Genomic DNA, 57,078 nt, shown 5'->3' on the forward strand with positions numbered 1-57,078 from the left:
GGGCAGTACCTCGCGCACCTCCACGATGGCGCGCGCGGTCGGCACGCCCCAGTCGGCCAGGTGCGGGTGCCGCAGTTCCCCGTAGCGCACGAACTGCTCCACCCGCGACCACGAGGTGCCACCGGCCCCGGCGACGTCGATGCCGGCCACCGGCAACTCCCCTTGCACCGCAACGAGTTCCGCGGCGGCGGCGCCGCCGATGCCGTGGCCGACCTCCTTGAGCAACACCGGATAGTTCAGTGCGCCGGCTACCTCCCGCAGCCTGCCCAGCGATCCGGAGAAGTCGGTGTCACCGTTGTGCTGGATGGCTTCCTGCAACGGATTGGTGTGCACCGCAAGCGCGTCGGCGCCCACCCGGTCGAGGGCCTTCTCCAGATCCGGCACCGCGCCCTGGCGCAACTGCGCCAGGCCGATGTTGCCGAACAGCAGGACATCCGGAGCCACGTCCCGCACGGTGAAGCTGTCCGCGGCCCGCTCGCCCAGCGCGCTGTCGAGCATGATGCGCTGGGAGCCCAGCATCATGCCGACGCCCAATTCCTGTGCCGCCGCGGCCAGATTGCGGTTGATCGTCGCGGACAACTCCGCGCCGCCGGTCATCGCCCCGATCAACACCGGTGCCCGCAGGTTGGCCCCGAAGAATTTGGCGGACAAGTCGATATCGCCCAGGCAGGTCTGCGTCAGGGCGTTGTACGGCAGGGCGTAGGCGTCCAACCCGGTGCTGACGCCGTCGTATTCGACCCGCTCGGTCAGGCACACGTCGATGTGCCGCCGCTTACGGGTCGTCATCGTGCCCCGGTCGGCCGTCACAGCGCACCTCCCGGGCCGGCGAACCCCCGCCGCCTCGCTTGCATACTGACCATAGTGCCCCCTTCCGCGCCCCTCCACGCATGCGCGCGTCGACCGGATCGTTCCTCACCATCATTTCAGTTGATTAATGATTAACAAACTGAAATGCTCGATGGGTGGTCTGGGAACGCGTGGCCGCCGCGGTGACGCGCCGGCAAGGGGTGGTTTTCGGGTTGGCGACCGTCGCGGTGGGTATCGCCGTCATGGTGCTCATCGGTGCAAATCCGGCGGCCGGGCAGGCGCCGATGCCCCTGCCCCCCGCGTCGCAGTCGGCGCGGGCGGATGCGCTGGCGGCCCGGTTTCCCGGCGCCGACCGCGTGCCGTTGATCGTGGTAGTCAGCCGGGCCGACGGCGCCGCGCTCACGCCGTCCGACGTCGCCGCCGCGCGGGCCGCGTCCGACCGGGCGAGTGCCGCCGCGGCGGGTCACGCCGAGTCGGGTGCCGCCCCGCCGGTGGTGTCCGGTGACGGCACCGCGGCCCTCGGCGTGGTGCCGCTGGGGGGCGATCTGTCGGGGTTGGCGCTGTCCGACGCCGTGATCGCGGTGCGTGCCGCCGCGACCGCGGGGGCGCCCCCCGAACTGCGCGTGCACGTCACCGGCGGCCCCGCGTTCGGCGCCGACATCGCCAATGCGTTCGCCGGCGCCAATGTCACCCTGCTGGTGGTGACGGCGTCCGTGGTGGCGCTGCTGCTGGTCGCGACCTACCGTTCGCCGGTGCTGTGGCTGGCGCCGTTGCTGGTGATCGGCTTCGCCGATCGGGTCGCCGCCGCGGTGGGCACCGGCCTAGCGTCGGTGACCGGCCTCGCCTTCGACGGGGCGACGTCGGGCATCACCAGCGTCCTGGTGTTCGGCGCGGGAACCAACTATGCGCTGCTGCTGATCTCGCGCTACCGCCAGGAACTGCGCGCCCAGCCCGAGCATCGCGTCGCCCTGCGCCGCGCCGTGCGCCGGGCCGGGCCGGCAATCGTTGCCAGCAACGCCACCGTCGTGCTGGCCCTGCTCACGCTGCTCTGCGCGGACACGCCCAGCACGCGCAGCCTGGGTGCGTCGGGCGCCTGCGGGCTGGTGATCGCCGCGGTGGCCGTGCTGGTGGTGTTGCCGCCGCTGCTGGCCGTATGCGGGCGCCGACTGTTCTGGCCCTTCATCCCGCACTGCGGCGCCGACGCGGGCGTCGGTGGCGGCTGGCACCGCGTCGGGGACGGGGTGGCGCGCCGTCCGGGCCTGGTGGCCGCGGCGTCCATCGCGACCCTGGCCGCCCTCGCCGGTGGGCTGTGGGGCACCCGGATCGGCTTGTCACAGACCGAGCAGTTCCGGGTCCGGGCGGATTCGGTGGCCGGCTATCAGGTCGTGGCCGCCCACTTCCCGCCGGGCTTGACCAACCCCACGCTCGTCGTCGGGCCCACCGATCGGGCCGCGCGGGTGCGCCAAGCCATCGGCGCCACCCCCGGGGTGGTGTCGGTGAGCGCTGCGGCGGATTCGCCGTCCGGGCTGACGAAGTGGTCGGTGGTGACCGATGCGCCGCCGGCATCGGCGGCGGCGTTCACTACCGTTGCGGCGCTTCGTCATTCGGCCGGGCCCGATGCCTTGGTCGGTGGTGCCGACGCGCGCGCACTGGACATCCGCGATGCCGCCGCGCGGGACCGGCGGCTGCTGATCCCGGCGATCCTGGCGGTGATCCTGGTGGTCCTCTTCGCGCTGCTGCGCTCGGTGGTGGCGCCGCCCACTCTGCTGGCCGCCACCATCCTCGGCGCACTGGCCGCGCTAGGGGTGGGCGGCTGGACCAGCCTGCACGTCTTCGGGTTTCCCGCGCTGGACGACAGCACCCCGCTGTTCGCGTTCCTGTTCCTGGCCGCCCTCGGCGTGGACTACACGATCTTCCTGGTGACCCGGGCGCGCGAGGAAGCTGCCCTCGGATCGAACGAACCCATGGTGCAGGCCGTGTCGGCCACCGGCGGCGTGATCACCAGCGCGGGCATCGTGTTGGCCGCCGTGTTCTGCGTGCTCGGCGTGCTGCCGCTGATCGTGATGACCCAGCTGGGCATCATCGTGGGCCTCGGCATCCTGCTCGACACGTTCGTGGTGCGCACCCTGGTGATCCCCGCGCTGTTCGCGCTCATCGGTGACCGGATCTGGTGGCCCGCCCGCCCAACCAAAGCCAAAACCACGGCAGGACAGACAGATTGGAGCGCATCGTGAAGGTGTCAACAGTGGCGGCGACCGGTGCGGCGGTGGCCGCCGCCGCGGGCATCGGCAGCGTCGCCAGCGCCAAGGGCATGACCGGCTGGTATGCGCGGCTGCGCAAGCCGCCCTATCAGCCCCCCGGGGCAGCCTTTCCCGTCGTCTGGACCGCGCTGTACACCGACATCGCGGCCACCTCCGCGGTGGCTCTCGACCGGTTGCGCGCGGCGGGACAGCACGATCAGGCCAACCGCTACGCCGCGGCCCTCGGCGTCAACCTGGCCCTCAACGCCGGGTGGACCTGGGTGTTCTTCCGCTATCACAAACTCGGCGCCGCGGCCCTGGGCGCCGTGGTACTGACCGCGAGCAGCGCCGACCTCACCCGACGAGCCGCGCAGGCCGACGAGGCCGCAGCCGCCGCGCTGACACCGTACCCCCTGTGGTGCGCCTTCGCGACCGTCCTGTCGACCCACATCTGGTGGCTCAACCGCTGAAGGGGGACCCAAAGATGCCGACGCTGTTGTGGTTTCGCCGCGATCTGCGGCTGCGCGACCATCCGGCCCTGATCGCCGCCGCCGAGGCGGATGGCGACGTGTTGGCCTGCTTCGTGCTGGACCCGCGGCTGGAGGCGTCGTCGGGTCCGCGCCGGTTGCAGTACCTGGGCAACGCGCTGCGGCAGCTGCGCGACGACCTCGACGGGCGGCTGCTGGTGGCGCGGGGCCGGCCCGAGAAGCTGATCCCCGCCCTCGCCGAGGACGTCGGTGCGGCGTCGGTACACGTCACTGAGGACTTTGCGCCGTACGGGATGCGCCGCGACCAACGGGTCCGCGCGGCACTCGGCTCGGTGCCGCTGGTCGCAACGGGGTCGCCGTACCTGGTCTGCCCCGGCCGCGTCACGAAGAAGGACGACACGCCGTATCAGGTGTTCACGCCGTTCCTGCGGCAGTGGCGCGAGATCGGCTGGCCGAAACCGGCAAAGTCGGGACCGAAGTCGGCGCGCTGGCTGGACCCCGCGCAGTCCAGCGTCAGCCGCTGCGACATTCCGGACCCCGGCGCCGACCTCGACATCGCGGTGGGCGAGACGGCCGCGCACCGAGCGTGGAAGTTGTTCGTGGACAACGGATTGAAGAACTACGCCGAGGAGCGCAACCGCCCCGACCTGCACGGCACCAGCCGGATGTCGGCGCACCTGAAATTCGGCTCCGTCCACCCCCGCACCCTGGCGGCCGACCTCAACCTGCGGGGCGCCGGTGCGCAGGCGTATTTGCGGGAGTTGGCGTTTCGCGACTTCTACGCCGACGTGCTGCACCATTGGCCCGCCAGCGTCTGGAACAACTGGAACAGCCAGTTCGACGGCATCCAGACCGACAGCGGCGCGGACGCCACCCGCCGCTTCGAGGCGTGGAAGGCCGGCGAGACCGGGTTTCCCTTCGTCGACGCCGGGATGCGCCAGCTCCGCGACTCGGGGTTCATGCACAACCGGGTGCGGATGATCGTCGCGTCCTTCCTCGTCAAGGACCTGCACCTGCCGTGGCAGTGGGGCGCGGAGTGGTTTCTCGCTCAGCTGGTGGACGGCGACATGGCCAACAACCAGCACGGGTGGCAGTGGTGCGCCGGGTCGGGCACCGACGCGGCGCCCTACTTCCGCATCTTCAACCCGGTCACGCAGGGCGAGAAGTTCGATCCCGACGGCAGCTACATTCGGCGCTGGGTGCCCGAACTGCGCGACGCCGACGACGCGCACCTGCGCAAGGGGCAACGCCCACAGGGCTACCCCGACCCGATCGTCGACCACGGCACCGAGCGCGCCGAGGCGCTGCGCCGCTACCAGAACCTCTGAGCGATCGCACCGAGTGGGCCAACGGTGCTGATGGGACGCGTGGTGCTGGGACGGCGCGGCTTGGGTGAATCTTCGCCCAATCGCTTCCCGGCCAGCGAACTGGCATGCAATTATCAGCCAGCTCACAGTTACTCAGCCGTTCGGGAGGCGCTCATGACACGCTCGCTCGCCAGGACCCTGTTCATCTCGGGCGCCGCGGCCGGCCTGCTGGCCGGTGTCGGCGCATGTTCGTGCTCGGTCGGTTCAAAGTCGTCACACGCGGTCAGCAAGGGTGACGTCGCCAGCCAGATCACCGCCAAGATGACCGACGCCGCGGGTAACAAGCCGGAGTCGGTGAGCTGCCCGGAGGACCTGCCGGCGACGGTCGGCGCCCAGATCAACTGCGACATGAAGGTCCAGAACCAGCCCTTCAACGTCAACGTCACCGTCACCAGCGTCGACGGCAGCGACGTCAAATTCAACATGGTCGAGACCGTCGACAAGAACCAGGTCGCGCGCGTGATCAGCGACCAGCTGTCCCAGAAGGTCGGCAAGGCGCCCGACGCCGTGACCTGCCCGGACAACCTGAAAGGCGTCGTGGGAGCGACGTTGCGGTGTGAGCTGATCGACGGGGTCAACAAGTACGGGGTGCAGGTGGTCGTCACCAACATCGTCGGCGGCGACGTGAAGTTCAACCTCAAGGTCGACGACCAGCCGGAGCCCGCCGCCTAGCGGTGATCGCAAGCGCGGCGAAGCCGGGCGCCGCGGGTCACCGCCGGAAAGCTAGCGGTGATCGCAAGCGCGGCGAAGCCGGGCGCGGCGGGTCACCGCCGGAAAGCTAGCGCGCCGCCTTCTTGCGCTCGATGTCGGCCAGCGCGGCCGCCAGCTCGGCGCGCTGCGCGGCGGAGCTCTCCCAGGCCAGCTGGCGGTTCTTGACCACCTTGGCCGGGGCGCCGACCGCGATGGAGTAGTCGGGAACCACGCCGCGGACCACCGCGTGGGAGCCCAGCACGCAGCCGCGCCCGACGGACGTGCCGCGCAGCACCGTCACCTTGACGCCCACCCAGGTGTCCGGGCCGATCCGGACCGGGGACTTGACGATGCCCTGATCCTTGATCGGCAGCGTGATGTCGTCCATCCGGTGGTCGAAATCGCAGACGTAGCACCAGTCGGCCATCAGCACCGAGTCGCCGAGCTCGATGTCGAGGTAGGCGTTGATCACGTTGTCGCGGCCCAGCACCACCTTGTCGCCGAACCGCAGCGAGCCCTCGTGCGCGCGGATGGTGTTCTTGTCGCCGATGTGCACCCAGCGGCCGATCTCGAGCTGCGCCAGTTCCGGCGTCGCGTGGATCTCGACGTTCTTGCCGAGGAACACCATGCCGCGGGTGATGATGTGCGGGTTGGCCAGCTTGAACTTCAGCAGCCGCCAGTAGCGCACCAGATACCAAGGGGTGTACGCGCGGTGGGCAAACACCCACCGCAGCGAGGCCAGCGTGAGGAACTTGGCCTGGCGGGGGTCCCGCAGGTTCGATCCCCGCCAACGGCGATGGATCGGGGCGCCCCACATGCTCGTCATGGCCGCACAGCCTAACGCGGTCAATCAGCGGCGCGCGAACCGCCACGGGTTACCCTCACCTGTACTCGATTGCCGCCCATGCCGACGTCCGCGGAAAGGATCTGGGGAACCCAAGTGCTTGCCCGACACGTCGTCAGTGGGCTCCGGCGTTCGTCATCGGCACTGCTCGTGGCCACGCTCGCGGCCGTCGTCGGCGCGTGCGGCAACACCGACTCGTGGGTCGACGCGGCGCCGGCCGCCGGCTGGGCCGCCCAATACGCCGACGCCGCCAACAGCAGCTACACCGCCACCGGCGGCGCCGCCAAGCTGGCGCTGCAGTGGACCCGATCGGTGAAGGGCACCCTGGCGGCCGGCCCGGCGCTCAGCGGCCGCGGGTACGTCGCGCTCAACGCGCAGACGTCGGCGGGCTGCTCGCTGATGGAGTGGGAGAACGACGACCGCGGCCGGCAACGCTGGTGCGTGCGGCTGTTCCAGGGCGGCGGCGTCGGCGGCCCCCTGTTCGACGGCTTCGACAACCTGTATGTGGGCCAGCCGGGGGCGTTCCTGTCGTTCCCGGTGACGCAGTGGACCCGGTGGCGCCAACCGGTGATCGGCATGCCCGCCACGCCCCGCTTCCTCGGCCACGGCCAGCTGCTGGTCGCCACCCACCTCGGGCAGGTGCTGGTCTTCGAGGCCCACCGCGGGGACGTCATCGGCAGCCCGCTCGACCTGGTGGAGGGCGTCGACCCCACCGACGCGACCCGCGGCCTGGCCGACTGCGCGCCCGCCCGCCAGGGCTGCCCGGTGGCGGCGGCCCCCGCGTTCTCCGCGGCCACCGGGATGGTGGTGGTCGGTGTCTGGCAGCCGGGCGCCCCGACCGCCGGGCTGGTGGGCCTGAAGTATCACCCCGGGCAGACGCCGCTGCTGTCCCGCGAATGGACCAGCGACGCGGTGCCCGACGGTGTCATCGCCAGCCCGGTGCTGTCGGCCGACGGGTCGACCATCTACGTCAACGGCCGTGACCAGCGGCTGTGGGCGCTGCACGCCGCGGACGGCAAGGTGAAATGGTCGGTGCCGCTGGGGTTTCTGGCCCAGACGCCGCCCACCGTCAGCCCGCAGGGCCTGATCGTCGCCGGCGGCGGGCCCGACACCCGGCTGGTGGCCGTCAAGGACGCCGGTGATCACGCCGACCCGGCGTGGCGCCGCGACGACGTCACTCCCCTGTCGTCGTCGAGCCTCGCCGGCCCCGGTGTCGGCTACACGGTGGCCAGCGGGCCGTCGGCCAACGGCGCGCCCGGGATGTCGGTGCTGGTGTTCGACCCCGGCACCGGTCGCACCCAGAACAGCTACCCGCTGCCGGCGGCGACCGGTTATCCCCTCGGCGTCTCCGTGGGCGCCGACCGGCGCATCGTGACCGCTACCAGCGACGGCCAGGTTTACGGTTTCGCCCCGGCCTGACCCGGCCATACTCTCTGGATGCCCCGAGACGACTCCGCGCCGGCGTCCCCGGCCGACCCCACCCCGCGGCATAAGGCGGCCGGCACCGCGGCGACCCTGGTCTTGCTGGTCCTGCACGCCTGCCTGTACGGGGTCAGCCTGTTGGTGGTGGGCCTGCTGGTCATGGTCACCGACCCGTGCGGCTATCAGAAGTGCGGCGATCCCGCGTGGCTCAACCGGGCCATGACCCTGCAGTCCTGGGGCGGCGGGGTGTTGCTCCTGGTCGACGTCGTCGCCGCCTGCTACCTGCTGGCCAAGCGCCGGCGCGCGTTCGTCGTCCCGATCGTCGGGTGCCTGGCCCAGGTGGTGCTGACGGTCGCCGCGGTCGCGATGGAATTCCAGGCCGGACCCGTCTGAGCCTCAGACGGCCAGCGGCGGGAGGGCGCTGCGCGCCACCTGCGCCTGAACGGGACCCGCGAACGCCGGCAGCATCTCACCGGGCGCGAAGTAGAAGATCAGCTGGTCGTCGGTGATGGCGAAGTTCTGATAGTGCGTCGGGTCAAGCCCGGTCGACGGCAGAATGGCCGCCGCTAGCGGGCTTTGGCGTTCCAGATCGCGCTGCACGAGCGGGAAGATGGCGTCCAGCGGCGGCCCGGCCGGCCCGAACAGGGTGTCGAGGGTGATCGGCTGCTTGCTGCCGAGGTTGTAGTTGAACGCCTTCCACCAGATCGACGTGTGGGACCCGCCGACGTCCTGGAAGAACTTGAGCACCACGCTGCGGGTGTTGTGCGGGGGCTGACCGGCGGTGTGCTGCTCGGTGGTGCCCTCGAGCTGATAGGGCTGATCACGGCCCCCGGAGCTCTGCGCGACGCTGACGAACCCGTCCCGGTTCTGGGTGACGTAGTCGATGAGTGCCTGCTCGTCGGGATAGTCGGCCGGGAACACGATGTTGAGGGTGTAGGTGGGGCCGGTGGCGTGCAGGTGGCAGAGCTGGCCGGCCTCGACGGTGCCGCCGGCGCACGCCGGCGCTGCCGGCGGGGGCGGCGGCGGTGCCGCGGCGGCCGGCCAGGCCAGCAGGATCACCGGTGCGAGCAGCGCAGCGGCTCTCAGGAAACGCATGTGTCGAAGGTGTCCTCGCAAGACGCGCCGGGGTGGCGACTCTCAGAATTGGGCTTCGCCAGCGTACCCGGCGCTAGCGGGACGGCCGGCAGACGAACGCGGTCGCGCGGCCCGCGGCCCCCGCGCCGATGCGGGTGACGACAACGGACAGCGGCTGATGCCCGCGTAACCGCATCCGGCGCCGCACCGCGTCGGGGTCCAGCCGCACGCCGCGAACCAGCACCTCCAGGGCACCGCAGTCCCGCGCGGCGAGGGCCTGGCGCAGGCGTCGCTCGTCGAACGGCAGCTGCTCGAGCACCTCGAAACCCCGCACCCCGGGCGGCAGCCGGTCCCCGGACAGGTAGGCGATGTCGGGGTCCAGTTGCCACAGCCCGTGCCGCGCGGCGTACTGGCGCACCAGCCCGGCCCGCACCACGGCGCCGTCGGGGTCGACGATCCACCGGCCGGCCGGGCGCGCCGGGCAGTCGTCGGGGTCGGCGTCGGTCAGCTGCTCGCCGCGGTCGAGCACGCTCGCGCGGCGGCGGACACCCGGCTCGGCCAACCCGCCCGACCAGCCGCACGCCTCGCGCACTGAACCGCCGTAGGACGTCACCTCGACCTCGCCCTCGAAACCGAGGCGGCGCAGCTCGTCGAAATCGATTCCGGGAGCGCACTTCACGACGAGGTCACGGCCGCGGTAGCAGTCGAACAGCGGGGCCAGGCCGGGCCGGTAGTCGGCCGGATCGAACCGGCGACGCCCCCCGACGCGACGGGCGGGGTCGGCGACGACGACCGAATCGCGGGTCACCGGGCGCAGCGCGTCGGCGCGGCAGAAGACCGCGCCCACGCCCACGTTGTGGGCCGCCATCGCCACGCGCACCGCGTCGACGTCGCTGCCCACCGCGCGGACGCCCGCCGCCCGCAGCGCGGCGACCTCGGTGCCGATCGAGCACGTCACGTCGTGCACCGGGCGGCCGGTGGCCGCCAGCCGGCGGGCCCGGTGCAAGGCCACCGGCGCGGCGGTGGCCTGCTGCAGCGCCTCGTCGGTAAACAGCCAGGTCTGGACGTCGCCGAGCCGGCCCAGCTTGTCGGCGGCCCGCCGACGCAGCAGCGTGGTCTGCACCAATGCGGCCGCCCGGTCACCGAAGCGGGACCGCGCCGTCGCGACGTCGGCGACCCGGGTGGCGTCGGTGAGGGCCAATTCGGCCACCGCCGTCAACGCCGCGAGGCCCGGCTCCGACCGCAGGTAGCCGACGTCGTCGAGGGAGAATTCGATGGCCCGGCTCCTCCCCACGCCGCTGCGCGGCCCGCGTCGTCACCGCGCGGACTCGCCCGGCGTGCTCAGGCGGGTTTCACCCCGGTGACCATGACGTTGTAGAACCAGCCCTTAGGCACAACCCGCCGCCACACGTTGGCGTCCACCCAGCTCAGCGCCTTCCAGCCGTTGAACGCGAACTTCGCCCAGCCCCAGCCCAGCCGTCCCGGCGGCACCGAGGCCTCGAAGGTGCGGACCGGCCAGCCGAACATCGCGGCGGTGAACTCCTCGCTGGCGGTGCGGACCTCGACGGCGCCGGCGTTGCCGGCCATCCGCTCCAGGTCCTGCGGGGTGAAGGTGTGCAGGTCGACGATCGCCTCCAGCGCCGCGGCGCGCGAGGATTCGTCGAGCTCGGCCTGCGGCCGCCGCCAGCCGCGCAGGCCGGGCAGCCGAGTGACGTTGGTGGCGACCCGCCAGGTCAGGGTGGACAGCTCGCGGGCGTAGACGTCGCCGGCGCTGGTCGGTTCGCCGGCGAAGACGAACCGGCCGCCCGGGCGCAGCACCCGCAACACCTCACGCAGCGACAGCTCGACGTCGGGGATGTGGTGCAGCACCGCGTGCCCGACGACCAGGTCGAAGGTGTTGTCCTCGTACGGGATGCCCTCGGCGTCGGCGACCCGCCCGTCGATGTCGAGACCCAGCGACTGGCCGTTGCGGGTGGCGACCTTGACCATGCCGGGCGACAGATCCGTCACCGAGCCCCGCCGGGCGACACCCGACTGGATCAGGTTCAGCAGGAAAAACCCGGTGCCACAACCCAATTCGAGAGCCCGATCGTAGGGCAGCTCCCGCAGCACCTCGGGGGGCACGATGGCGTCGAACCGGCCCCGGGCGTAGTCGACGCAGCGCTGGTCGTAGGAGATCGACCACTTCTCGTCGTAGGTCTCGGCTTCCCAGTCGTGGTAGAGGACCTGCGCCAGCTTGGTGTCGTGCCGGGCGGCTTCGACCTGCTCGGCGGTGGCGTGTGGCGTCGGAACGGCGTCGGTGGAACTCGTCGTCATGCAGGGCAGCCTAACCGCCGCCGGGCTCCCCGTGTTCGGCGGCGGCGAACAGCTCGACGTAGCGGCGCCGCTCGGCGGCCAGCCGCTCGGCCGGTTCGGTGTCGAACAGCTCGTTGATGCCGGCCTTGGCCGCGGCCAGGGCGTGCCGCGGCCCCTCGAGGAAGCGCCGGGCCCAGGCGGCCGCGGCGTCGTAGACGTCGTCCGGGGCCACCATGTCGTCGATCAGGCCCAGCTGCAACGCCTCCTCGGAGTCGAAGAACCGCCCGCTGAACACCAGCTCCTTGGCCTTGCTCTCCCCCGCCACCCGCGTCAGGCGGGCCAGCGCCCCGGCGCCCGGCACCAGGCCGGCGAGGATCTCGGTCACCCCGAACTTGACGTTGTCCCCGCTGACCCGCCAATCGGCGGCCAACGCCAGCGTCAGGCCGGCGCCCAGCGCGTAGCCGGTGATCGCCGCGACCGTCGGCTTCGGGATCCGGGCGACGGCGTCGAACGCGTCCTGGCGCACCCGGGCCGCGGTGGCGGCCTCGTCGGCCGTCAGCGTCCGCAGTTCGGGCATGTCGTCGCCGGCGGAGAAGATCTCGTGCCCGCCGAACAGGATGACCGCGGCGACGTCGTCGCGCCGTCCCAGCTCGTCGGCGGCCGACACCAACTCCCGGTAGACCTGGCGGGTCAGCGCGTTGGTCGGCGGCCGCGACACCAGCAGCATCGCCAGCCCGGCGTCTTGCGAGCCGTCGCTCACCACGACGCTGACGAACTCGCGCGGGGGGATGCTCAATGGCGCCATCCCATGCCGCCCGACTCCCGTGCCCGGTGGTAGCGGTCGGAGTCGAAGAACTCGAACACCCAGTTGTCGCCCTGGATTTCCAGGTGCGGATGCACGGTCACGATCTGGCGGTCGACGGCCAGCACCTCGGCGACGGTCCGCCCGGCCAGCGAGTCCAGCTGGGTCCACGTCGGCGGCAACAGGAAGCTGCGGCCGGCCTCGAAGTCGTCGAGCGCCGCGCGCGGGGTCGCCCAGCCGGCCCGGTCCGACTCGGTGTTCTCCCCGTCGGCGCGCTGCCCCTGGGGCAGGGCTGCGACGAAAAAGTAGGTGTCGTAGCGGCGGGTCCGTTCGGCCTCGGGGGTGACCCAGTTGGCCCACGGGCGCAGCAGGTCCGACCGCAGTTCCAGGTTTTCGCGGCGCAGGAAGTCGGCAAACGACAGCGTCCCGTCGGCCAGCGCCTGCCGAGCCTCCCGGTACACCGAGGCGTCGCCGACGATGCTGTTCGGGGCCGAAACGGCCTGGCCGGCCGGCCCGGCGAACAGCACCCCGGACTCCTCGAAGGTCTCGCGGGCGGCCGCGCACACCAGCGCCTCGGCCAGGTCGGGCTCGATGCCGAAGCGCTGCGCCCACCAGGACGGCGGCGGGCCGGCCCACGCGCCCAGCCCGCTCAGGCCGGCGTCGCGGTCGCGGTCGTCGACGCCGCCCCCGGGGAAGACCATGACTCCCGCGGCGAACTCCATCTTCGAGTGCCGCCGCATCAGGAACACATCCAGGCCCGCCAAACCGTCGCGGACCAGCATCACCGTGGCGGCGGGCCGCGGGACCAGCGGCGGTGGCTCGGGTGCGGTCATAGATGCCTCCGGTGAGCGGCGCGGGTGCGGACGCGCCTCGCGAAATAGCGTCCGTCGATGACGTCGAGCGCGATCGCTTGACCGAACGCGGTGGACAGGTTCTCGGCGGTGAGCACGTCGGTCAGCAACCCCGCCGCCACCGCCTGCCCCTCCGACAGCAGCAGGCAGTGGCTGAAGCCCGGCGGGATCTCCTCGACGTGATGCGTCACCAGGACCAGGGCGGGCGAGTCGGGGTCGGCCGCCAGGTCCGCCAGCCGCGCCACCAGCTCCTCGCGCCCGCCCAGGTCCAGGCCGGCGGCGGGCTCATCGAGCAGCAGCAGTTCCGGGTCGGTCATCAACGCCCGCGCGATCAGCACCCGCTTGCGTTCGCCCTCGGACAGGGTGCCGTAGGTGCGGTCGGCAAGGTGTTCGGCGCCAAGGCTTTCCAACATGTCGACCGCCCGGCGGTAGTCGACCTCCTCGTAGCGCTCGCGCCAGCGGCCCAGCACGGCGTAACCCGCCGACACCACCAGGTCGCGCACCACCTCGTCGGTGGGTATGCGCTGCGCCAGGGACGACGAGCTGAGGCCGATCCGGGCGCGCAGCTCCGAGACGTCGACGCGGCCCAGCCGTTCCCCCAGGACGTAGGCGACGCCGGTGGTCGGGTGTTCGGCAGCGGCGGCCAGGCGCAGCAACGAGGTTTTGCCGGCCCCGTTGGGACCGATGATGACCCAGCGTTCGTCGAGTTCGACCGACCAGTCCAAGGGGCCGACGAGGACGTTGTCGCCGCGCCGCAGCGACACCCCGCGCAGGTCTATCAGCAGGTCCTGATCGGCCGGCTCGTCGATCGGGTCGGCTCCGTTTTCGGGCACCCGACCATCGTGCCGTACCGGGATCGCTACTCCTCGAGCGGGATCTCCACCCGGCGAACCTCGCCGTCGACCGCGTCGGCGGCCTCGATCTCACCGCGCGTCACGCCCAGCAGGAACAGCACCGTGTCCAGGTACGGACTGCTCAGCGACGCGTCGGCGACCGCCCGCAGCGCGGGCTTGGCGTTGAACGCCACCCCCAGCCCCGCGGCGGCCAGCATGTCGATGTCGTTGGCGCCGTCGCCGACGGCCACGGTCTGCGCCATCGGCACCCCGGCCTGTTGCGCGAATTCCCGCAGCGCCGCGGCCTTTCCGGGCCGGTCGACGATGGGCCCGATCACCCGGCCGGTCAGGACGCCGTCGACGATCTCCAGCTCGTTGGCGGCGACGTAGTCGAGCATCAGCTCCTCGGCCAGCGGCTCGATGATCTTGCGGAAGCCCCCGGAGACCACCCCGCAGTGAAAACCCAAGCGCCGCAACGTCCGCAGCGTGGTGCGGGCGCCGGGCATCAGCTCCAGCTGCTCGGCCACCTCGTCGACCACGCTGGCGGGCAGTCCCGCCAGGGTCGCCACCCGCTGGTGCAGCGACTCCGCGAAGTCCAGCTCGCCGCGCATGGCCGCCTCGGTGATCGCCGCGACCTGTCCCTCGGCACCGGCCCGCGCCGCGAGCATCTCGATGACCTCGCCCTGCACCAAGGTCGAATCCACGTCGAACACGATGAGCCGCTTGGCCCGCCGCTCCAGGCTGTAATCCTCGACGGCCACGTCGACGCCCTCGTTGGACGACACCGTGTTCAGCGCGGTGCGCAGGGCCGCGTCGGCGCCCGGCGGCACCGAGACCCGCAGCTCCAGGCCGGTCACCGGGTAGTCCGAGACGCCGCGGATCAGGTCGATGTTCACGCCCAGCGCCGCCACCTCGCGGGCGACCGCACCGAAGGCGCCGGCGGCGATCGGGCGGCCCAGCACGAAAATGGTGTGCGTCGACGGCTGCCGGATCACCGGCACGTCGTCGCTGCGTTCGATGGTGACGTCGAGCCCCACCGCATGGATCGCGTCCTCGACGGCGTCACCGAGCACGATGCTCTCGGCGACGGCCGGCGGGCAGCACAGCAGCACCCCCAGCGTCAGGCGACCGCGGATGACCACCTGCTCGACGTTGAGGAGCTCGATTCCGTGCCCGGACAGCGCGTCGAAGAGCGCCGACGTCACGCCAGGCTGGTCCACGCCGGTGACGGTGATGAGCACCGACACCTTCTGCGGGGAGTTCACCCGCGGCAGCCGCCGCTACTGGTCATGAGTCGCGCGGTCCGGCTCGGTCCGGGGGCCGAATCCCTTCGGCGACTCGAGAGCCGTGGCGTGCCGGCCCACGTGCGCCTCGGCACGCATCCGGTCCACCATGTGCGGGTAGTGCAGCTCGAACGCCGGCCGCTCGGAACGGATCCGGGGCAGCTCGGTGAAGTTGTGCCGCGGCGGCGGGCAACTCGTCGCCCACTCCAGCGAGTTGCCGTAACCCCACGGGTCGTCGACGGTCACGACCTCGCCGTAGCGCCAGCTCTTGAACACGTTCCACACGAACGGGAACATCGACGCGCCCAGAATGAAGGCACCGACGGTCGAGACGATGTTGTAGGGCTGGAAGCCGTCGCTGGGCAGGTAGTCGGCGTAGCGGCGCGGCATGCCGAGGTCGCCCAGCCAGTGCTGCACCAGGAAGGTGGTGTGGAAGCCGATGAAGGTCAGCCAGAAGTGCAGCTTGCCCAGCCGCTCGTCGAGCAGCCGCCCGGTCATCTTCGGGAACCAGAAGTAGATGCCGGCGTAGGTGGCGAACACGATGGTGCCGAACAGCACGTAGTGGAAGTGCGCCACCACGAAGTAGCTGTCGGTGACGTGGAAGTCCAGCGGCGGGCTGGCCAGCAGCACGCCCGTCAGGCCGCCGAGCAGGAACGTGATGAGGAACCCGACCGAGAACAGCATCGGCGTCTCGAAGGTCAACTGCCCCTTCCACATCGTGCCGATCCAGTTGAAGAATTTGATGCCGGTGGGCACCGCGATCAGGTAGGTCATGAACGAGAAGAACGGCAGCAGCACGGCGCCGGTGGCGAACATGTGGTGCGCCCACACCGCGACCGACAGCGCGGCGATCGACAGCGTCGCGTACACCAGCGTGGTGTAGCCGAAGATCGGCTTGCGGGAGAACACCGGGAAGATCTCGGTGACGATGCCGAAGAACGGCAACGCGATGATGTACACCTCGGGGTGGCCGAAGAACCAGAACAGGTGCTGCCACAACAGGACCCCACCGTTGGCGGCGTCGTAGACGTGCGCGCCGAGGTGCCGGTCGGCGGCCAGGCCGAACAGCGCCGCGGTCAGGATCGGGAAGGCGATCAGCACCAGGATCGAGGTCACCAGGATGTTCCAGGTGAAGATGGGCATCCGGAACATCGTCATGCCGGGCGCCCGCATGCAGACCACGGTGGTGATCATGTTGACGGCGCCCAGGATGGTGCCCAGACCGGCGACGATCAGGCCGGTGATCCACAGGTCACCGCCCGCGCCGGGCGAGTGGACCGCGTCGGACAGCGGCGTGTAGGCGGTCCAGCCGAAGTCCGCGGCGCCACCGGGGACGATGAATCCGGCGGAGGCGATCATGCCGCCGAACAGGAACAGCCAGAACGAGAAGGCGTTGAGCCGCGGGAACGCCACGTCCGGGGCGCCGATCTGCAGCGGCAGCACCAGGTTGGCGAAACCGAACACCACCGGGGTGGCGTACAGCAGCAGCATGATCGTGCCGTGCATGGTGAACAGCTGGTTGTACTGCTCGTTCGACAGGAACTGCAGCCCGGGCGCGGCCAACTCCGTGCGCATCAGCAGCGCCATCAACCCGCCGATGAAGAAGAAGACGAAGCAGGTGACGCAGTACATGATGCCGATCAGCTTGTGATCGGTGGTGGTGATGAGTTTGTAGACCAGGTTCCCTTTGGGGCCCGTGCGGTCCGGGAACGGACGAACGGCCTCGAGTTCTCCCAAGGGGGGCGCTTCGGCTGTCAACAGCTTCTCCAAACATCCGGACGGGACGGTGGCCCAAATTCAGTGCTGAGAAGAATCTTAGCCGCCGATCCCGACGACGTCAGGGCTGGTCCTACAAACTGTCGTAAATGCGGCGACGGCGCGGCGTGTCCGTCGGCGCGGCGGCGCCGACCTGGCCGGATGTTAGCGTCGGACGCGTGCGATTCGGCGTCATTCGGCCGGCCCGGCTGTGGGCGGCCACCGCGGCGACGGCGGCGGTCGTCGCCGCCTGCAGCGGCTCCGGGACCGGCAAGCCGGGCGTCGCGGCGACGACGCCCGCGCTGGTCACGCCCACCACGCAGATCGCAGGCGCCGGGGTGCTGGGCAACGACCGCCGCCCGGACGACTCGTGCGCCCGGGACGCCGCAGCGCCCGACCCCGGCCCGCCGACCCGGCCGGCCCGCAACGCGGCGGGGGTGACCCCGGACGTCGTGCAGGTGCGGTCGGACCCGCAGCGCATCGCGGTGCTCTCCGGCGACCAGCTCGACACGCTGTGCGCCCTGGGCCTGCAGTCGCGGGTCGTCGCGGCGGCGCTGCCCGACGGCGCGTCGGGGCAGCCCGCCTACCTCGGCGGTGCGGTGCGCGGGCTGCCCGCCGCGGGCAGCCGCTCCAACCCCGACGTCAAAGCCATCGCGGCGGCGCACCCGGACCTGATCCTGGGGTCGGCGGCGCTGACGCCCACGCTGTACCCGCAGCTCGCCGCGATCGCCCCGACGGTGTTCACCGCCGCCCCCGGCGCGGCGTGGCAGGACGACATGCGCGGGGTCGGCGCCGCAACCGGGCGGGCCGGCGCCGTGGACGCGTTGCTCAACGGGTTCTCGCAACGCGCCGCCGATGTCGGCGCCCGGCACGACGCCTCGCACTTCCAGGCGTCCGTCGTGCAGTTGACCGACACCGCCATCCGCGTCTACGGAACCAACAACTTCCCGGCCAGCGTGCTGGGCGCGGTCGGCGTGGACCGCCCCGCGGCCCAGCGGTTCACCGACAAGCCCTACCTCGAGATCGCCGCCACCGACGCCGACCTCGCGAAGAACCCGGATCTGTCGGTGGCCGACGCCGACGTGGTCTTCGTCTCGTGCGCCACCCCGGCCGCAGCCGCCCGGGCCGCCGGGGTGCTGGACAGCAACCCCTGGCGCAGGCTCTCCGCCAATCGGGACAACCGGGTCTACGTCGTCAACGACGAAATCTGGCAAACCGGCGAGGGTGTCATCGCCGCCCGCGGTGTCGTCGACGACCTGCGGCTGATCAACGCCCCGATCAACTAGCGCCGCAGATCACACATCGTCCTAGGCTGGTAGGGGTACCCGACGACTGGTCGTGGGACTTTTACCTTAGCTAAACTTATTCGAACGACGTCACCACATCGAAGAGGAACATTCATGAGAACTGTTTCGGCGTACGCCGCGACGTCGGCGACCGAACCGCTGACCAAGACGACCATCGAGCGGCGCGACCCGGGCCCGCATGACGTAGCAATCGACATCAAGTTCGCCGGCATCTGCCACTCCGACATCCACACGGTCAAGGCCGAATGGGGCCAGCCCAACTACCCGGTGGTCGCCGGCCATGAGATCGCCGGCGTCGTCACCGAGGTCGGCTCGGACGTCACCAAGTACAAGGTCGGCGACCACGTCGGCGTCGGCTGCATGGTGGACTCCTGCCGCGAATGCAGCAGCTGTAAGGCCGGGCTCGAGCAGTACTGCAAGCGCGGCGCGACCTTCACCTACAACTCGATCGGCAAGGACGGCAAGTCGACGCAGGGCGGCTACAGCCAGGCGATCGTCGTCGACGAGAACTACGTGGTGCGCATCCCGGACTCGATCCCGCTGGACAAGGCGGCGCCGCTGTTGTGCGCCGGCGTCACCCTGTTCTCCCCGCTGCGGCACTGGAACGCCGGCGAAGGCACCCGGCTCGGGATCATCGGCCTGGGCGGTTTGGGACACATGGGCGTCAAGCTGGGCGCGGCGCTGGGCGCCGAGGTGACGGTGCTGTCGCAGTCGCTGAAGAAGATGGAGGACGGGCTGCGGCTGGGCGCCAAGCACTACTACGCCACGTCCGACCCGGACACCTTCAAGAAGTTGCGCGGCAGCTTCGACCTGATCCTGAACACGGTCTCGGCGAACCTGCCGCTCGGTGACTACCTGGGCCTGCTCGACGTCGACGGCACGCTGGTGGAGCTGGGCATCCCCGAGCACCCGATGGAGGTGCCGGCGTTCCCGCTGGCGCTGGCGCGGCGCAGCCTGTCCGGGTCGAACATCGGTGGCATCGCCGAGACGCAGGAGATGCTGGACTTCTGCGCCGAGCACGACGTGACCCCGGAGATCGAGCTCATCGAGCCCGACTACATCAACGAGGCCTACGAGCGCATGCTGGCCAGCGACGTGCGCTACCGCTTCGTGATCGACATCTCGAAGCTGTAGCGAGAGCTACAGCGACGCTTCTTCGGGGGCGGGGCCGCGGGCGGCAAGCTCTGCGGCCTCGCCCCATTCGTCGCCCGGGATGACCTCGCTGACGTCGATGCCGGCCAGCGGCCACCCGACCGAGGCCAGCGTGGCGGCCACCCGGATGACGTTCTCCGGCCCGGCGTCGTAGTGGGTCATGTCGGAGATGAAGTGTGCGATCTCGTCGCGATCGATGGGGTGATCGATCGTCTCCGGGGACCCCTCGTGATCGGTGATGTTGCGCACCACCTCGGCGATCTGCTCTTCGGTCAGCGGGGTGCTGCGCAGCAGCGCCAGCAGCGGCACGCGGTCGGGGCCCGGGACACCCTCGGGGTAGCCGGCGCGCAGCCAGCGAAGAACCGAGTGGAGGAACTTGCTCGTGTGTGCGGCAGTGTTCGTCACCCCAACAGTGTCAGGGCTGCGGCAGCTACCGCGCTAGCGGGCCGTCCCGCCACACCGACAATTCACGCGCAGTTCATACACCGCTCAGCAGCCGGTGCATTGGCGCTCTGACCAGGTCGCGGGCCCGGCCGAGACCGGGCTGTAACGAACCGGTGACCTTCGCCGAAATGAAAAGAGTTGCACGACAGCACACTTCCCCCAACGCTCGAGGAGCACTGCATGCCCGCACTGAGGAACCGCCCGTGGCCTGGACAGACGCTGCGCCGGCCGGCGGCACCGGTCTCCCCGACTTCCGGTCTCCTCGGTGCGGCCGCGGCGCTCCTTCGCCCCTTGGCGTTCGCGGCGGGCGTCGCCGCGGCGGGCGCGGCGTTGCCCGCCGTCGCGCACGCCGATTCCCCCACCGACTCGATCACCACGGCGCTGACCGGCGCCGGCAGTAACGGCTCGCTCAGCAACGCCCTCGCCGGCATCGGCCGGTCGATCTGCCCCTCGCTGGTCAAGCCCGGCGCCACGCTGGCGTCCATCACCTCGCAAGTGGCTGGTACCAAAGGACTTTCGCCGGGCATGGCCGGGTTGGTCACCAGCATGGCGATACAGATGGAATGCCCCGGCGTGATGACGTCGCTGGCCAACGGCAACATGCCGTTCCCGGTGCAAGGGCTCGTCGGCTCGGGCCTGCCGTCGCTGCCGGGCGCCGGCCAGGGCCTGCCGTCCCTGCCGGGCGCCGGCCTCGGGCCGAATGCGCTGGGCGGGCTGGGCCGCTGACCCACGCGGTCGAGTCGCGCCGGCCGACGCCGCCGGGCCGGATCGGTCAGGCGTTGACGCCGCGGCCCAGGCCGATGAGCCGGTCGCTGACTTCCCGAAGTCGTTCGGCGACAAGGGTATCCGTTGCCAATGCGGAGGGCTGCTTGACGCAGTTGTTCTCGAAGTACTGCTCGGTGACGCCGTCCAGGCTCGGGTCGTCGGCGACATAGCTGAGCCGGCGGCCGCCCTCCTCGGCGGTGATCATCATGAAGCGCTTGAGGACGGCGAGCGCCGGCTTGGTGTACCACGGCGCGCCATCCCAGATGTTGCTCCTGACCTGGCCGGGGTGCACCGCGTTGACCGTCACGCCCGTGCCGCTCAGCTCACGACCGAGGCTGCGCGCGTAGAGCACGTTGGCCAGCTTGGACCGCGAATAGGCCTTCAGGATGCTGTAGCCGCGGCGGTAATGGAGGTCGTCGAAGTCCATGGTGCCGCCGTAATGCCCGATGGAGGCGGTGAGCACGATCCGTGACGGCGCGCTGGCGATCAGCAGGTCCTTGAGCCGCTGGGTCAGCAGGTAGCCGGCCAGATGATTGACGGCGAAGGTGGCCTCGTGGCCGTCGAGCGTCTCCGTGCGGCGGGCATAGACGGTACCGGCGTTGTTGATGAGCACGTCGAGCCGGTCGTAGCGGTCGAGCACCTCGTCGGCCAGCGCCCGCACCGCATCCAACGACGTGAAGTCGCAGACCAGCGTGTCGACGCGGCCGGCGCCGCGCTCGGTGACGCGCGCCTTGGCGCGGCATAGCTTGTCCGGATTGCGGCCGACCAGAACGAGGTGACGACTCCCGGTCGCCAGTTGCGCAGCGCATTCCAGCCCCACACCGGACGTCGCGCCGGTGATCAGGATCGTCTTCATGCATCAGCTCCCCGTGCCATGGGTCGTCTGCGGAGGTGCGAGCGACTCGGCCGGGCGCGGAGGGGGGCGCCGGCCCGACGCGTCGTGCGGACTCAGTGTGCCAAAGGGGGGCGGAGAATTCTCGTCAAGTGCGACGAAATCTTTGCTGCGAGAACCGAACCGGGCGGCGAGGCTTTGTTTAGAAGTCCCAGTCCTCGTCCTCGGTGACGACGGCTTTGCCTATCACGTAGCTCGAGCCCGAGCCGGAGAAGAAGTCGTGGTTCTCGTCGGCGTTGGGCGACAGTGCCGACAGGATCGCCGGGTTCACATCGGTCTCGTCGCGCGGGAACAGCGCCTCGTAGCCGAGGTTCATCAACGCCTTGTTGGCGTTGTAACGCAGGAACTTCTTGACGTCCTCGGTCAGCCCCACCTCGTCGTAGAGGTCTTGGGTGTATTCGACCTCGTTGTCGTAGAGCTCGAAGAGCAGCTCGTAGGTGTAGTCCTTGAGCTCGGCGCGCTTGACCTCGTCGACCAGGGCCAGCCCGCGCTGGTACTTGTAGCCGATGTAGTAGCCGTGCACCGCCTCGTCGCGGATGATCAGCCGGATCATGTCGGCGGTGTTGGTCAGCTTGGCGCGGCTCGACCAGTACATCGGCAGGTAGAACCCCGAGTAGAACAGGAAGCTCTCCAGCAGCGTCGAAGCCACCTTCCGCTTGAGCGGTTCGTCGCCCTTGTAGTACTGCATGACGATCTCGGCCTTGCGTTGCAAGTTCGGATTTTCCTCCGACCAGCGGAAGGCGTCGTCGATCTCGGCGGTCGAGCACAGCGTCGAAAAGATGTTGCTGTAGCTGCGCGCGTGCACCGACTCCATGAAGGCGATGTTGGTGTACACCGCCTCCTCGTGCGGGGTCAGCGCGTCGGGAATCAGGCTGACCGCGCCCACCGTCCCCTGGATGGTGTCGAGCAACGTGAGCCCGGTGAACACCCGCATGGTGAGCTGCTTCTCGTGGGCGGTCAGGGTGCCCCACGACGGCAGGTCGTTGGACACCGGCACCTTCTCCGGCAGCCAGAAGTTGCCGGTCAGCCGCTCCCAGACCTCGGCGTCCTTGTCGTCCTGGAGACGGTTCCAGTTGATCGCCGAAACGCGGTCAATCAGCTTCATGTTTTCGGTCACCAGAACCCCACTTCAACCGGACGGCTTTTCAGTACACCGACACTACCTCTGGGGCCCGACAAGCCGTCGCAATACAAGTGGTTGTGTTTGCGTGTCGCCGGCGCCGCGCTACACCGAGGCCAGGATCAGGCGCGCGGCCGCCTCCGGCTGATCCCAGTGCGGGAAGTGCCCGCACTCGTCGAACCAGTGCAACCTCGCGTCGGGGAACGCCTCCCAGGCGCGCATCGCCTGGCTCGGCGTGGTGACCCTGTCGTTGCGGCCCCAGCCGATCACCACCTTGCCGTTCAGGGATCCGGCGGCGGCGCCGAGTTGTTTGGGTCCGTGCACCAGGGCGCGCAATGCGGCGTCGAGGCTCGAGGCCCGGCCGAAGCTGCGCAGTTCCTCGAGCACCAGGCGCGGCGGCAATCGCCACGGCTTGGCCGAGAACTGCACCAGCAGCGCCGTGCGCCCCGCCGCCGTCCGGGTGAGCGCCGGCACTACCGGTTGGATGCGCCGCACCAGCGCGATCGAGGCGCCGACCGTCGCTCCGAAGACCCGCACCTGACGGTCGGTCCAGAAGCCACCCGGGTCCAGCGCGACCACGGTGCCGGCGTGCCCACGGCGGGCCATCTCCAACACCATGCGCGCGCCCATCGAGCTGCCGACGACGTCGACCTCGCCCAACCCGTGATGGGCGATGAACGTTTCGACGGCGTCGGTCAACGTGGCGATGCTGACCTCGCCGGGCAGCGGCGCGCTGCTGCCGAAGCCGGGCAGATCGACGGCGATGACCTCGCGGCGCGCCGCGAGCGTCGGTGCGACCAAATCCCAGGTGCGCCAACTCGATCCGAGTCCGTGGATGAGCAGCAGCGGCGTGCCGGCGCCGTGTCGCACGAACTCCATCCGCCGGGCCACCTCGTCCGCGCTCACGGCGCCCCCGCCGGTGCCGGCGACCTCGTTGCGCATAGCCCTGCCGGTTACCCAGCACGCGACGCTTCAATCCGCCGGGTCGATGACCTGGACGACGCCGTCGGCGGCGCCGGCGACGAAGAGCCGGCCGGTGGCGGCGTCGACGGCCACCGTGTAGGCGTCGCGCACCGTCGAAAACCGCTGCACCACAACGGGTGCGGCACCGCTCATGTCGTAACCGAGCACTTCGTTGGTGCCCGACGACGCCACCCACAGGCGATCCCGGGTGGCGTCGTAGGCGACGCCGTAGGGGGCCCCCGGTTGCGCGACGACGGCGACCTCGCGGGGCGCCGGTAAGGGCGTGAAGACGCGGACGGCGTTGCCGCGGGTGTCCGCGGCGATCATGCGGCCGTGCCGGTCGGCCACCAGGTGTGTGGGCCCGGCGCCCGCGGGTGTGGCGCCCACGATGGTCAGCCGGTCGGCGTCGTAGAGGGTGAGGTCGTTCTTCCGCACGTCCAGCACGCCCATCGTGTCGCCCACTGCGGCCACGCCCGCCGGTTGCACGCTGTCGGTGAAAATCTTGACGACCCGGTCACCGCGCACCGCCGCAACCGTTCCGCCGTGCTCGTTGCCGACGAAGACCGTGCCGTTGGCTGCGGCCGCCGCGTCGTGCGGCGCGCTGCCCGTGGTGATCGGCGGCTGTATTACGCCGCGCGGCAAGTCGATTCGCAGCAAAGCGTTGGCGCTTTCGACCGGAACCAGCAGGGGGCCTCGGGGCCCGGCGAGTTGCAGGTGACGCACCGTCCCGGGAAGTGGGACGCGGGTGGTGATGACGCCGCTGGCCACGTCCATCAGCACCACGGCGTCCGGGTCACGCGTCGCGACCGCGACGGTCCGGGTCGCGGCGTCCACCACGATGCCTTCGGCGCCTCGGCCCACCGCGAGCACGCGCCCCGCGGGGGCCGCGATCGGTGGCGGGGCGTTCTGCGGTTCGGCCGCCGGCGGCAGGGCGGCGGCGGGCGGGCGGCTGCCTTCGGTGGGTACGCCGGGCAGCAGCAGGCCGGTGGTCGTCGAGCCCGGGCTCGACGGCGCGGCCTGGTGGCCGCAGGCCACCAGCACGCACGCGGCGAGCAGCCCGCAGCTGGTGACGAGGGTCCCGGCGCGCAACCGCGGTCCTTTCCGTTGAGCAGCAGGCGATCGGATACCCGGGGCGGCCGTCGCCGACACCCGGGCGCACGCCTACGCCCTCAGCGCGCCCACGATGTCGCCGGCCGGTCCCGCGGTCGCGGCCCGAAAACCCGACCCAGCCCACATGGCCACGCCGTGCGGATCCCCCGCCTTCAGCGACGCGGCCTGCAGCGGCGCGGTCATCCGCGCGATCTCCGGGAAGCCGCACACCGCGTCGCCGTCGTACCTCTCGACGAACCGGTTGGCCAGGGCGCGCGCGTAGCGTCCGGTGAAGGCGCGGGTGATCACCGTGCGGGTGAACTCAGGGTCGCGTAAAGCGCTGCGGTACAACGGGTTCGTGCCCGCCTCGTCCGCCAACAAAAACGCCGTCCCCACCTGCACCGCGGCGGCGCCCGCCTTGCGCAGCCGGCGCACGTCCGCGGCGTCGCCGACGCCGCCCGCCGCGATGACCGGGCATGCGAAGCGGTCGACCAGTTCGGCCACCACGGTGTCAAGCGGGTCGGCGGCGGGCCGTTGCCGCGCGTCGTAGGTCGCCCGGTGGCCGCCAGCCGCGGGGCCCTGGACCACCAGCGCGTCCACCCCGTCGCCCACTGCGATCAACGCCTCGGCCACCGTGGTGACGGTGGCGACGGTCACGATGTCCAGCTCGCGCAGCCGACGGCAGGTGTCGCGGCCCGGCGGGCCGAACGTGAAGGACACCACCTCGGGCCGCAGGTCGCAGACGACGTCCAGCTTGGCGTCCCAATGGTCGTCGTCGTGTCGGGGTTCGCCCAACTCGGTCCCGCACTCCCGCGCCAGCGGCGCCAGGGCCGCCGCGAAGCGGGCGAGCTCGTCGGCGTCGGCGACACGCGGTTGCGGCACAAAGAGATTGACGCCCACCGGGCCCGCGGTGAGGTCGCGGGTCTGCACGATCGCGTCGGACAAGCCGTCGGGTGTCACGAGGCCGCCCGCGAGGAAGCCCAGCCCGCCGCTGTCGGTCACCGCCGCCGCGAGAGCCGGTGTGGACGGGCCACCGGCCATCGGCGCCGCCAGCACCGCCACGCTCAGGTCGCGCAGGGCGAACCGGTCACTCATGACGCGACGTCGGCCGGGCTGCAGTCACGTTCGCCGAGGCTAGAGGACTTCGCGCCGCAAGGGTGCCGGTCTGACGCACACTTTGCGGGCGCTCGCGCACGCCTGGAGAGACGGCCCCCACCGACGTAGCCGTCGCGTCGTCGAGGCCGTCGAACACCGATGACGACGCCGGCGTGGACGCGGCGGCCGGCGCCTTCGTCGCGCTGTTGCGACGCTGATCGGCTACCCCGCTTTCGGCAACAGCGAGATGAGCGTGTCGACCAATTCCTCGGCGCTGGTGTGCCACTTGTCCAGGTCCAAGTGCCCGCTCAAGTCCAACCCCGTGATGCCGTGCGCGCTGGTCAGCAGGACGGCGCCATAGCGACTCGCGCACTCGCGTCCGGTGAGGCGGCCAACCATGTCGAGGAAGAGCCCCTGCGTCCGCTCGGCGGCCTGCCGCGCCGCGGTCGGGTCACCGGACGGCGGCGTGAACATCAAGCGGTACAGATGCGGCCGAGTGCGGCCGAGTGTGATCAGCGAGAGCAGCGCCGAGCGCAACGCGTCCTCGGGCGCGTCGTCGCCCGCGGCCAATTCCTCGAGGGCGTCCCCCAATTCGCGCAACGCGTTGGTGGCCAACACGGTCAGCAGGGATTCCTTGTCGGCGAAGTGCCGGTAGGCAGCCGAGCGCGACACCCCGCTGCGCGCCCCCACCTCGCGCAGCGTCACCGCCCCGACGCCGCCGAGGTCGAGGAGGACGCCGGCCGCCTCGACGAGCGAACGGCGGGTCGCCGCGGCGCTTTCCGCTCGTGTCGTCATCCGCCGAGCATAAGCCGCGCTTCAGTTGACAACGTCAACTCAACTGCTATTTTGAGATGACACTGTCAACCCAACGGATGGAGACCGACATGGCTTCCTCGCATCCCCCCGACCGCCGCGAGCTGATCGTCGTGACGGGCGCGTCGACCGGTATGGGCGCGGCGACCGCCCTCGAGTTGGCGCGCAAGGGCTTTCACGTGCTCGCCGGGGTGCGCCTCCTTGCCGACGCCGCCGCGCTGAGGGCCGCAGGGCTCGACGGGCTGGAGCCGCGCATCCTGGACATCACCGTGGCCGCCGACGTCGCCGCGATCGCCGAACGCGTCGCCAACGACCCGCAGCGACGCCCGCTGCGCGCGCTGGTCAACAATGCCGGGATCGCGATCAACGCCCCCGTCGAGACGCTGCCGCTGACGCAGTGGCGCCGGCAGTTCGAGGTCAACCTGTTCGGGCACATCGCCATTACCCAGGCGCTGTTCCCGGCGCTGCTGCGCAGCTCCGGCACCGTCGTGAACATCAGCTCCGTCGGCGGCAAGGTCGTGCTGCCGACCTACGGGCCCTACGCCGGGTCGAAGTTCGCGCTCGAGGCGGTCAGCGACGCGCTGCGCCGCGAGGTCGCGGGCACCGGCATCAAGGTCGTCGTCATCGAACCCGGGGCGGTCAGGACCGAGATGGCCGAGCGGGGCATCGCCACCGCGGAAGCACTGCTGTCCGACATGACGGCCGAACAACGCGCCCGCTACGGCGATCTCACCAGTGCCGTTGTGGCACAGGCCCGTTCGTTCATCGACGACGGCGTCTCGGCCGAACATGCCGCGACGGTCATCGCGAAGGCCGCGACGGCGTCGCGGCCGCGCACCCGGTATGCGATCGGGCGCGACGCCGCCCTGCTCCTGCGCATCAACCGGCTCGTGTCCGACCGGGTGCTGGACCGCGTCGTGCGGCTGAGCCTGCGCGCGCGCCGAACCGCCGCGCCGTCGCCCGTGTCGGGCTAGCTAGCCGGCCGCCGCGCGGGTGCACCCGCGCCGTAGAACTCGAACTCGGCGGGCCTGATGCGCCGGGTGTCGCGCCAGTATTCCCACGTGTAGCCGCCCCACAGCACCGTGTTCTTGCCATGTTCGTCGAGATACCAACTGGCGCAACCGCCGCTGTTCCACACCGACGGGCCCAACCTGGTCTGCAACTCTTCGTTGAACCTGTCTTGTGCGGCACGGGTCGGCGCCAACGCCTGCACACCCAACTTGTCGCAGGTCTTGATCGCGTCGGCCACGTATCGGATCTGGGATTCGATCATGAACACCACGGAGTTGTGCCCCAGGCCGGTGTTCGGGCCCAGCAGGAAAAAGAGATTCGGCATCTCCGCCACGGCGATGCCGCGGTGCGCGGCGATACCCTCGCGGTTCCACCGGTCCACCAGATCCTCGCCGTTGCGTCCCTTGATGCCCACGTAGGTGTAAGAGTCGGTGACGTGGAAACCGGTGCCGAACACGATCACATCGACGGGCCGCTCGGTTCCGTCGACGGTGACGATTCCGTCGCGGGTGATGCGGGCGATGTGGTCGGTGACGAGTTCGGTCTTCGGATCGGCGACCGCGCGATAATACTTGGAGGAGTTGAGGATTCGTTTGCAACCGATGCGGTAGTTCGGGACGAGCTTGCGCCGCAGCTCGCGGTCCTTGACCGAGCGGCGGATGTTGAACTTGCAGTAGGCCTCGATGAACTTCAGCATGTTCGGCCGCTTGGTCATGCCGAACGCCAGCGCTTCCTGGCCCCAGTAGATGGCGAGGCGCACCAGGGGCCGCAGGCCCGGAACGGTCGCCATCGCCCGGCGCACCGCCGGCGGGATCTCGGGGTTGGACCGCGGCACCACCCAGGGCGGGGTGCGTTGGTAGAGCTGCAATTCGGCGACGCGGTTGACGATCTCCGGCACGATCTGGATGGCGCTGGCGCCGGTGCCGATCATCGCCACCCGCTTGCCGGTCAGGTCGACGCTGTGGTCCCACTCCGCGGAATGGAAAGCCGCGCCGGCAAATTCGTCGCGACCCACGATGTCGGGGATGGACGGGATGTGCAGCGCGCCCGCGCCCGAGATCAGGAATTGGCCGACGAATTCGCGGCCGTCCTTGGTGAAGACGTGCCAGCGGTGCTCTTCGTCGTCCCAGTGCGCGCGGTCGACGTGGGCACCGAACGTGATGTGGCGGCGTAGCCCATACTTCGCGGTGACGCCCTTGAGGTAGTCCCAGATCTCGGGCTGGTAGGAGAACGGGTTCTTCCAGCCGGGGTTGGGCTCGAACGAGAACGAGTAGAGGTGCGAGGGGATGTCGCAGGCGCAGCCCGGGTAGCTGTTGTCACGCCAGGTGCCGCCGACGTCGCCGAACTTTTCCAGGATCACGAAGTCGACGCCCTGCTGCTGCAGCTTGATCGCCATCCCCAGGCCGGAGAACCCGGTTCCGATGATGACCGCGCGGGCGTAAACGGGTTGCTGGGGTTCGGCTACCGGCTCGGCTTGCGTGATGACGTCGGTCACGGTGGATCGATCTTCCTGTCGGGGCGCAATCAGGTCGGCGCGGGTTTGCGGCGGGCCTAGGCAGCCCGGCCGACGCGAGATACCCGGTACCCCGGGTATCGGTTCACAAGAGTGTTGCCGAACCCCGAACCGATGTCAACGTCGCCAGGGTCAGCTCGCGGCGGGGTTGCTGGCCTTCACGCTGTGCAGCGGCCGGTCCGGGTCCAGCGTGATGCCCAGCGCCTCGGCCGTGCCGACGATGACGCCCATCATGATCGTGGTCAGGTGCGCGACGAACTGGTCGTGCGGCATGCGGCGCGGGCTCTGCGGCTCCGGACCCAACCACCACTCGGTGGCCGACGCGGCCGACCCGAAGGCGGCGTGCCCGGCCAGTTCGACCGCCGCGTGGTCGAGCTTCATCTCGCGCAGCTCGTCGTCGAACATGTTGGCCATGGCCAGCGTGATGCCGCGGCCCTCGTCGAGGATCTGGGGGCTGGCGGCCGATCGGCCCTGAATGAAGACCCGCAACACGTTCGGATGCTGGTCGACCAGCGTGACGTACTCCTCGACGGCGCGCCGGATCACCTCGCGCGACGAGTCGGACTTCAGGTCGACGGACGGGAAGATCGCCGCCCACAGCATGTCGCGCAGCCGCTCGCCGATGGCCTGGAACAGGTCGGACTTGTCGTGAAAGTGGCGGTAGATCTTGGGCTTGGCGGTGCCGGCCTCTTCGGCGATCTCACGCACGCTGAGCTCGGGGCCCAGGCGGTCGATGGCGCGAAACGCCGCGTCGACGATTTCCCCGCGTACCTTCTTGCGGTGCTCGCGCCAGCGCTCGCTGCGCGCGTCCACCTTGGTTCCCGGCGGTTTCACGCTGGGATGGGGAATTCTGACCACGTCATGCACCATACCCGCTGGCGGGCGCTGACCAGGGCAGACTGCGTCGGGACGGCGCGGGCGGGCCCGGTTATGCGTATCGCTGAGCGTACTCACCGGGACTGCAGCCAAGCATCGACCGGAAGTCGTTGGTGAAATGGGCTTGGTCGTACCAGCCGAATCGAATAGCCAGGTCGGCGAGATCGACGGCTCGATCGGTCTCGATGGCCAACGCCGCTTGCTGCAGCCGGTAGCGGCACAGGACCCATTTGACCGGGACGCCGACGTAGCGGCGGAAGACCCGCTGGGTGGTTCGCGCGCTCCACGGCGAGCACGCCATTACGTGCTGCACTCGCTGCACGGTGTCGTCGTCACGTATGCGGGCCAGCAGCGCGGTGAGTGATGCATAGGTCGGGTCAGGGTCGGTGCGCGCGCCGATCATGGCGTCCAATTGCGCCGTCGCGGCATCAATGTCATCGTCGAAACGCGCTGAGCCGCCGAATAGCTCGTCATCGACGCGCACAACCCGCCCTGTCAACACACTCGCATCGCGTCCGAATCGTGCGGTGAATCCGCCCGGCCGGAAACGGGCGCCGACGACCGCGCCGCGGTCCGACAGTTCGATGGCGAAGATCCGCTCAACTACTCCGTGCACCAAGGTGGCGGGCAAGGTGAACCCATGGCGGGGGGAGTCGGTACCCCACTCATGGGTGAGATTGATCGACGGGAAAGCGATGACCAAGCTTTCCTGCGGGGGCCGCCCGGTCAGATCCCAGCGCACCGACCAGAAATGCTCGACAAATTCGGCTGTCGCCACCGATGGCGCCGTGCGGTCCAGCTCGAATATCGAACCGGTGGCAGCCCGCCCGACCACCCCCGGCTCCGGCGTACCTGCCGGTGGCGCGTTTTTCCAAGCCTCCACGCGACGAATCTAGCCAAGCTGTGCGACATGACTTCCAATCCGATCCCCGGGGGCTACACGAGCCTGACGCCGTTTCTTGTTGTCGACGGAGCCGCAGCCGCCATTGAGTTCTACGCTGATGTCTTCGGTGCAGTGCTCGTCGAGAAGATGCCCGGGCCCGGTGGCACGGTCGCGCACGCGGAGTTGGACTTCGGGCACGGCAGGTTGCAGCTGTCCGACCCCAACCCCAGCTATCAGCTAAAAGCGCCGACGCGCACCGACGAGGTCACCCATTCGATCACGCTCTACTGCGCGGACGTCGACGACGTGCTGGCGCGGGCCCAGAACGCGGGTGCCACGCTCCGAGAGGCGGCCCAGACCTTCGTCACCGGCGACCGGTTCGGCTCCATCACCGACCCGTTCGGGCAACGCTGGTCGATCATGACGCGGGTCGAAGACATCGACGCAACCGAACGCGAACGCCGGCTGGCCGACTGGGGGGCCGAGAACCTGTGATCGAGCCCTACAGCATGCAGGACACGCAGCCCTCGACCTCGGTTCCCTCCAGGGCCATCTGGCGCAGCCGGATGTAGTACAGCGTCTTGATTCCCTTGCGCCAGGCGTAGATCTGCGCCTTATTCACGTCGCGGGTGGTGGCGGTGTCCTTGAAGAACAGCGTCAGGCTCAGCCCCTGGTCCACATGCTGGGTGGCCGCGGCGTAGGTGTCGATGATCTTCTCGTAGCCGATCTCGTACGCGTCCTGGTAGTACTCCAGGTTCTCGTTGGTCATGTAGGGCGCCGGGTAGTAGACGCGGCCGATCTTGCCTTCCTTGCGGATTTCGACCTTGGACGCGACCGGGTGGATGGAGCTGGTCGAGTGGTTGATGTAGGAGATCGACCCCGTGGGCGGCACCGCCTGCAGGTTCTGGTTGTAGATGCCGTGCCTCTGCACCGATTCCTTGAGGCGCTTCCAGTCGTCCTGGGTGGGGATGCGGATGTCGGCGTCGGCGAACAGCTGGCGCACCTTGTCGGTCGCCGGCTCCCACGCCTGCTCGGTGTACTTGTCGAAGAATTCGCCGGAGGCGTACTTCGACCGCTCGAATCCGCCGAACGCCCTGCCGCGCTCGATCGCGATGCGGTTCGACGCCCGCAGCGCGTGATAGAGCACGCAGTAGAAGTAGATGTTGGTGAAGTCGATTCCCTCGTCGGACCCATAGAAGATGCCCTCACGCGCCAGGTAGCCGTGCAGGTTCATCTGCCCGAGGCCGATCGCGTGGGATTCGTTGTTGCCCTTCTCGATCGAGGGCACCGACGTGATGTGGGTCTGGTCGCTGACGGCGGTCAACGCCCGAATGGCCACCTCAATGGTCTGGGCGAAGTCCGGCGAGTCCATGGCCTTGGCGATGTTCAGCGAGCCGAGGTTGCACGAAATGTCTTTGCCCACCTTGGAATACGACAGGTCTTCGTTGAATTCCGACGGGGTGGAGACCTGCAGGATCTCCGAGCACAGGTTCGAGTGAGTGATCTTGCCGTCGATGGGGTTGGCCCGGTTAACCGTGTCCTCGAACATGATATAGGGGTAGCCGGACTCGAACTGCAGCTCGGCCAGCGTCTGGAAGAATTCGCGCGCCTTGATCTTCGACTTGCGGATGCGGGCGTCGTCGACCATCTCGTAGTACTTCTCGGTCACCGAGATGTCGGCGAACGGCAGGCCGTAGACCCGTTCGACGTCGTACGGCGAGAACAGGTACATGTCCTCGTTCTTCTTGGCCAGCTCGAAGGTGATGTCGGGGATCACCACGCCCAGGCTCAGCGTCTTGATCCGGATCTTCTCGTCGGCGTTCTCCCGCTTGGTGTCCAGGAAGCGGTAGATGTCGGGGTGGTGCGCGTTGAGGTACACCGCGCCCGCACCCTGCCGCGCGCCCAGCTGGTTGGCGTAGGAGAAGGAGTCCTCGAGCAGCTTCATGATCGGGATGACGCCGGAGCTCTGGTTCTCGATGTTCTTGATCGGCGCGCCGTGCTCGCGAATGTTGCTCAGCAGCAACGCCACTCCCCCGCCGCGCTTGGACAGCTGCAGCGCGGAGTTGATCGACCGCCCGATGGACTCCATGTTGTCCTCGATGCGCAGCAGGAAGCAGCTGACCGGTTCGCCGCGCTGTTTCTTGCCCGAGTTGAGGAACGTCGGGGTGGCCGGTTGAAACCGGCCGTCGATGATCTCGTCCACCAGCTTCTCGGCCAGGGCAGTGTCACCGGCCGCCAGGGTGAGCGAGACCATGACGACACGGTCCTCGAAGCGCTCCAGGTAGCGCTTCCCGTCGAAGGTCTTCAGCGTGTAGGAGGTGTAGTACTTGAAGGCGCCGAGAAACGTTGGAAACCGAAACTTCTTGGCATAGGCCCGGTCCAGCAGCGCCTTGACGAAGTTACGCGAGTACTGGTCGAGAACCTCACGCTCGTAGTAGTTCTCGCGGATGAGGTAGTCGAGCTTCTCGTCCTGGTTGTGGAAGAAAACGGTGTTCTGGTTGACGTGCTGCAAGAAGTACTGACGGGCCGCCAGCACGTCCTTGTCGAACTGAATCTTGCCGTCGGCGTCGTACAGATTCAGCATCGCGTTGAGCGCGTGGTAGTCCGTCTCGTCGGGCAACGCGAGCGTGCCGGAGGTTACAGGCTCTGCAGCGACGGTTGGTGGCACGTCTGTTCCTTCCAGAAATTGGCTAAGCCCGCACGGACGGCTTCCACGTCGTCCTGGGTGCCCATGAGTTCGAAACGGTAGAGGTAAGGGACGCCGCATTTACGCGAGATGACATTGCCCGCGTAGGCGAATTCGGCACCGAAGTTGTTGTTGCCCGCGGCGATGACGCCGCGGATCAACGACCGATTGTGCTCATCGTTCAAGAAAGCGATGACCTGTTTGGGGACGTAGCCCCCGGCGTTGAGGTCGGGGGTGGCACGGCCACCGCCGTAGGTGGGCAGCACCAGCACGTACGGCTGGTCGACCGTGATACGGCCATGCAGCGGGATGCGGGTCGCCGGCAGCCCCAGCTTCTGCACGAAGCGGTGGGTGTTCTCCGACACCGACGAGAAGTAGACCAGTGACGACCGCGCGGGCGGCGCCTCGTCACTCATCCAGTCCAGGTTGCGCTCCGTGGCGTCCATGGCACCGCAACCCCCTTACCTCGTTCTCCTGGTGGCTAAGCGCTCAGCTGTGCGGCGGCGAGCGCCTTGATGCGATCCGGCCGGAAACCCGACCAGTGGTCGGCGCCGGCCACCACGACCGGGGCCTGCAGGTAACCCAGCGCCATCACGTAGTCGCGCGCCTCGGAGTCCAGCGAGATGTCGACCGTCTCGTAGTCGATGCCCTGCTTGTCCAAGGCCTTGTAGGTGGCGCTGCACTGCACGCAAGCCGGCTTGGTGTACACGGTGATGCTCATGGATGCCGCTCCTTTGCGGAAGGGGATGACCCGGTGGACTGGCAACTACTCGAAGATTGCGTCATTGCTATGTTCAGCGATCCGTCATGCCCCCAGATTCCCGTCGCGGGTGGCCGGAGCCGAAGATCTGACTTCGACAACTTCACACCGATTTCGGGGGGTCGCCGAGCCTGGCTGGCTTGGCGGTCCTGGGATCTGCCGGTAGCTCGAAACACTACACCTAGTGGCTGACAAGTTGTCCAGATACAAGATGTTCTGAATAACATTTCTGAAATTCCCTGGTCGTAAGCCCTGACGTGCACGTTTTCCCGCGTCGCGTCGGCGTGTCGCACGTCACACGGCGCGTCGCGGTGCCTCATCAGGGGAGTATGGCAGCGGCCACCGACAAGACCGCCGCGCCCGGCGGCGGTGCCCACAACTAGCAAAGCCGCCAGGCGATGCTGGCGGCTTTGGCTATGCGCTGTTGGCGAAACGGCAGGTCGATGCCTCACGGGTTGTCGGCTTCCACCAATCCGGTGCCGCCGACCGCCACGCCGGGCGGAAACTCAGCCCACTTCGGCGGCGAGTTTCCCGACCACGTCACGCACGTTGGCCGACAGTTCCGCATGCTCGGACGGGGCCTTGCCCTCGAGCGTCTTGAACGGAACGGACAGCTTGATCGACTCGACCACCCGGGCGCCGGCGATGCCGAACGACTTGCGAGTGTCGTCATGCGCCCACACCCCGCCGTACTGGCCGAAGGAGCCACCGATCACGGCCAGCGGCTTCCCCTTCAGGGCACCGTCACCGAACGGGCGGGACAGCCAGTCGATCGCGTTCTTGATCAGGGCCGGGTAGCTGCCGTTGTATTCGGGCGTGACCACCAGGGCGGCGTCGGCGCCGGCCGCGGCGGCGCGCAAGGCGGCCACGGGCGCCAGCGGCGTGGCATCAGCGTTCATGACGTCGTCGATCTCTTCGTTGTAGAACGGCAGGTCGTTCAGGCCGTCGAAGACGGTGACGGTGACGCCGTCCGGTGCCACACTCTCCGCCAGCTCGGCGATCTGGCGGTTGATCGACGCCGTCCGCAAGCTACCCACTAACGCCAAGATGTTGATTGCCACTGTCGCGGTTCCCTTCGGTCGTTGGTCTACATCCTCGCACGCATCAACTGGACTGTAGTCCGTTTAATTCCGACGGCGCTAAAGTGCAGTGATGATGAGCGAACGAGCGGGCGAACTGCCGGTGTTCGCGCCCCGGGCGGCGCAGCAGGAGCGCGGCGACGCCGCACGCAATCGCGCCCTGCTTCTGGAGGCCGCCCGGAAACTCGTCGCCGAGCGCGGCGCCGACGCCGTCACCACCGATGACATCGCCGCCGCCGCCGGAGTCGGCAAGGGCACGCTGTTTCGCCGCTTCGGCAGCCGGGCCGGACTGATGATGGTCCTGCTCGACGAGGACGAACAAGTCGTCCAACAAGCGTTCCTGTTCGGCCCCCCACCGCTGGGTCCCGGCGCACCGCCGACCGACCGGCTCGTGGCGTTCGGACGCGAGCGGATCCGCTTCGCCCACGCCCACCACGAGTTGCTGTCGGCGGCCAACCGCAGCCCACAACACCGGCACAACGCGCCGGCGACGGTGTCGCGTACCCACGTGCGGGTGCTGCTCAGGGCGGCACAGTCCACCGGCGACCTCGAGGCGCAGACCGACGCGCTGTTGGCGCTGCTCGACGTCGACTACGTCGAGCACCAACTCAGCGAGGGCGGCCACACCGTGACGACTTTGGGTGACGCGTGGGAAAGCTTGGCGCGCAAGCTTTGTGGCCGATGACCTCGACCACCTGGATCCTGCACGTCGATCTCGACCAATTCCTGGCGTCGGTGGAGCTGCGCCGCCACCCGGACCTGCACGGGCGGCCGGTCGTCGTGGGCGGCAACGGCGACCCCACCGAACCCCGCAAGGTCGTCACATGCGCCTCCTACGAGGCCCGCGAATTCGGCGTGCACGCCGGCATGCCGTTGCGCGCGGCCGCGCGCCGTTGCCCCGACGCGACGTTCCTTCCGTCGGACCCACCGGCCTACGACGCGGCGTCCGAGCAGGTCATGGGGTTGCTACGGGATCTCGGCCACCCGGTCGAGGTGTGGGGGTGGGACGAGGCGTACGTCGCCGTGTCGGCGGCGGACCCCGTCGAGGTCGCCGAGCACCTGCGCACCGTCATCGCCTCGCAGACCGGCCTGTCCTGCTCGGTCGGCATCAGCGACAACAAGCAGCGCGCCAAGGTCGCCACCGGCTTCGCCAAGCCCGACGGCGTGTTCGTGCTGACCGACGCGAACTGGATGCAGCTGATGGGCGACCGCCCGGTCGACGCACTCTGGGGCGTGGGTCCCAAGACGGCCAAAAAGCTTGCTGCGCTTGATATCACGAGTGTGTGGGCGCTGGCTAGCAGCGACGCCGAAGCGCTGACGGCCGCGTTCGGCCCACGCACCGGCCTCTGGCTGCTCCTGCTGGCCAAGGGCGGGGGTGACAGCCACGTCAGCGCCGAGCCGTGGGTGCCGCGCTCCCGCAGTCACGTCGAGACCTTTCCGCGCGACCTGACGAACCGCGACGAGATGGCGGCGGCGTTGACGGGCTTGACCGAGCGAGCGCTGTCGGAGGTGGCCGCCGCGGGGCGCAGCGTCACGCGGGTGGCGGTCACCGTGCGCACCGCGACGTTCTATACCCGCACGAAGATCCGCAAGCTCGAGGCGCCCGGCGTCGACCGGGACACCATCGTGGCCGCCGCGTTGCGGGTGTTGGACCTATTCGAGCTCGACCGCCCGGTCCGGTTGCTGGGGGTGCGCCTCGAACTGGCCATGCCGAGTTGACGGCACCGGCGCGGGCCGCAGCGTGCGCTCGAAGATCAGATTGACCTGGCGCATCGCCACGCTGTAGGGCCACCAGGCGAACCGCTTGAAGGCGTACAACGCCCGGATGTCCGGCGACGTGTAAACCAGGTACCGGTTCTTCGCCACCCCGGCCAGGATCTTGTCGGCCGCCCGCTCCGGCGACACGGCGTGGCCGGTGAAGCGCCGCACCCAGCGGGCCACCTTCGGGTCCTCGCGGTCCACGCCGGCGATCTCGACGGTGTTGACCAGCGGGGTGTTCACCGCGCCGGGCACCACGACCGAGACGCCGATGCGATGGCGAGCCAGATCGAAGCGCAGCACCTCCGACAGTCCGCGCAACCCGTACTTGCTGGCGCTATAGGCGGCGTGCCAGGGCAGCGCGACCAAACCGGCCGCCGACGACACGTTGACCAGGTGGCCGCCGCACCGGGCCGCCACCATGGGCGGGACGAACGTCTCGATGACGTGGATCGGGCCCATCAAATTGATGGCGATCATCTTGTGCCACTGGTCGTGGCTGAGCCGGTCGACGGTTCCCCACGCCGACACACCGGCGATGTTGAGGACCACGTCCATGCTGGGGTGCGCGGCGTGGACGGCGGCGCCGAACGCGGCCACCTGCTCATAGTCGGCGATGTCCAGGGCGCGGTGCTCGGGGACCTGCGCGCCCAGCGCGCGAGCCTCGGCCACGGTGCGTTCCAGCCCGTCACTGTCGCGATCGGTCAGGTACAGCTCGGCACCCTGTTCGGCCAGCCGCAGCGCCGTGGCCCGGCCGATGCCGCTGGCCGCGCCGGTGACCAGGCACCGCTTTCCCGCAAACCCCTGCCCGGATCCCTTGTGCGCCATGGCCGTGACGATACCGGGGAGCCGTCACCCGCGGGGGTGGCCACTCCACAGCGCGTGCAGCCACAACTGTTCGAGCACCCGCACCCGGCGGTCGCGGTCGCTGCCGGCGCCGGCCAGGATCGAGTCACCGGTCAGCACCAGCGCGGTGGTGCCCGCCAGCGTGCGGATCAGCGTGGGCAGGTCGTCGCTGATCGGGTTGGCCGTGCCGGCCGCCAGCTCCGCTTCGACGATGGCGACGATCTGGGCGAGCACCACTTCGAACTGCTGGTCGAGCAGGCCGCGGATCTCGATATCAGTCTGCCGGGCCTCGTTGCACGCGTTCATCACGGGATCGTTGTGGGCGTACACGACGGCGGCGCTGCCGACCATGCGTTTGGCGAACTCGGTGGGTGACTCCCCCGGCTGGCGCGGTGCGAAGTAGTGGGTGAGCTCTTCGAGCTCCTCGGTCGCCTCCGCCATCAGCTGGGCGAGCACCGCGTACTTGGAGTCGAAGTAGAAGTAGAAACCGGACCGCGCCACCCCGGCTCGCAGGCTGATGGTGCTGACCGACAGCTCGGCAAACGGTTTTTCCTCCAGCAATTCCCGAACGGCCTGCACGATCGCCTGGCGCTGCTTGTCACCACGTCGGCGCATGCCCGGCTCGGGACTGGCGTGGCTGGTCACTCCCTGACTGTGCACCAACCCGCCGGGAAAGCAAACTTGACAGCCGTCAAGTTTTTGTCGAAGGTAATTGAGCAGTGACCGTTGTCACCTTTTTTTGGGGGGCACTCACTGGAGCGCAAAGGAGCCTCGATGACCGCCACCATCAGCACCCCGCACTACCTGCTCGACCAGGCGCGACGCCGTTTCACGCCTACCCTGCAGACCATCCCGGGGATGGGGGCGATCGAGAAGCGCCTGTTGGCCCACGACTGGCAGACCAAGACGTTGGCGGCGCCACCGCAGGGCAGCGAACTCAAGCCCGTGCTGGGCGACGCGGGCCTGCCGATCCTCGGCCACATCATCGAATTGTTCCGCGGCGGACCGGATTACGCGCTGCACCTGTACCGGACCCGGGGTCCGCTGATCTACCTGGACTCGCCCATCATGCCGGCGGTCACCGCGCTGGGGCCCGACGCCACCCAAGCGGTGTTCTCCAACCGCAACAAGGACTTCTCGCAGAAGGGTTGGCACCCGGTGATCGGGCCGTTCTTCAATCGCGGCCTGATGCTGCTCGACTTCGAGGAACACATGTATCACCGGCGCATCATGCAAGAGGCGTTCACCCGGTCCCGCCTCAGCGGTTACGTCGAGCACATCGATCGGGTGGCCAGCGACATCGTCGCCCACTGGCCGACCAACGACGCGCGGTTCCTGTTCCACCCGGCGATGAAGGAGCTGACCCTCGACATCGCGTCGCTGGTGTTCATGGGCCACGAACCCGGGTCCGACCACGAGCTGGTCACCAAGGTCAACTCGGCGTTCACTACGACGACCCGCGCGGGCGGAGCCATTGTGCGGCAACCGATTCCGCCGTTCAAGTGGTGGCGCGGGCTGCGCGCGCGCAAGCTGCTCGAGGACTACTTCATCGAGCGGGTGAAGGAGCGGCGCAACGCCACCGGCAGCGACATGCTCACGGTGTTGTGCCACACCGAGGACGAGGACGGCAACAGCTTCACCGACTCCGACATCGTCAACCACATGATCTTCCTCATGATGGCCGCCCACGACACGTCCACGTCGACCACCACCACGATGGTCTACAACCTGGCCGCACACCCGCAGTGGCAGGAGCGGGCGCGCGAGGAATCGGCCCGGCTCGGTGACGGTCCACTGGACATCGAGTCGCTGGAGAAGCTGGAGACTCTCGAACTCGTCATGAACGAGTCGCTGCGCATGGTGACCCCCCTGCCCTTCAACATGCGCCAGGCCGTCCGAGACACCGAGCTGCTCGGGCACTACATCCCGGCCGGCACCAACATCACGATCTGGCCCGGCATGAACCACCGCCTCAGCGAATTGTGGACGGAGCCGGACACATTCGATCCGGAGCGGTTCGCCGAGCCGCGCTCGGAGCACAAGAAACATCGGTACGCGTTCGCCCCGTTCGGCGGCGGCGCACACAAATGCATCGGCATGGCCTTCGGCCAACTCGAGGTCAAGACCGTCGTGCACCGGCTGCTGCGCCGCTATCGCCTGGAACTGGCGAGGCCGGGCTATCAGCCGCGCTACGACTACGGCGGCATGCCGATCCCCATGGACGGCATGCCGATCGTCCTACGGCCGCTCTAGCACCCGGCGAGCGCCGGCCGATTACTCGGGCGCGAAAAGCCGGTTGGCGCAGGCGATCACGGCGCGCAGCGCTGACTGCGTCGGATCGTCGGACCATCCCATCCCCCACTCGGAGCGGATGCCGTCGCTGCCGCGGATGAACGTGGCGGTCGCCCCGGCGGAGGGCAGCTGATGGAACCGCACGATCTCCACCGTGATGCCCCGCTCGTGCAGCATCGCGGTGAGCGCGGCGATGGGCCCGCTAGCCGCGGCCGTAGCGGTGCTGAGGCGATCGCCGACGGCGATGGTGGCGCGGAAATTGTCCGCCTGCGGACCCGCGGGCCGTTGGCCGTCGACGCAGGCCCACTGGCCCAGCCGCACGGGCCCGGCGGTTCGCGCGTAGGTCGCGACGAACTCGTCCCAGCTCATGCGGTCGGCCACGTCGCGAAGGCCGAGCGGCAAAGCGGCGGCGGACTGCTGGGCAAACGACTGGGCGGCCGAGCCACCGGGCTGAAACGGCAGGGCGGGGAAGCGTTCGGGGAAGGTCATGGTGCCGGTCTTCTTCGGTCAGTTGGGGATGACCGACGGCAGGAGCTTTCCGACCCACAGCGGGGGGTCGGTCTGGGTCAGACCCCGCTGCGGGTGCTAGCTACTACTGCCTGCACGGCACGCCTGCGATAACGCACGGCGTGAGAATAGGCGGCGGCGGCCCGCTCGCGCAACTCGTTTCATGAACCGCACCGGATGTCCATTCGCCGAAATGGTGGCCTGCACGCGAATTTTTTGGCCTATCGGTGGTTTACGTGTGTCTAACATGGGGAACTCGGGCGTGGCACAGGTCACAAGGCCGTGCACTTTCTACCCCTCGCAGGAAAGGCACAAGAATGATGGCTAAGGGCACCAAGAAGACCCTGAAGACGGCGGTCGCGGCCGCCGGGGTTGCCGCGGTGTTGGTACTTCCGACCGGATGCGCAACCGCCGCAGGTGGCGGTGGTGGCGGCGGCCTCTTGGGCGGCACCGGTGGCGGTGGTCTGTTGGGCGGCATCGGTGGCCTGATCGGCAGCCTCTAGCCGACATCAAGCGACCCGCTGGACCGCTGCGTGGGGGGCGATCCGGCGGGTCGTTTGCGTTTGAGGGGCCTTACGCGGGCTCGACGGGAAGGTACGCCTGGATGGTGGTGCCGCCGCTGCCCGTGTGGGTGCGCACCAGATCCGAGATCGCGTTGACCAGGTACAGGCCGCGGCTGGCGGGGGCGTCCGGCCCCGGATCCAGGCGGCCGACCAGCGGATCGTCAAACCGCCCGCCGTCGCGCGCCTCGCAGACGAGGTGCTCGTCATCGCGCCACAGCGCGAGGCGGCAGGGGCTTCCGCTGTACATCAGGCTGTTGGTGGCCAGTTCGGTGGCGATCAGCTGCAGATCGTCGATCGCGTCCTGGGACAAACCCATCCAGCCGGCGTAATTGGCGACGAACGACCGGGCCGGCCGCAGGTCCGCCGAGCCGCGCACCATGAAGGTCACCGCGCCGGCCTTCACCGGCAGTGGGCGGTTGCAGCGCTCGAGGACCTCGCCGGGCGCATAGTCGGCGCTGCGGTGCAGGGCGCCGCCTCGCCACAGCAAGGGATGCGTCGCGCGCGCGTCCGCGATCAACTGGTCGTCGAGGTGGTTCGCGTCGAAGAGGCACAGCCCGGTCACCTGGTAGCCGTCCATCGCGCCGTTGAGCAGCGCCTCGTGCTCGATGCACGCGACCAATTCCTCTTCGGAGCGTCCGGGCCAAGCCAGCTGGCTGACGACCCGCACCCGCCGGTCGACGAATTCGTCGACGAAGGATCCCACCATCGCCATGAACCGGCTGGGGTTGCGGCCGGCCTCGGTGATGTCGGCCATGCGCAAGGCGTCGGGCATGTCCCCGCCGGGGCACAGCACGCCGCGCAGCGACGCCAGCTGCTCGGTGGGCACCGCGACCAGCACCGCCTCGTCACCGGTGAGGCCCTGGTCGATGAAGCGGGCCGCCAGCTCCAGATTCTCTTGCTCGGAGCGGTAGATCAGCGCGGAATGCACGAACCCGAGTCCCTGGGTTGGGGTGCTTGTGGTCACTCCAGCGCTCTCGCTCTCCGTCGCACCTACCGGCTCACTGCTGGACCGGACCGCCTGACATTTCTTGTCTCAGTACCCACGGCGGGCTCCGGCTATGCCGCGGCTTTGGTCACACCTCGGTCAACGCCGCCTTCTACAGCCACCAGGAGGCGGCGGCGTCCAAATGGCGGCGCACCCGGTAGCGCGCCAAACTGTCGTCGCCGCCCTCGACGGCCTCCACGATGCGCTGGTGGGCGTGGTCCACGGCCGAGATATCGGCCCACGTCGGCGCCGCCTGCCCGGTGGTGGACCAGTGGCGGCGGAACAGCTCGACGATGATGCGCAGGAACAGGTCCAGCAGGGCGTTCCCGGCCAGCTGCGCCAACCCGACGTGGAACCGGAACTCCTCGGTGACGGCGGTGCGCACGTCGGCGGGCGGTCCGGCGTCGTGCGGCTCGGGCCCGGAGCAGTGGGCGGCCCGGCACGACGCCAGGAACGCGGTCACGTCGGCGTCGCCACGCCGTTTGACGACCTTGGCGACGTTGTCGATTTCGATGGCGTCCCTGACACACCGCAGGTCCTCCCGGCTGGGATCGCGGTATTGCAGGTAGAGCGCGATCGTGTCGATGCTGGCCTGCGCCGCGGGTTCGGCGATCACCAGGCCACCGCCGGGCCCCCGACGCATGCGCGCGATCGAGTGATATTCCAGCAGCCGCACCGCTTCGCGCAGCACCGCCCGGCTCACCCGGTAACGCTCCAGCAAGGCGGTCTCGGTCCCGAAGACGGCACCGACCTGCCAGCCGCCGGCGGCGATGTCGTCGCCGATGGTGACCGCCAGCGTCTCGGCCAGCTTGCCGCGGGGCGCTTCGGCGTCGAGGCGCCGCGGACGCCGCGCCGTGCGGCCCGCCTCCGCCTGGTGGTGCCGCAACCACGCGGTCACCGCCTCGACGTGCCGTTCGCTGAGCGTCTTGGCGCGCGCCGGGTCACCGGCGGTGACGGCGGCGACGATCTCGGAGTGATGCGCGTGCAGGTGTCCGACGGCCTCGGTGGCCTCGGCCGCCGAGCCGGCCCGCGACTGCAGGGCATAGCGCTTGGTGAGGCGCATCAGCACGTCGATGAACAGTTGCAGCACGGGGTTTTTCGACTGTTCGGCCAGCGCGATGTGGAACTCGTCGCGCGGCGCCGGCAACCCGGGTCGCCACTGCTGTTCGGCGTGCAGCACCGCCCGTAGGCGCGCGATGCCCGCCTCGTCGATCCGCTCGGCCGCGAGGGCGGCCGCCAGGGGTTCGAGGACCAGCCGCGCGTTGCGGAGGTCGACCAGCGACGTGCCCAGATACTCGAGATAGATGACGACGGCGCGCGTGGCGGGGCCGGCATCGGGTTCGCAGATGAGCAGTCCGCCGCCCGGGCCGCGGCGCATCCGGGCGACTTGGTGGTGCTCGACGAGGCGCACGGCTTCGCGCAGCACCGACCGGCTGACCCCGAAGCGCTGTTGCAGCGCCTGTTCGGATCCCAGCGATTCGCCGACGGTCCACCCGCGGCGCACGATGTCCGCCTCGATGTCGCGGGCGATCTTCGACGCGAGCTTGGTCGGCCGGCCGGAGGTCGGCTCTGCTGTCTCACCGGGCCTCGGGTGCGGCTGACTCACGTTGGCACGCAAGGTCAGCAGGTCAGCAGCAGGCAACCGGCGACCGGGCCGCCGCCCACCGAGACGACGCCGACCTCGGGGCGGCGCTGGACCTGCCGCTCCCCCGCGTCGCCACGCAGTTGCAGGCAGCCCTCGTGCAGCGCCCAGTACCCGTGCATGCGCCCCGCCGAGAGTTGGCCGCCGTAGGTGTTCAGCGGCAGGGCGCCGTCACGCGCGATGCGCGCGCCACCCTGCACGTACGGGCCCGCTTCGCCGTCGCCGCAGATTCCGAGCGCCTCCAGCCAGGCGAGGGTGAGGTAGGTGAACCCGTCGTAGAGCTGGGCGACCTCGAGGTCCCCGGCCGTAAGGTCGGTGCGCGACCACATCTGAGCCGCCGCGTCGGACATGGCCATCTTGGGGTAGTCGTCGCGGTGAAACCAGCCGCCGGCGCCGTCGGATCCACCGATCGCCTCGACCCGGACCGCACGGTGTGGGCAGTCATCGCCGTACTCCGCGTGCGACACGACCACGGCCACCGACCCGTCGATCGGCACGTCGCAGTCGAGCAGGCTCAACGGCGAGGATACCGGCCGCGCGCCCAGGTAATCCGCCATCGACATCGGGTCGCGGTACACCGCCCGGGAATTCAGCGCCGCGTTACGCCGGCCGTTGAGCGCCACCCAGCCCAGCTGTTCCTTTGTCGTGCCGTACAGCTCCATGTGGCGGCGGCAATTCAGCGCCAGCCAGTTCGCGGCCGAATATGCTTGCGCGGCAACCAGATCGTTGACGTCGTCCATCGGGCCGACGGCGGGTCGTCGGCCGGGCTCGGCGGCCTCGAACATCCGCGCCAGCGGCGGCGGCGGCGCATCCTGCTGCGGCTTGACCGGCACCGTGCCGCCGAGCATCTGAATCGTCCGGTACACCACCACGTGGTGGGCGCGGCGCTCGGCGACCGCACGGCACGCCGACATCACCGGGCTCAGCAGGCCACCGGTGCCGAAGCCGGATCCGCAATCGGGGGCCTCGATGCGCAGTTGCGCGTTGACGTCTTCGGCCGGGGTGTCACCCAGGGTCGCGATGCCGTCGATGTCGGGGGCCGTCAGCCCAGCGTCCTCGATGGCGGCCCGGACCGCCTCCATGGTCAGCTCCAGGCCCGGGATGCCGGTGCGCCGGCCGATCCGCGAGATGCCGATGCCGGACACGATCGCGTCCTTTTCGAAAAGCGTCACGCCCACCGCCCCGTCAGCCACCTCGCGTCGAACCAATTGAGTGTACTGTATTCGTCGTGCCGGACCAGCCGCTGCTGATCGACTACTGCGATGCCTGCGCGCGCTGGACGCACCCGTCGACCGGCCAGTGCCGCTCCTGCGGCGGGCCGCTGTCCGCGCGCCCGGTCTCGGGACGCGGCACCGTGTTCACCTACACGGTGAACCATCACCCCTATAACCCCGAGATTCCCGTCCCCTACGTGATCGCCATCGTCGAGCTGGTCGAGCAGCCCGGGCTGCGCGTGGCCGCGAACATCGTTGACTGCGAACCGGATTCGGTGCGATGCGGGATGCCAGTCGGGATGCTGGAGGCGCGGGGCGGTGGCGGCGCCCCGCAGTTCGCCCCGGCCTGAGGGTTCCCCCTAGTTGATCAGCGGATCGCGCGGCATGCCCAGGATCCGCTCGGCGATCTGGTTGCGGGTCACCTCCGAGGTGCCACCGGCGATGGACATGCCGCGGGCGCCCATGATCATGCGCCCCGCCAGCGCGCCGGGCCCGTCGGCCAGTGCGACGTCGGGGCCCAGCAAGGCCGCCGAGATCGCGGCCCCGTCCACCATGTGCTCGGCCAGCTTGAGTTTGGTGACGTTGCCCTCCGGACCCGGGCCCGCGCCCTCGACGCTGCGGGCGGCGCGGCGCAGATTGAGCAGGCGCAACGCGTGGTCGTCGGCGAGGAAGTTGCCCACGCGAACGTTGGCCCCCGCCAACTGATTTGGGCGTTGCCGAACCAGGTCGATCAGCGCGTCACCCAGGCCTTCGTAGAACGAGCCGCTGCCGCCGATGCTGACGCGCTCGTTGCCGAGCGTGGCCCGCGCGACGGTCCACCCGGTGTTCGGCTCGCCGACGACGTCTTCGTCGGGGACGAACAGGTCGTTGAAGAACACCTCGTTGAAGTCGGAGCCGCCGGTGATCTGCCGCAACGGCCGGACCTCGACCTCGGGCGCCTTCATGTCGACGATCACCGTGGTGATGCCGGCATGCTTGCGGGCATCGGGATCCGTGCGCACGGTGGCCAGGCCCCGCGCGCAGTAATGCGCCCCACTGGTCCACACCTTCTGCCCGTTGATCTTCCAGCCGCCGTCAACGCGGGTGGCGCGGGTTTTGATGCCCGCGGCGTCCGATCCGGCGTCGGGCTCGGAGAACAGCTGGCACCAAATCTCATCTTTACGCAGCGCCTTCTCCACGAAGCGCTCGATCTGCCAAGGGGTTCCGTGCTGAATCAGGGTGAGGATGACCCAGCCGGTGATCCCGTAGTCGGGCCGCTTGATGCCGGCCGCGCGGAACTCCTCTTCGATCACCAGCTGCTCGACCGCGTCGGCGGCGCGCCCCCACGGCTTGGGCCAGTGCGGCATCCCATAGCCGGTCTCGATCAGCTTGTCCCGCTGCGCCTGCTTGTCCAGGGCCGCGATCTGGGCGGCGTCGGCGTGGATCCGCGTCCGCAGCTCCTCGGCCTCGGGCGGCAGGTCCAGGCTGTTGTCCCGGACGGCACCCGACGCGGTGCGCTCGAACACGTCGGCGGCGGGCGCGTCACCCCCGAACAGCGCCGAGGTCACCAGCGCCCGGCGCAGGTGCAGGTGCGCGTCGTGCTCCCAGGTGAAGCCGATGCCCCCGTGGACCTGGATGTTCAGCTCAGCGTTGCGCGCGTAGGCGGGGAAGGTCAGCGCCGCGGCCACCGCGGCGGCCAGCTGGAACTGTTGCTCATCTTCCCCTGCCGCCCGCGAGGCGTCCCAGACGGCGGCGGTCGCGGACTCCGCGGCCACCAGCATGTTGGCGCAATGATGCTTGACCGCTTGGAAAGTCGCGATGGTGCGGCCGAACTGCTGGCGCACCTTGGCGTACTCGACGGCGGCGTCGACGCAGTCGGACGCCCCGCCCACCGCCTCGGCCGCCAACAGGGTGCGCGCCCGCGCCAGCGCCGAGGCGCGCGCATCCGTCAGGACGTCGTCGGGACCGACGGCGACGTTCTCCAGGCGGACCCGCCCGGATCGGCGGGTCGGGTCCAGGTTCTCCGGCACGTCGATGACAACCCCGGCACGGTCGCGCTCCAGCACTATCACGTCCTCACCGGCGGCCAGGAGCAACAGCTCGGCCAGGCCGGCGCCCAGCACGATGCCGGCGTCACCGTTGACCACGCCGTCGGCCACCTCCAGGTGGCCGCCGAGGCCGACGCCCGCGGTGCCGGTGCCGTCGAGCAAGCCGGGCAGTAGTCGCGACTTTTGTTCGGCGGAGCCGTTTTTGGCGATGACCGCGGAGGCGATGACGGTGGGCACGAAAGGCCCGGGCGCGACCGCGCGACCGAGCTCTTCGACCACGACCACGAGCTCGGGCAGGCCGAAGCCCGAACCGCCGTGCTCTTCGTCGATGTGCAAGCCCAGCCACCCGAGCTCGACGAGGTTCTGCCAGAACGCAGGACGCGTCTCGTCGTTGGCGTCGAGCAGGCTCCGCGACGCCCACCGGGCCTTCTGCGAAGTGAGAAATGATCGGGCGACGCCGGCGAGTTCGCGATGGTCGTCGGTCAGTGCGATGCCCATGAGGACCCCTCCCGGCCCGCCGCGCGGTCCGCAAACGTCGGTGAATGTGACCGCCAGCCCCGCTCCGAGGGGGAGCGGGGCGGCTGGGTAAAGAGTGTACTTAATACCGCGGGCGGGCGACCGCGGGGGCGCTACTTGGGCGCGAACCGCTGTCCGGCGTCCAGCCGCAGGCACTGGCCGTTGAGCATCGGGTTGTCCACGATCGCGGCGGCCAGCTTGGCGTACTCCTCGGGCCGGCCGAGGCGCTTCGGGAAGGCCGCATCCTTGGTGAGCTGCGTGGCGAACTCGTCGGGGATGCCCTGTGTCAACCCCGTCGCGAACAAGCTGGGCGCGATGGCCAGCACCCGGATGCCCACCGACCCCAGGTCGCGGGCCATGGTCAGGCACATGCCCGCCACGCCGGCCTTCGCGGCGGTGTAGGCGACCTGACCGATCTGCCCCTCGAACGCCGCGATGGACGCGGTGTTGATGATGACGCCGCGCTCTTCGTCCTCGGGCTCGTTGTCGGCCATGTGCGCGGCCGCCAGCCGGCTGATGTTGAAGGTGGCGATGAGGTTGAGATCGACCACCGACCGGAAGGATTCCAGGTCGTGCGGGCCCGACTTGGACAACGTCCGCTTGGCGATGCCACCGCCCGCGGTGGTCACGATGACGTGCAGGCCGCCCAGTTGCTCGACCGCGGTCCGCAGCGTCTCCTCGGTTCCGGCGAAGTCGGTGACGTCGACGGCGTGGAACACGCCACCGAGGCCGTCCGCGACGGTCTTGCCGTCGGAGCCTTCGCGATCGAGCACCGCGACCTGGGCACCGCGCGCGGCGAACAGCTCGGCGGTCGCGCGGCCCATCCCCGACGCCCCGCCGATCACGACGGCCTTCTTCCCGTTGATCTCCATCCGGACCTCCCTTTCTCGGGCTTGTCAGATTCCCAGCGATTTGTAACGTTACGTGGGAACGCTAGCGCGTCCGCCCCGGGACCTTGTCGGCGCGCCGTGCCAAGCTGGCAACCATGCTCCTCGGCGATGTGGCGACGACGTCACGAGACGTCGGGGGCACGTCGTCGCGGCTCGCCAAGGTCACCCACATCGCCGGCCTGCTGCGGCGGGCCGCGGCCGAGCCCGACACCGTCGCCGTCGTCGTGTCCTGGCTCTCCGGTGAGCTGCGGCAGCGGCAGATCGGGGTCGGGTGGGCGTCGCTGCGCTCTCGGCCCCCCGCCGCGCCGGAACCCACGTTGACCGTGGCCGGCGTCGACGAAGCATTCACGGCGATCGGGGCCGTCTCCGGCAAGGGGTCGCAGGCGCGTCGCGCCGAGTTGCTCAGCGCGCTGTTCGCCGCCGCGACCGAACCCGAGCAGACGTTCCTGGTGCGCCTGCTCGGCGGCGAGCTGCGCCAGGGCGCACTGGTCGGCATCATGGCCGACGCCGTGGCCGAGGCCGCCGGCATTCCCGCCGTCGCGGTGCAACGCGCCGCGATGCTGGGCGGGGACTTGCCGGCCGTGGCGGCCGCCGCGCTGTGCGGCCCGGGGGCCGGTACGGCCGCCGCCCTGGACGCGTTCACCCTGCGGGTCGGACGCCCGGTCGGGCCCATGCTGGCGCAGACGGCCACCAGCGTCGCCGACGCGATCGAACGCCACGGCGGCGCAACGATATTCGAGGCGAAGCTGGACGGGGCGCGCGTCCAGATTCACCGCGCGGGTGACCAGGTCACCGTCTACACCCGAAGCCTCGACGACGTCACGGCGCGACTGCCCGAGGTGGTCGAGGCCACGCTGGCCCTGCCGGTCGACCACCTGGTCGCCGACGGCGAGGCTATCGCGTTGCGGCCGGACCATCGACCGCACCGATTCCAGGTCACCGCCTCTCGCTTCGGCCGGTCGGTCAACGTAGCTGAAGCCGTTGCTGCACAACCCCTTTCCGTCTTCTTCTTCGACATTCTGCATCGCGACGGCGAGGATCTGCTCGACGCGCCGACCAGCGAACGGCTGGCGGCCCTCGACGCGCTGGTGCCGCCGGCGAACCGCGTGGACCGGCTCCTCACGGGCGATCCGGCTCGGGCGGCCGGCTTCCTGGACGCGACGCTGGCCGCGGGCTACGAGGGCGTGCTCGCCAAGTCCCCGGCGGCGCCGTACCAGGCGGGGCGCCGCGGCGCCGGGTGGCTCAAGGTCAAGCCGGTGCACACCCTGGATCTGGTGGTGCTCGCCGTCGAGTGGGGGTCGGGGCGTCGGCGCGGCAAGCTGTCCAACATTCACCTGGGAGCGCGGGATTCGGCCTCCGGCGAATACATCATGGTCGGCAAGACGTTCAAGGGAATGACCGACGCCATGCTGGACTGGCAGACGGCCCGGTTTACCGAACTCGCCGTGGGCGGCCTCGACGGTTACGTCGTGGCGCTGCGCCCGGAACAGGTCGTGGAGGTGGCGCTCGATGGCGTGCAGAAATCGACGCGATACCCGGGTGGGCTGGCGCTGCGATTCGCCCGGGTCTTGCGCTACCGGGACGACAAGGGCCCCGCGGAGGCGGACACCCTCGACGCCGTACGCGCGCTGTACTGATTCACCGGCGCGACCGTCCGACGATCGTCGTAGGGTTTGACCGTGACTGTGCACGACGACAAAAACGTCAGCTACATCAGCACCCACGAAGACCTGCCGCCCGTCGCGATTGTCGACCGCTCCCCCATCACCACGGCGCACAAGGTCGTCTTCGCCGCCATCGCCGTGGTCGGCGCGGCCGCCTGGGCGGTCATCGCGTTCCTCCGCGGCGAGACGGTCAACGCCGTGTGGATCGTCGTCGCGGCGATCTGCAGTTACATCATCGGTTTCCGGTTCTACGCCCGGTTGATCGAGCTGAAGGTGGTCCGCCCGCGTGACGACCACGCGACGCCGGCCGAGATCCTCGACGACGGCATCGATTACGTGCCGACCGACCGGCGGGTGCTGTTCGGGCATCACTTCGCCGCGATCGCGGGGGCCGGCCCGCTGGTGGGCCCGGTGCTGGCCGCGCAGATGGGCTACCTGCCGTGCAGCATCTGGATCATCGTCGGCGCCGTCTTCGCCGGGGCCGTGCAGGACTACCTCGTGCTGTGGATCTCCACCCGGCGCCGCGGGCGCTCCCTGGGCCAGATGGCGCGCGACGAACTCGGCGCTGCCGGCGGCGCCGCGGCGCTGGTCGGAGCGTTCGTCATCATGGTCATCATCATCGCGGTGCTGGCGTTGGTGGTGGTGCGGGGCCTGGCCCAAAGCCCGTGGGGCGTCTTCTCCATCGCGATGACGATCCCGATCGCCCTGTTCATGGGGTGCTACCTGCGTTTCGTCCGGCCGGGCCGGGTGGCCGAGGTGTCGATCATCGGCTTCGTGCTGCTGATGACGGCCGTGGCCGCCGGCGCCTGGGTGGGCCAAACCTCCTGGGGCGGTTCATGGTTGAACCTGTCCGCGGTGACGGTGTCGTGGCTCATCGTCGGCTACGGTTTCGTCGCGTCGGTGCTGCCGGTGTGGTTGCTGCTGGCGCCGCGCGACTACCTGTCCACGTTCATGAAGGTCGGCGCCATCGCCCTGCTGGCCGTCGGCATCTGCATCGCCCACCCGGTCATCCAGGCCCCGGCCGTCTCCCGGTTCGCCGGCGCCGGCAACGGCCCGGTGTTCGCCGGTTCGCTGTTCCCGTTCCTTTTCATCACCATCGCCTGCGGTGCCCTGTCGGGTTTCCACGCCCTGATCTCCTCGGGGACCACACCGAAGCTGCTGGAGAAGGAAAGCCAGATGCGGTTCATCGGCTACGGCGGCATGCTCACCGAATCCTTCGTCGCCATCATGGCGCTGATCAGCGCCACCATCCTCGACCAGCACGTGTACTTCGCGCTCAACGCCCCGGCCGCGCAGACCGGCGGCACCGCGGCCAGCGCCGCGCACTACGTCAACGGGCTCGGCCTGTCGGGGGCACCGGCAACCGCCGACCAGCTCAACCAGGCGGCGGCCAGCGTCGGCGAGAAGTCGATCGTGTCGCGCACCGGCGGGGCGCCCACCCTGGCGGTCGGCATGTCCGAGGTGTTGCACCGGGTGTTCGGCGGCGCCGGTCTGCAGGCCTTCTGGTACCACTTCGCGATCATGTTCGAGGCGCTGTTCATCCTCACCGCGGTGGACGCCGGCACCCGGGTTGCCCGGTTCATGCTCTCCGACGCGCTGGGCAACCTTGGCGGTCCGCTGGGCAAGCTGCGCAACCCGAGTTGGCGCCCGGGAGTGTGGCTGTGCAGCGTGGTGGTGGCCGCGGCCTGGGGCAGCATCCTGTTGATGGGCGTCACCGATCCCCTAGGCGGGATCAACACGCTGTTCCCGCTGTTCGGCATCGCCAACCAGTTGCTGGCGGCCATCGCCCTGACCGTGGTCACCGTGGTGGTGATCAAGCGGGGCCTGCTCGCGTGGGTGTGGGTGCCGGGAGTCCCCTTGGTGTGGGACCTCGCCGTCACGCTGAGCGCCTCGTGGCAGAAGATCTTCTCCGCCGACCCGGCGGTGGGGTACTGGTCGCAGCACGCCCAGTACGCGGCGGCCAAGGCCGCGGGCAAGACGGCGTTCGGTTCGGCCAAGAACGCCCGCCAGCTCGACGACGTCGTGCGCAACACCTTCATCCAGGGCACCCTGTCGATCCTGTTCGCGCTGGTGGTCGTCATCGTGGTGGCCGTGGCAATCGTGGTCGCGCTCAGGGCGATTCGCGGGGATGGCCGGCCACCGCTGAGTGAGGACGAGCCGGTGCCGTCGCGGCGTTTCGCGCCGGCCGGCCTGATCGCGACCGCGGCCGAGCGCCAGGTGCAGCGGCAGTGGGACGCGCCGGTAAAAAAGGTCGTGTCCCAGCCCGCGGCCGGGTCCTAGAATTGCGCGATGAGAGTCGGTATCGACTTCGGCACCACCCACACCGTCGTCGCGTCCGTCGACCGAGGCAACTATCCCGTCGTCTCCTTTGACGGCGTCGACGCGTGGCCGTCGCTGGTCGCCGCGAACGCCGCCGGGGAGTTGCGCTACGGCGCGGACGCCGCCGCGGTGCGCCACCAGCCCGGGTGGGCGGTGCTGCGGTCGTTCAAGCGCCTCCTCAATGAGGCGGGCCCGCAGACGGAGGTGGAGCTGGCCGGCCGCGGCTACCGGCTGGCCGAGCTGTTCACCGGTTTCCTGACCCAACTGCGCACCGAGTTGCACCGGCGCTCCAACGCGATCCTGGCCCCGGGCGAGGAGATCGAGGCCGCGATCAGCGTGCCGGCCAACGCCTCCAGCGCGCAGCGCCTCCTGACGCTGGACGCCTTCGTGGACGCGGGGTTTCACGTCGCCGCGCTGCTCAACGAGCCCTCCGCGGCCAGCCTCGAGTACGCCCACCGGTACCGCTCGACCATTACCGCCAAACGGGAGTACGTCCTGATCTACGACCTCGGCGGCGGCACGTTCGACGCCTCGCTGCTGAAGATGAGCGGGCACGCGAACGAGGTCGTCGTCAGCGAGGGCATCCAGCGCCTGGGCGGTGACGACTTCGACGAGGCGATCGCCGACCTCGTCGCGGACCGCGCGCCGCTGCGCGGCCTGGACCCCGCCGGGCGGGAACTGCTGCGGGAGGAGTGCGCTGCGCGCAAGGAGGCCGTCGGGCCGCAGACCCGCCGGTTTCTGGTCGACCTCACCGGGATCGACGGCGCGGACCGACCGCCGTTCGCCTGCCCGATCGACGACGTCTACGACGTCTGCGCGCCGTTGGTGGACAAGACGACCGCGTTGCTCGAACGGGTGCTGCGGGATCCGGCCCGCGGCGGCGCCGACGTGGCGTGGTCGGAGGTCGCGGGCATCTACGTGGTGGGCGGGGCCGGCAGCTTCCCGCTGATCGCGCGGATGCTGCGCACCACGTTCGGGGAGAAGCGCGTCAAGCGCTCGCCGCACCCCTTCGCCGCGACGGCGATCGGCCTGGCCGTCTTCCTCGACAAGGAGGCCGGGTTCGCCCTGTCGGAGAGCTTCTCCCGCAACTTCGGTGTGTTCCGGGAGGCGGAGGCCGGCGCCGGCGTCGTGTTCGACCCGATCGTCTGCAAAGACGTGTCCCTGCCGGCCGACGGCCGCACCCCGCTGGTGGTCAAACGCAATTACCGCGCGGCGCACAACATCGGGCACTTCCGGTTCGTGGAGTGCAGCCGCCTGGTCAACGGCCGGCCCGACGGCGACGTCACGCCGTACGACCCGGTCCTGTTCCCCTTCGATCCGGCCCTGTTCGACCGCGAGGACCTCGGGCGCCAGCCGGTCGGTCGCTGGAAGGACGGCCCCGACGTCGAAGAGCGTTACGTCATCGCGCCCGGCGGTGCGGTCGAGGTGACCCTGACGACGCAGCCGGCCGGTTTCAAGCGCACCTTCCGCCTGGAGCGGTACGCGTCGGCCGGCTGACGGCGACAGCGACAATAGAAGGCATGGACCTCTACGACGTCATGCGGACGACGTTCGCGGCTCGCGAATTCACCGAAGATCCCCTGCCCGACGCCGTGCTGGCGCGGATCTTCGACAACGCGCGCTTCGCGCCCAGCGGCGGCAACCGGCAGGGCGCGCACATCACGGTGTTGCGCGACAAGCAGGTCCAACGCCAGCTGGCCGAACTCGGCGCCGACGCCGCCCGCCGCTACTTCGCGCAGGTGCAAGCGGGCGAGAACCCGTGGAATCCGGTCAACCCCCCGCAGGTGCCCCAACACGTCATCGACGAGACGGAGGTCCCGGATACGTTCATCGCGCCGATCGCGAACGCGCCTGTGGTGCTGGTGTTTTCGGTGGACCTCGGGGTGGTGGCCGCCGTCGACCAGGACCTTGACCGGGTCGGGCTCGTCGGCGGCGCGTCGGTGTACCCGTTGATCTGGAACGTCCTGTTGGGCGCGCGCAACGAGGGCTTCGGCGGGACCATCACGACGATGGCGGTGGCGGCCGAGGGCCCGGTCCGTGAGCTGTTGGGCATCCCGGACCGGCACGCGGTGGTGGCCGTCGTGCCGCTAGGCAAGCCGGTGCGCCAGCTGACCAAACTGCGCCGTCGTCCCGTGGCCGAGTTCGTCACCCGAGACCGTTTCGACGGTCCGGCCTTCACCCGGTGAGCCGGCCCGACGACCCTCAGCCGCGCAGCTGCGGCAGCACGTCGCGCTCGTAGATCGCGAAGAACCCTTCCTTGTCCGGGCCGACCTGCTGCACATAGACCTCGTCGATGTCGGCGTCGAGATACTTGCGCACCTGCGCGACGTGGGTGTCGGGGCTCGGACCGGAGGCGATGGTCTCGCCGACCTGGTCGGGGGTGACCAAAGACATCAGCGCCGCGAAATCCTTAGGCCGCGGCAGGATTTGGGCCGACTGTCCGGGCAGGGCGTCATTGGCCCACAGCTTGTGCGCGGCCGCCAGCGCGGTGTCGGGGTCCTTGTCCCAGCTGACCTTGGTGCCGGCCTGCACGGGCTTGTCCCCGCCGCCGGACTCCCGGAATGTCTTGACCAGGTCGGCTTCCGGGGTCACCAACACGAAGCCGTCGCCGATGCGCCCCGCCAGCTTGGCGCCCTGCGGGCCGAAGCCGGAGACGTAGATCGGCACCGGTTGTTCGGGCCGCGTGTAGATGCGTGCCTCCTGCACCTCGTAATGCTTGCCGTGGTGGCTCACCTCGTCACCGCGGTGCAGCAGCCGGATGACGTCGACGGCCTCCTCGAGCATCTCCTGGCGCACTCCCACCGAGGGCCACGGGTCGCCGAGGACGTGCTCGTTGAGCGCCTCGCCGCTGCCGACGCCCAGCACGAAGCGGCCGTCGAGCTGCACCGCGGCGGTGGCCGACGCCTGGGCGAGGATCGCCGGGTGGATCCTGATGGTCGGGCACGTGACCGCCGTGCTGACCGGCAGCGAGGTCGCCTCCGACAACGCCCCGATGACGCCCCACACGAAGGGACTCTGGCCCTGCTCGTCGTTCCAGGGGTGGAAGTGGTCGGAAATCCACAGCGCGTCGAAACCGGCCGCCTCCGCCCGCTTGGCTTGGTCGATGAGCTCCTTCGGTCCGTACTGCTCGCAGGACAGGAAGTATCCGATCTTGGTCATGACCGCCGGTTACCCGCTGGGCGCCGCGCTAAGCGCTGGTGCGCGGTTTACTCCCGTGCGGCGGCGGGAATCCTCGCGTGTGCCGTCGCCCGAGCTCGATCCCGACACTTCCGCTCCGGCCGAATCCCCATATCGGACAGGTGGATTCGCGGCGTTGCGCGATTATGCGCCCATCGGGGACGGGCAGACGGTGGCGCTGGTCGCGCGGGACGGTGCCATCGACTGGTTCCCGATCCCGCATCTCGATTCACCGCCGGTTTTCGCGGCGCTGCTCGACGAGCCCAACGGCGGCCGCCTGGACCTGTCGCCCACGGTGCCGTTTCGCACGCAGCGGCGGTATCTTCCGAAAACCAACGTGCTGGAAACGACTTTCGTCACCGAGTCGGGCAGCGTGCGCGTCACCGACGCGCTGAACATCGGCTTCGGCGGCCGGTTACCGTGGACGGAGTTGGCCCGCCGCGTCGACGGCATCGACGGCGAGGTGCCCATGCGCTGGCGGGTGGCGCCGGGGACGTCGTTCGACTGCATGTCGCCGTGGGCGCGGCAAACACCGCACGGCAAGGTTTTGCGAGCCGGGGCGCTGAATCTGGGGATCTGCCTGTCAGACAACGTCGAGGCCGAGTGGACCGACCAGGCGGCGTGCGGCACGTTCACCGCCACGCCCGGTGAACGCCAACTGATCGGCGTCGTGGCGTCGGACTCCGAACCGCTGATGCTGTCCCTGGCCCGCGACATCGACCAGGGCCTCGACCGCACCATCGACCTGTGGGGCAATTGGTCGGGCCAGTTCGAGTGCACCGGCGACTGGAACGAGGCGGTGCGCCGCAGCGTGTTGTTGCTCAAGCTGCTCATCTTCAGCCCGACCGGGGCGATCGCGGCCGCCGCGACCACCTCACTGCCCGAACGGCTTTCGGGCGGCAAGAACTGGGATTACCGCTTCGCGTGGATACGCGACGCGGCCTACACGCTCAGCGCCATGCGCCGCTTCGGGATTCGCGAGGAGACGCACGCCGCCGTCAGCTGGCTGTTGCGCACCGTGCGCCGCCATGGGCCGCAGCTGGACGTCTTCTACCGCCTCGACGGCTCCGCCCCTCCCCCGGTGCACGAGTTCGAGGCCGCGGGCTGGCGCGGGATCGGGCCGGTCGTCACCGGGAACCGCGCGGACGGCCAGCTGCAGCTGAGCATCTTCGCCGACCTGTTCGACACCGTTCGGCTCTACGTCGACGGCGGCCATGTCCTGGATACCGAGACCGGACACCTGCTGGCCGGCTTCGCCGACCGCGCCTGCGACGCCTGGCGGCACCGCGACGCCGGCATGTGGGAGTTGCCGGAGCAGGAGCACTACACCACCTCCAAGCTGGGCTGCTGGCAGGCGCTGCGCTGCGCGGTGTACCTGGCCGAGCAGGGTCAGATCCCCGGTGATCCGAGCCGGTGGGCCAGCGAGGCCGAGCGCATCCGCGAGTGGGTGCAGCGGCGCTGCTGGTCCGACGAGCTCAA

At 69.7% G+C, this 57,078-nt stretch carries 54 protein-coding genes and 1 pseudogene (2 of these 55 only partly in view); 21 read left to right on the top strand and 34 right to left on the bottom strand.

Annotated features, from left to right (window positions below):
• A protein-coding gene (gene fni, locus A5700_RS02215) for a type 2 isopentenyl-diphosphate Delta-isomerase (protein ID WP_156671044.1) crosses the window boundary here: on the bottom strand, positions 1-786 show its 5' portion. 240 nt of this gene lie to the left of the window's left edge; 786 of the gene's 1,026 nt are visible here — the first part of the coding sequence; its start codon is at positions 784-786; its stop codon lies beyond the left edge, outside the window.
• A gap of 176 nt (positions 787-962) precedes the next feature.
• Here fni and A5700_RS02220 point away from each other — a divergent pair, with 176 nt between their 5' ends.
• The 4 genes from A5700_RS02220 to A5700_RS02235 all read left to right on the top strand — a co-directional run bounded on the left by A5700_RS02220 (position 963) and on the right by A5700_RS02235 (position 5,574).
• The gene (locus tag A5700_RS02220; protein ID WP_068069448.1) at positions 963-3,041 is read left to right on the top strand and encodes an MMPL family transporter; all 2,079 of its coding nucleotides are present in this window, start codon (positions 963-965) and stop codon (positions 3,039-3,041) included.
• On the top strand, positions 3,038-3,517 hold the full coding sequence (locus A5700_RS02225; protein WP_068069487.1) for a TspO/MBR family protein: 480 nt from the start codon (positions 3,038-3,040) through the stop codon (positions 3,515-3,517). Before A5700_RS02220 ends, A5700_RS02225 begins: the two co-directional genes overlap by 4 nt.
• 14 nt (positions 3,518-3,531) lie before the next feature.
• Positions 3,532-4,863: a deoxyribodipyrimidine photo-lyase gene (locus A5700_RS02230; RefSeq protein ID WP_068069486.1), complete on the top strand. Its 1,332-nt coding sequence runs from the start codon at positions 3,532-3,534 to the stop codon at positions 4,861-4,863.
• Between the two features lie 153 nt (positions 4,864-5,016).
• Positions 5,017-5,574, top strand: coding sequence for a DUF4333 domain-containing protein (locus tag A5700_RS02235; protein ID WP_068069446.1), 558 nt, complete (start codon positions 5,017-5,019; stop codon positions 5,572-5,574).
• Here A5700_RS02235 and A5700_RS27340 read toward each other — a convergent pair.
• Positions 5,503-5,674 (bottom strand): annotated as a pseudogene (locus tag A5700_RS27340) (gamma-glutamyl-gamma-aminobutyrate hydrolase family protein); the annotation flags it as partial. The gene A5700_RS02235 and the pseudogene A5700_RS27340 sit on opposite strands and share 72 nt — an antisense overlap.
• 6 nt (positions 5,675-5,680) lie before the next feature.
• Complete coding sequence (locus A5700_RS02240) at positions 5,681-6,418, bottom strand: acyltransferase (protein WP_068069443.1); 738 nt, start codon at positions 6,416-6,418, stop codon at positions 5,681-5,683.
• Between the two features lie 78 nt (positions 6,419-6,496).
• Here A5700_RS02240 and A5700_RS02245 point away from each other — a divergent pair, with 78 nt between their 5' ends.
• Both A5700_RS02245 and A5700_RS02250 read left to right on the top strand, forming a co-directional pair.
• The gene (locus tag A5700_RS02245) at positions 6,497-7,855 is read left to right on the top strand and encodes a PQQ-binding-like beta-propeller repeat protein (RefSeq protein WP_082960454.1); all 1,359 of its coding nucleotides are present in this window, start codon (positions 6,497-6,499) and stop codon (positions 7,853-7,855) included.
• A gap of 18 nt (positions 7,856-7,873) precedes the next feature.
• Positions 7,874-8,251, top strand: a complete 378-nt coding sequence (locus tag A5700_RS02250) for a hypothetical protein (RefSeq protein ID WP_068069438.1) — start codon at positions 7,874-7,876, stop codon at positions 8,249-8,251.
• 3 nt (positions 8,252-8,254) lie between these two features.
• On the opposite strand, the gene A5700_RS02255 is transcribed toward A5700_RS02250, so the two are convergent.
• The 8 genes from A5700_RS02255 to ctaD all read right to left on the bottom strand — a co-directional run bounded on the left by A5700_RS02255 (position 8,255) and on the right by ctaD (position 16,754).
• Complete coding sequence (locus A5700_RS02255; RefSeq protein WP_068069436.1) at positions 8,255-8,953, bottom strand: esterase; 699 nt, start codon at positions 8,951-8,953, stop codon at positions 8,255-8,257.
• A gap of 73 nt (positions 8,954-9,026) precedes the next feature.
• Positions 9,027-10,226 (bottom strand): class I SAM-dependent methyltransferase, encoded by a 1,200-nt coding sequence (locus tag A5700_RS02260; protein WP_231973769.1) that lies wholly within the window; start codon positions 10,224-10,226, stop codon positions 9,027-9,029.
• 47 nt (positions 10,227-10,273) lie between these two features.
• Positions 10,274-11,248 carry a class I SAM-dependent methyltransferase gene (locus tag A5700_RS02265; RefSeq protein ID WP_068069435.1) on the bottom strand — a complete coding sequence of 325 codons (975 nt, stop codon included), beginning with the start codon at positions 11,246-11,248 and terminating at the stop codon, positions 10,274-10,276.
• 10 nt (positions 11,249-11,258) lie between these two features.
• On the bottom strand, positions 11,259-11,954 hold the full coding sequence (locus A5700_RS02270) for an enoyl-CoA hydratase (RefSeq protein WP_369828206.1): 696 nt from the start codon (positions 11,952-11,954) through the stop codon (positions 11,259-11,261).
• Between the two features lie 65 nt (positions 11,955-12,019).
• Positions 12,020-12,862 (bottom strand): NUDIX hydrolase, encoded by an 843-nt coding sequence (locus A5700_RS02275; RefSeq protein ID WP_068069432.1) that lies wholly within the window; start codon positions 12,860-12,862, stop codon positions 12,020-12,022.
• Positions 12,859-13,737 (bottom strand): ABC transporter ATP-binding protein, encoded by an 879-nt coding sequence (locus tag A5700_RS02280; RefSeq protein ID WP_156671040.1) that lies wholly within the window; start codon positions 13,735-13,737, stop codon positions 12,859-12,861. Before A5700_RS02280 ends, A5700_RS02275 begins: the two co-directional genes overlap by 4 nt.
• 2 nt (positions 13,738-13,739) lie before the next feature.
• Positions 13,740-14,978, bottom strand: a complete 1,239-nt coding sequence (gene serB / locus A5700_RS02285) for a phosphoserine phosphatase SerB (RefSeq protein WP_068069429.1) — start codon at positions 14,976-14,978, stop codon at positions 13,740-13,742.
• Positions 14,979-14,993: 15 nt separating this feature from the next.
• A complete protein-coding gene (ctaD, locus tag A5700_RS02290) occupies positions 14,994-16,754 on the bottom strand; it encodes a cytochrome c oxidase subunit I (RefSeq protein WP_068069482.1) in 1,761 nt (586 codons plus the stop codon).
• 176 nt (positions 16,755-16,930) lie between these two features.
• Between ctaD and A5700_RS02295 the strand changes: the two genes are divergently transcribed.
• Entirely contained in the window at positions 16,931-18,037 is a 1,107-nt protein-coding gene (locus A5700_RS02295; RefSeq protein ID WP_068204401.1) for an iron-siderophore ABC transporter substrate-binding protein, read from the top strand.
• 114 nt (positions 18,038-18,151) lie between these two features.
• Complete coding sequence (locus tag A5700_RS02300; protein WP_068069423.1) at positions 18,152-19,192, top strand: NAD(P)-dependent alcohol dehydrogenase; 1,041 nt, start codon at positions 18,152-18,154, stop codon at positions 19,190-19,192.
• Positions 19,193-19,198: 6 nt separating this feature from the next.
• Here A5700_RS02300 and A5700_RS02305 read toward each other — a convergent pair whose 3' ends face one another.
• Positions 19,199-19,615, bottom strand: coding sequence for a DUF3349 domain-containing protein (locus A5700_RS02305; RefSeq protein WP_068069420.1), 417 nt, complete (start codon positions 19,613-19,615; stop codon positions 19,199-19,201).
• Between the two features lie 219 nt (positions 19,616-19,834).
• Here A5700_RS02305 and A5700_RS02310 point away from each other — a divergent pair, with 219 nt between their 5' ends.
• Positions 19,835-20,380, top strand: coding sequence for a DUF732 domain-containing protein (locus A5700_RS02310; protein ID WP_082960452.1), 546 nt, complete (start codon positions 19,835-19,837; stop codon positions 20,378-20,380).
• 46 nt (positions 20,381-20,426) lie between these two features.
• Here A5700_RS02310 and A5700_RS02315 read toward each other — a convergent pair whose 3' ends face one another.
• The 6 genes from A5700_RS02315 to A5700_RS02340 form a co-directional block, all read right to left on the bottom strand.
• Positions 20,427-21,275: an SDR family oxidoreductase gene (locus tag A5700_RS02315; RefSeq protein ID WP_068069415.1), complete on the bottom strand. Its 849-nt coding sequence runs from the start codon at positions 21,273-21,275 to the stop codon at positions 20,427-20,429.
• A gap of 178 nt (positions 21,276-21,453) precedes the next feature.
• A complete protein-coding gene (gene nrdF, locus A5700_RS02320) occupies positions 21,454-22,428 on the bottom strand; it encodes a class 1b ribonucleoside-diphosphate reductase subunit beta (protein ID WP_197502809.1) in 975 nt (324 codons plus the stop codon).
• 108 nt (positions 22,429-22,536) lie between these two features.
• Complete coding sequence (locus A5700_RS02325) at positions 22,537-23,373, bottom strand: alpha/beta fold hydrolase (RefSeq protein WP_231973768.1); 837 nt, start codon at positions 23,371-23,373, stop codon at positions 22,537-22,539.
• A gap of 30 nt (positions 23,374-23,403) precedes the next feature.
• Positions 23,404-24,483 carry a hypothetical protein gene (locus tag A5700_RS02330; protein ID WP_068069412.1) on the bottom strand — a complete coding sequence of 360 codons (1,080 nt, stop codon included), beginning with the start codon at positions 24,481-24,483 and terminating at the stop codon, positions 23,404-23,406.
• Between the two features lie 72 nt (positions 24,484-24,555).
• Entirely contained in the window at positions 24,556-25,578 is a 1,023-nt protein-coding gene (locus A5700_RS02335) for a nitronate monooxygenase (RefSeq protein ID WP_068069409.1), read from the bottom strand.
• Positions 25,579-25,800: 222 nt separating this feature from the next.
• Positions 25,801-26,373: a TetR/AcrR family transcriptional regulator gene (locus A5700_RS02340; protein ID WP_068069406.1), complete on the bottom strand. Its 573-nt coding sequence runs from the start codon at positions 26,371-26,373 to the stop codon at positions 25,801-25,803.
• A 56-nt stretch (positions 26,374-26,429) separates the two neighbouring features.
• Here A5700_RS02340 and A5700_RS02345 point away from each other — a divergent pair, with 56 nt between their 5' ends.
• Positions 26,430-27,365: an SDR family NAD(P)-dependent oxidoreductase gene (locus A5700_RS02345; RefSeq protein ID WP_231991360.1), complete on the top strand. Its 936-nt coding sequence runs from the start codon at positions 26,430-26,432 to the stop codon at positions 27,363-27,365.
• Here the strand turns inward: A5700_RS02345 and A5700_RS02350 are convergent.
• From A5700_RS02350 to A5700_RS02360, 3 genes are all read right to left on the bottom strand, one after another.
• A complete protein-coding gene (locus A5700_RS02350; RefSeq protein ID WP_068069403.1) occupies positions 27,362-28,897 on the bottom strand; it encodes an NAD(P)/FAD-dependent oxidoreductase in 1,536 nt (511 codons plus the stop codon). The two genes, A5700_RS02345 and A5700_RS02350, sit on opposite strands and share 4 nt — an antisense overlap.
• 150 nt (positions 28,898-29,047) lie before the next feature.
• Positions 29,048-29,773, bottom strand: a complete 726-nt coding sequence (locus A5700_RS02355; protein ID WP_156671041.1) for a TetR/AcrR family transcriptional regulator — start codon at positions 29,771-29,773, stop codon at positions 29,048-29,050.
• Between the two features lie 70 nt (positions 29,774-29,843).
• The gene (locus A5700_RS02360) at positions 29,844-30,674 is read right to left on the bottom strand and encodes an AraC family transcriptional regulator (RefSeq protein ID WP_068069401.1); all 831 of its coding nucleotides are present in this window, start codon (positions 30,672-30,674) and stop codon (positions 29,844-29,846) included.
• 27 nt (positions 30,675-30,701) lie between these two features.
• Between A5700_RS02360 and A5700_RS02365 the strand changes: the two genes are divergently transcribed.
• Entirely contained in the window at positions 30,702-31,169 is a 468-nt protein-coding gene (locus A5700_RS02365; RefSeq protein ID WP_068069398.1) for a glyoxalase/bleomycin resistance/extradiol dioxygenase family protein, read from the top strand.
• A 7-nt stretch (positions 31,170-31,176) separates the two neighbouring features.
• Here the strand turns inward: A5700_RS02365 and nrdE are convergent, their stop codons facing one another.
• The 4 genes from nrdE to A5700_RS02385 all read right to left on the bottom strand — a co-directional run bounded on the left by nrdE (position 31,177) and on the right by A5700_RS02385 (position 35,181).
• Positions 31,177-33,342: a class 1b ribonucleoside-diphosphate reductase subunit alpha gene (gene nrdE / locus A5700_RS02370; RefSeq protein WP_068069395.1), complete on the bottom strand. Its 2,166-nt coding sequence runs from the start codon at positions 33,340-33,342 to the stop codon at positions 31,177-31,179.
• Positions 33,312-33,806 (bottom strand): class Ib ribonucleoside-diphosphate reductase assembly flavoprotein NrdI, encoded by a 495-nt coding sequence (gene nrdI / locus A5700_RS02375; protein WP_068069392.1) that lies wholly within the window; start codon positions 33,804-33,806, stop codon positions 33,312-33,314. Before nrdI ends, nrdE begins: the two co-directional genes overlap by 31 nt.
• Before the next feature lie 35 nt (positions 33,807-33,841).
• Positions 33,842-34,081 (bottom strand): redoxin NrdH, encoded by a 240-nt coding sequence (locus A5700_RS02380; protein WP_068069386.1) that lies wholly within the window; start codon positions 34,079-34,081, stop codon positions 33,842-33,844.
• Between the two features lie 545 nt (positions 34,082-34,626).
• Complete coding sequence (locus A5700_RS02385) at positions 34,627-35,181, bottom strand: NAD(P)H-dependent oxidoreductase (protein WP_068069380.1); 555 nt, start codon at positions 35,179-35,181, stop codon at positions 34,627-34,629.
• Between the two features lie 91 nt (positions 35,182-35,272).
• Here A5700_RS02385 and A5700_RS02390 point away from each other — a divergent pair, with 91 nt between their 5' ends.
• The gene (locus A5700_RS02390) at positions 35,273-35,884 is read left to right on the top strand and encodes a TetR/AcrR family transcriptional regulator (protein ID WP_369828205.1); all 612 of its coding nucleotides are present in this window, start codon (positions 35,273-35,275) and stop codon (positions 35,882-35,884) included.
• Entirely contained in the window at positions 35,881-36,918 is a 1,038-nt protein-coding gene (locus tag A5700_RS02395; RefSeq protein ID WP_068069377.1) for a DNA polymerase IV, read from the top strand. The genes A5700_RS02390 and A5700_RS02395 overlap by 4 nt, the downstream gene beginning before the upstream one ends.
• Here the strand turns inward: A5700_RS02395 and A5700_RS02400 are convergent.
• Positions 36,853-37,785 (bottom strand): SDR family oxidoreductase, encoded by a 933-nt coding sequence (locus tag A5700_RS02400; protein WP_068069369.1) that lies wholly within the window; start codon positions 37,783-37,785, stop codon positions 36,853-36,855. The genes A5700_RS02395 and A5700_RS02400 overlap by 66 nt on opposite strands.
• A gap of 24 nt (positions 37,786-37,809) precedes the next feature.
• Complete coding sequence (locus A5700_RS02405) at positions 37,810-38,448, bottom strand: TetR/AcrR family transcriptional regulator (protein ID WP_068069366.1); 639 nt, start codon at positions 38,446-38,448, stop codon at positions 37,810-37,812.
• A 129-nt stretch (positions 38,449-38,577) separates the two neighbouring features.
• Here A5700_RS02405 and A5700_RS02410 point away from each other — a divergent pair, with 129 nt between their 5' ends.
• A complete protein-coding gene (locus tag A5700_RS02410) occupies positions 38,578-40,056 on the top strand; it encodes a cytochrome P450 (RefSeq protein WP_068069362.1) in 1,479 nt (492 codons plus the stop codon).
• 21 nt (positions 40,057-40,077) lie between these two features.
• Here the strand turns inward: A5700_RS02410 and A5700_RS02415 are convergent, their stop codons facing one another.
• Positions 40,078-40,584: a homocitrate synthase gene (locus A5700_RS02415; RefSeq protein ID WP_068069358.1), complete on the bottom strand. Its 507-nt coding sequence runs from the start codon at positions 40,582-40,584 to the stop codon at positions 40,078-40,080.
• 338 nt (positions 40,585-40,922) lie between these two features.
• Between A5700_RS02415 and A5700_RS25870 the strand changes: the two genes are divergently transcribed.
• Positions 40,923-41,105 (top strand): hypothetical protein, encoded by a 183-nt coding sequence (locus tag A5700_RS25870; RefSeq protein WP_068069474.1) that lies wholly within the window; start codon positions 40,923-40,925, stop codon positions 41,103-41,105.
• 70 nt (positions 41,106-41,175) lie between these two features.
• Here the strand turns inward: A5700_RS25870 and A5700_RS02425 are convergent, their stop codons facing one another.
• From A5700_RS02425 to A5700_RS02435, 3 genes are all read right to left on the bottom strand, one after another.
• Positions 41,176-42,129, bottom strand: a complete 954-nt coding sequence (locus tag A5700_RS02425) for a sensor histidine kinase (protein WP_068069354.1) — start codon at positions 42,127-42,129, stop codon at positions 41,176-41,178.
• A gap of 133 nt (positions 42,130-42,262) precedes the next feature.
• Positions 42,263-43,756 carry a FadR/GntR family transcriptional regulator gene (locus A5700_RS02430; protein WP_068069472.1) on the bottom strand — a complete coding sequence of 498 codons (1,494 nt, stop codon included), beginning with the start codon at positions 43,754-43,756 and terminating at the stop codon, positions 42,263-42,265.
• Positions 43,757-43,770: 14 nt separating this feature from the next.
• On the bottom strand, positions 43,771-44,964 hold the full coding sequence (locus A5700_RS02435) for a thiolase family protein (protein ID WP_068069470.1): 1,194 nt from the start codon (positions 44,962-44,964) through the stop codon (positions 43,771-43,773).
• Positions 44,965-45,020: 56 nt separating this feature from the next.
• On the opposite strand from A5700_RS02435, the gene A5700_RS02440 reads away from it, so the two are divergent.
• A complete protein-coding gene (locus A5700_RS02440) occupies positions 45,021-45,356 on the top strand; it encodes a Zn-ribbon domain-containing OB-fold protein (RefSeq protein ID WP_068069352.1) in 336 nt (111 codons plus the stop codon).
• Between the two features lie 9 nt (positions 45,357-45,365).
• Here A5700_RS02440 and A5700_RS02445 read toward each other — a convergent pair whose 3' ends face one another.
• Positions 45,366-47,531, bottom strand: coding sequence for an acyl-CoA dehydrogenase (locus A5700_RS02445; protein ID WP_068069347.1), 2,166 nt, complete (start codon positions 47,529-47,531; stop codon positions 45,366-45,368).
• Positions 47,532-47,662: 131 nt separating this feature from the next.
• Positions 47,663-48,421, bottom strand: a complete 759-nt coding sequence (locus tag A5700_RS02450; RefSeq protein WP_068069342.1) for an SDR family NAD(P)-dependent oxidoreductase — start codon at positions 48,419-48,421, stop codon at positions 47,663-47,665.
• A 113-nt stretch (positions 48,422-48,534) separates the two neighbouring features.
• Between A5700_RS02450 and A5700_RS02455 the strand changes: the two genes are divergently transcribed.
• The 4 genes from A5700_RS02455 to A5700_RS02470 are packed head-to-tail and all read left to right on the top strand — an operon-like array spanning position 48,535 to position 54,608.
• Entirely contained in the window at positions 48,535-50,076 is a 1,542-nt protein-coding gene (locus A5700_RS02455; RefSeq protein ID WP_068069468.1) for an ATP-dependent DNA ligase, read from the top strand.
• A 36-nt stretch (positions 50,077-50,112) separates the two neighbouring features.
• Positions 50,113-52,383 (top strand): carbon starvation CstA family protein, encoded by a 2,271-nt coding sequence (locus A5700_RS02460; protein WP_068069338.1) that lies wholly within the window; start codon positions 50,113-50,115, stop codon positions 52,381-52,383.
• Between the two features lie 9 nt (positions 52,384-52,392).
• Positions 52,393-53,919: an Hsp70 family protein gene (locus tag A5700_RS02465; protein WP_068069335.1), complete on the top strand. Its 1,527-nt coding sequence runs from the start codon at positions 52,393-52,395 to the stop codon at positions 53,917-53,919.
• Between the two features lie 23 nt (positions 53,920-53,942).
• The gene (locus A5700_RS02470; RefSeq protein ID WP_068069332.1) at positions 53,943-54,608 is read left to right on the top strand and encodes a nitroreductase family protein; all 666 of its coding nucleotides are present in this window, start codon (positions 53,943-53,945) and stop codon (positions 54,606-54,608) included.
• Between the two features lie 16 nt (positions 54,609-54,624).
• Here A5700_RS02470 and A5700_RS02475 read toward each other — a convergent pair whose 3' ends face one another.
• Complete coding sequence (locus A5700_RS02475) at positions 54,625-55,581, bottom strand: LLM class F420-dependent oxidoreductase (RefSeq protein WP_068069330.1); 957 nt, start codon at positions 55,579-55,581, stop codon at positions 54,625-54,627.
• Positions 55,582-55,735: 154 nt separating this feature from the next.
• On the opposite strand from A5700_RS02475, the gene A5700_RS02480 reads away from it, so the two are divergent.
• Positions 55,736-57,078 carry the 5' portion of a glycoside hydrolase family 15 protein gene (locus A5700_RS02480; protein ID WP_068069327.1) on the top strand. Its footprint extends 397 nt past the window's final position, so the window shows 1,343 of its 1,740 coding nt (coding positions 1-1,343); its start codon is at positions 55,736-55,738; the stop codon falls past the right edge of the window.

Origin of the sequence: Mycobacterium sp. E1214, assembly GCF_001666755.1 — a bacterium.
GTDB lineage: Bacteria > Actinomycetota > Actinomycetes > Mycobacteriales > Mycobacteriaceae > Mycobacterium.

Bases quoted from the DNA above. Each gene is read 5' to 3' on its own strand.
- A5700_RS02365 (WP_068069398.1), top strand. From the start codon at position 30,702: ATGACTTCCAATCCGATCCCCGGGGGCTACACGAGCCTGACGCCGTTT.
- A5700_RS02335 (WP_068069409.1), bottom strand. From the start codon at position 25,578: ATGAGTGACCGGTTCGCCCTGCGCGACCTGAGCGTGGCGGTGCTGGCG.
- A5700_RS02240 (WP_068069443.1), bottom strand. From the start codon at position 6,418: ATGACGAGCATGTGGGGCGCCCCGATCCATCGCCGTTGGCGGGGATCG.
- A5700_RS02410 (WP_068069362.1), top strand. From the start codon at position 38,578: ATGACCGCCACCATCAGCACCCCGCACTACCTGCTCGACCAGGCGCGA.
- A5700_RS02300 (WP_068069423.1), top strand. From the start codon at position 18,152: ATGAGAACTGTTTCGGCGTACGCCGCGACGTCGGCGACCGAACCGCTG.
- A5700_RS02345 (WP_231991360.1), top strand. From the start codon at position 26,430: ATGACACTGTCAACCCAACGGATGGAGACCGACATGGCTTCCTCGCAT.
- A5700_RS02415 (WP_068069358.1), bottom strand. From the start codon at position 40,584: ATGACCTTCCCCGAACGCTTCCCCGCCCTGCCGTTTCAGCCCGGTGGC.
- A5700_RS02265 (WP_068069435.1), bottom strand. From the start codon at position 11,248: ATGACGACGAGTTCCACCGACGCCGTTCCGACGCCACACGCCACCGCC.
- A5700_RS02270 (WP_369828206.1), bottom strand. From the start codon at position 11,954: ATGCTGCTGGTGTCGCGGCCGCCGACCAACGCGCTGACCCGCCAGGTC.
- A5700_RS02465 (WP_068069335.1), top strand. From the start codon at position 52,393: ATGAGAGTCGGTATCGACTTCGGCACCACCCACACCGTCGTCGCGTCC.
- A5700_RS02450 (WP_068069342.1), bottom strand. From the start codon at position 48,421: ATGGAGATCAACGGGAAGAAGGCCGTCGTGATCGGCGGGGCGTCGGGG.
- A5700_RS02250 (WP_068069438.1), top strand. From the start codon at position 7,874: ATGCCCCGAGACGACTCCGCGCCGGCGTCCCCGGCCGACCCCACCCCG.
- A5700_RS02245 (WP_082960454.1), top strand. From the start codon at position 6,497: ATGCCGACGTCCGCGGAAAGGATCTGGGGAACCCAAGTGCTTGCCCGA.
- A5700_RS02390 (WP_369828205.1), top strand. From the start codon at position 35,273: ATGATGAGCGAACGAGCGGGCGAACTGCCGGTGTTCGCGCCCCGGGCG.
- A5700_RS25870 (WP_068069474.1), top strand. From the start codon at position 40,923: ATGGCTAAGGGCACCAAGAAGACCCTGAAGACGGCGGTCGCGGCCGCC.
- A5700_RS02340 (WP_068069406.1), bottom strand. From the start codon at position 26,373: ATGACGACACGAGCGGAAAGCGCCGCGGCGACCCGCCGTTCGCTCGTC.
- A5700_RS02445 (WP_068069347.1), bottom strand. From the start codon at position 47,531: ATGGGCATCGCACTGACCGACGACCATCGCGAACTCGCCGGCGTCGCC.
- A5700_RS02315 (WP_068069415.1), bottom strand. From the start codon at position 21,275: ATGAAGACGATCCTGATCACCGGCGCGACGTCCGGTGTGGGGCTGGAA.
- A5700_RS02235 (WP_068069446.1), top strand. From the start codon at position 5,017: ATGACACGCTCGCTCGCCAGGACCCTGTTCATCTCGGGCGCCGCGGCC.
- A5700_RS02455 (WP_068069468.1), top strand. From the start codon at position 48,535: ATGCTCCTCGGCGATGTGGCGACGACGTCACGAGACGTCGGGGGCACG.
- A5700_RS02400 (WP_068069369.1), bottom strand. From the start codon at position 37,785: ATGGCGCACAAGGGATCCGGGCAGGGGTTTGCGGGAAAGCGGTGCCTG.
- A5700_RS02310 (WP_082960452.1), top strand. From the start codon at position 19,835: ATGCCCGCACTGAGGAACCGCCCGTGGCCTGGACAGACGCTGCGCCGG.
- A5700_RS02255 (WP_068069436.1), bottom strand. From the start codon at position 8,953: ATGCGTTTCCTGAGAGCCGCTGCGCTGCTCGCACCGGTGATCCTGCTG.
- A5700_RS02380 (WP_068069386.1), bottom strand. From the start codon at position 34,081: ATGAGCATCACCGTGTACACCAAGCCGGCTTGCGTGCAGTGCAGCGCC.
- A5700_RS02395 (WP_068069377.1), top strand. From the start codon at position 35,881: ATGACCTCGACCACCTGGATCCTGCACGTCGATCTCGACCAATTCCTG.
- A5700_RS02475 (WP_068069330.1), bottom strand. From the start codon at position 55,581: ATGACCAAGATCGGATACTTCCTGTCCTGCGAGCAGTACGGACCGAAG.
- A5700_RS02470 (WP_068069332.1), top strand. From the start codon at position 53,943: ATGGACCTCTACGACGTCATGCGGACGACGTTCGCGGCTCGCGAATTC.
- A5700_RS02275 (WP_068069432.1), bottom strand. From the start codon at position 12,862: ATGACCGCACCCGAGCCACCGCCGCTGGTCCCGCGGCCCGCCGCCACG.
- nrdI (WP_068069392.1), bottom strand. From the start codon at position 33,806: ATGGACGCCACGGAGCGCAACCTGGACTGGATGAGTGACGAGGCGCCG.
- A5700_RS02230 (WP_068069486.1), top strand. From the start codon at position 3,532: ATGCCGACGCTGTTGTGGTTTCGCCGCGATCTGCGGCTGCGCGACCAT.
- A5700_RS02325 (WP_231973768.1), bottom strand. From the start codon at position 23,373: ATGCGCAACGAGGTCGCCGGCACCGGCGGGGGCGCCGTGAGCGCGGAC.